This window comes from Brevundimonas fontaquae (genome assembly GCF_017086445.1).
Lineage (GTDB): Bacteria > Pseudomonadota > Alphaproteobacteria > Caulobacterales > Caulobacteraceae > Brevundimonas > Brevundimonas fontaquae.
Map to the genome: position 1 here is coordinate 788,691 of NZ_CP070968.1, position 54,816 is coordinate 843,506.

Genomic DNA, 54,816 nt, shown 5'->3' on the forward strand with positions numbered 1-54,816 from the left:
CGCGCCTGCGTCGCGAATCCGAACTGACGATCTGAGCCGTTTCGAAGTAGGATTTCCGCATGGCCATCCGCGTCCAGCTTGACCGCGTCCTCGTGGAACGCCGCATGTCGTTGACCGAACTCGCCGATCGGGTCGGGGTGACGGTAGCGAATCTGTCGATCCTGAAGACGGGCAAGGCCCGCGCGGTGCGGTTCTCGACCCTGGACGCCTTGTGCCGCGAACTGGACTGCCAGCCCGGTGACTTGCTGGCGCACGAGCCTGGTCCCGGCGACACGATCGAGGACGACGGCGAGGCATGAGGCGAAAGGGCTCGAGCCGTGATGAGAACGGATTGACGCCCGAAGACCGTCGCATCTGGACCCGTGTGGCCGGATCAGTCGTGACGCCGAGGACGCGCAAGGCCGCCCGCGTCACGCCCGGCGCCGAAACGCCGCCCGAGATCGTGGTGACGCCGACCGAGCGTCCGCGTCCCCTGGTCAAGGCGGCTCCCAAACGCACCGCTGTCGCGCCGCCGGCGGAAAAGCGACCTTCGCCGAACAAACCCAAGCCCGCGCCAGAGGATTTGGAGCCGCGCCGCAAGCAGCGGCTGTCGCGCGAACGCGACCCCATCGAGGCGCGCATCGACCTGCATGGCTTCGGCCGGTTCGAGGCCGAGGATCAGCTTCGAGGATTCCTGACATCCTGCCAGATGCGCGGAATGCGGGCGGTGCTGGTCATCACCGGTCAGGGGCGGATGGGCGGCGGGGTAATCCGTTCGGCCTTTGCGGAATGGATGCATTTGCCCGCACTGCGCGGCGTGGTGTCAGGCTTCACCATCGCCCACCAGAAGCACGGCGGAAACGGCGCCTTCTACGTCACCCTGAAACGCCGGACCTGACGCTAACGCAAAAGGCCGGGCCCGCGCTGGCGGACCCGGCCTTTCGAAAAGCGGCTTTGCTCTGGCCTATTTGGCGGCGATGGCGCCGGCCAGGATCACGTCGATCTGCTTGCCCATATGGTCCGACAGGGCCTGCGCGTCCCACTCGTCATAGGCGGCGCGGCGATAGTTCGACAGATAGGCGTCCCAGATCAGCTCGACCAGCAGACGGCTGTCGGCGTCCTTGGACAGTTCGCCCTTGGCCACCGCATCCTGAAGGATGTTGCTGATGGCGAGCAGCAGGTTCTTGGTCGCGGCGCGGGCGCGCATTTCGGCGGCCAGGGGCTGGAACCACGAGCGCGCCACGATGGCCTGGAACAGCGGCAGTTGGTCCAGCGACGAGTGATAGCCGGCGCTCAGCGCGCTGACGAGACGCTGGCGGACGGGTTCGCCTTCGGGCGCCGCGGCCTCGACCACCTCGGCCAGACGCGTCATGTCCTCGGTCAGGACCGCTTCGAACAGTTCGGCCTTGTCCTGGAAGTTGGCGAAGACGGCGCCGGTGGACATGCCCGCGCCCTTGGCGATGTCGCGGATCGTGGCAGGCTCATAGCCGCGCTCGGCGAAGAGCGAGCGGGCGGCGTCCAGAACCTTTTGTCGCGTGCGAATCTTGGCGGCCTGGCGGCGGTTCAAGCGGGGCTCGACAGCGAGGGAGGCGACGGTATCTGTCATATAATCAGGCTTTTACTCTACTTTCGGTCTCTGGTCGGGGCGGGCCCGGCAGCGACCTCGAATGAATGTCTGAGCCCTTGGATCGAACCGGAAGGGCGCTTCTGCTCCGCAGATGCAGTCATGAAGAGGCGCGCTTGCATCACGGAACCATGACGAAAATGGGTCCGGCGGCGGTCTGTAAGTGGCTTCCCTTACTCCGGCGCGGGGTCGACGCGGGCCGGGCGCAGCGTGCGGCGCAGCGCGCGGCTGGGGCGATTGCGACGCTCGATCGGGATGGCTGACTGGAACGCCTTGCGAAACTGATCGCGACGTTCGTGGACCGAGGCGAGCACAAGGCCCATGGGCACACCCAGATCGACGAGGGTGTTTTCCGCGAGTTGCAGACTGGCCTCGGTCGTCTCCGGCACGGCGTCGGTGACGCCCAGTCCATAAAGCCGAATGGCGTGCTGGTCGTCGCGAGCGCGGGCGATCAGGATCAGGTCGTCGCGCATCGACCGCGCCGTCGTGACGACTTCGTCCACCTTGGTCGGCGCGTCCATGGTGACGATCAGGGCGCGGGTGGACTGGACGCCGCAATGCTGGAGCATTTCGCGCCGCCCCGCATCGCCATAGAAGACATCGAATCCGTCACGTCGGCCCTTAGCGACGGCGCCCGCATCGGTGTCCAGGGCGATGAAGGGCTGATCGTGCGCCTTCAGCATTTCCCCGATCAACCGGCCGACGCGCCCGAAGCCGACGATGATGACCGCGCCGTCGGCCGCCTCCAGCTTTGGAAGCTCGACAGGCTGGCCTACGGCGGACGACTTGCGCGCCAGCTTCTGACCCAGCAGGGCGAGCAGGGGGATCGAAAAGATGCTGACGGTCGCCGACAGGGCCACGGTGTTGGTCAGCTGCGGCGGCGCGAGGCCTTCGACCAGGCCGGTGGCGAAGACCACGAAGGCGAACTCGCCCGCCGGCGCCAGAACGAGCGCCGTCTCCAGCGCCGGGCGGGCGCCCAGGTCCCAGAAACGCGCCAGGCTGAAAATGACGCCGGTCTTCAGGACCGTGAGGGCCAGGGCCAGGCCGAAGACGCCGACCGGATCGGCGGCGATGGCGTCCAGGTCCAGACCCAGGCCGACGCCGACGAAGAAGACGCCCAGCAGAAGCCCCTTGAACGGTTCGATGGAGACCTCGACCTCGCGCCGGAACTCGGTCTCGGCCAGCAGCACGCCGGCCAGGAGCGCGCCGATGCTCATCGACAGGCCGCTGGCCTGGGCGGCGAGACCTGCGCCGACCACCACCAGCAGCGAGGCGGCGACGAACAGTTCGCCGCCTTGGTCGGCCTTGCGCGCCTTGGCCACCGAGCGGAACATCGGCCGCAGCACGACCCGACCCAGCAGCACCATAAGACCCAGGCCGATGGCGGCCGGAACCAGGGTGAACAGGGCGCGCCCCAAAATGGCCGGATCCAGCGCGCCGCCCTGCTGGGCCAGGGCCGCCAGGACGGTGACGGTGATCAGGATCGGGGCCACCGACAAATCCTGGGCCAGCAGAATGGCGAAGGTGGAACGGCCGACCGTCCCCTTCAGCCGCCCCCGCTCGGCCAGCACGGGCATGACCACGGCCGTCGAGGACAGGGCAAGGCCCATGCCCAGCACCACGGCGCTGGCCAAGGGCTGGCCCATCAGCATGAAGCCGCCCGCCAGCACGGCGGTGCAGACGACGACCTGCATCAGTCCCAGGCCGAACACGAGCCGGCGCATGGCGCGCAGCCGCTCCCACGACAGCTCCAGACCGATCATGAACAACAGGAAGGCGACGCCCAGTTCCGAAAGCTGCGCCAGCTGGCCCGGATCGCCGATGGTCAGCCACGACAGCCAGGGCAGGCTTTGCGCGAACCGGCCCAGGCCGTCCGGCCCCAGCAAAACGCCCGCAGCGAGGAAGCCCAGGACGGGGCTGACCTTCAGCCGATTGACCAGGGGCACGATGACGCCGGCGGCCGCCAGAAAGACCACCAGATCCTTATAGTCGCCGCCCTGACCGTGCATCCGCCCTCCTTGCGCCCACGTATCTGACCCTGATCCCGGCGCTGTGGCGAGAGGCCGCATGGGAATCATGAACTTTTTTTAAGGCGACACCCCCCCTCGCGGGATTAGGGTCCGCGCCGAGCCATCCAAATGCCGGGTGGGAACAGGGACATAGTGATGAAACGTCTGCTTATCGGGGCCGCCGTCGGCGCCCTTCTTCTGCCCGCCAACACGGTTCTGGCTCAGGATATCGGTCACGACCACGCCTGCATCGACGACGCCTGCACCACCGTTTCGCTGTTCTCGGGCGAAGAGACGGCGGCGGGTTGGCAGGGGACCGAGGCGCCCCGCTACGGGACCTGGGGCTTCGACATGGCCGGCCGCGACACTGCGGTGAAGCCGGGCGACGACTTCTTCCAATACGCCAACGGAAAGGCGTTGGAAAAGCTGGTCATTCCGTCGGACCGCACCAGCTACGGCTCCTTCGCCCTGCTGCGCGAACTGTCGGACAACCGCATGAAGGAACTGGTGCTGGGCCTGGCCGACCGCACCGATCTGGCGCCTGGATCGGACGAGGCCAAGGTCGCCGACGCCTATCGCTCCTACATCGACGAGGCGCGCATCGAGCAGTTGGACGCCCAGCCGCTGCAACCCTATCTGGCCGCGATCCGCGCCGCCGACAGCCATGACAAGATGGCCGTCTATATGGGCCAGACGGTCGGCCGCTTCGGCTCGTCCTTCTTCGGCACCGGCATCACCATCGATGCGAAACAGCCCACTCGCTACGTCGTCTCGACGGGCCAGTCGGGCATCGGCCTTCCGAACCGCGACTACTATCTGGACGCCCGCTACGCGGACAAGAAGCACCTTTACACGACTTATGTCGGTCAAATCCTGGCTATGGCGGGGTGGGATAAGCCGTTCACCACGGCCGCCGAGATCGTCGAACTCGAAACCAAGATCGCTGAAGCCCACTGGACGCCGGTCGAGAACCGCAACCGCGACCGGACCTACAACGAGTTCACCATCGCTAAACTGGCTGAGGACGCGCCGGGCTTCGCCTGGCAGGCCTATTACGACGCCGCCAAGCTGGGCGGCGTGCCGCGCCTGATCGTGCGTCAGGACACGGCCATGCCCAAGATCGCGTCCATCTACGCCAAGACGCCGGTCGAGCTGTTGCAGGCCTGGCAGGCCTTCCACACGGCCGACGACATGGCACCCCTGCTGTCCAAGCGCTTCTCCGACGCCCAGTGGGCGTTCCGTTCACGCGACCTGTCGGGTCAGCCTGAGCAGAGGACTCGTGAAAAGCGCGCGATCTCCTTCGCCGAAGGATCGCTGGGCGAGGCCACGGGCCGGCTCTACGTCGCCCAGTATTTCCCGGCCGAATCTAAGGCCAAGATGGAAGAGTTGGTCGCCAATCTGCGCACCGCCCTGTCGCACCGGATCGACAACCTGACCTGGATGGGGACCGAGACCAAGGCGGCGGCGCAGGAGAAGCTGCGCAAGTTCACCGTCAAGATCGGCTATCCCGACAAGTGGCGCGACTACTCCGGTCTGGACATTCGCGCGAACGACCTGGTCGGCAACGCGGAACGCCGCGGCCTGTTCGAGTGGAACTATGATCTGGCCCGCCTCGATGAGCCGGTCGACAAGTCGGAGTGGGGCATGACCCCGCAGACGGTCAACGCCTACTACAACTCGGCTAACAACGAGATCGTCTTCCCGGCCGCGATCCTGCAGCCGCCCTTCTTCGATCCGAATGGCGATGCGGCGGTCAACTATGGCGGCATCGGCGGCGTGATCGGGCACGAGATCGGCCACGGCTTCGACGACCAGGGCTCCAAGTCCGATGGCGACGGCGTGCTGCGCAACTGGTGGACGCCGGAAGACAAGGCCAACTTCGAGGCCCTGACGGCGCGTCTGGGCGCGCAATATGCGACCTACGAGCCGATCGCGGGCTATCACATCAACCCTGGCCTGACGATGGGCGAGAACATCGGCGACGCGTCTGGCGTGGCCGTCGGTCTTGAGGCCTATCACCTGTCGCTGAACGGCCAGCCGGCGCCCGTGATCGACGGAACGACCGGCGACCAGCGCTTCTTCTATGGCTGGGCTCAGGTCTGGCAGTCGAAGTACCGCGACGAGGCGCTGAAGCAGCAGGTCGCCACCGACCCGCACTCGGCCGCCCAGTTCCGCGTCATCGGCCCGCTGCGCAACGTCGACGCCTGGTACGACGCCTTCGACGTTCAGCCGGGCACGAAATACTATCTGACGCCCGAGGAACGCGTTCGTCTCTGGTAAGGCGACTTTTTGTCCCAGAATGGAAAGGCCGGGGTTCGCCCCGGCCTTTTTCATATAGAGACCGGGCTGCTCGATCTCGACGCCGCATCGAGAATTTGTCGAGGTGTAATGAGCATTTGTCTGGGCGCCAGACGCGAAAAAGCCCGCTGCGGGGGATACATCGCAGCGGGCTTTCGCGCTCTTTAAAGAGCGGACGTTTCCTCCCCGAAACGCCTTCGAGTGCTGCGCGCTTGAGCAACGCTTGCCCTCGAGTGAGGTCATTTGACGCAAGGGCCGGTCGGTCGTCAACGGCCGGTTTGGCAAGAGTCGAACTTTCTTCGACTTATCGCTGATAACCCATTCGACAGGGAGACGATTGTCGAAGCTTATTCGATAATGGACTTGATGGCGGCGATCAGGCCTTCGCGGCGTATCTTCATCTGACCGGGGCGCTCGGCCTTCCAGGCGTCGTTGTCCGTGATGGCGGCGGCGGCGGCGCGTCCGGCGTCCAGATCCTTGATCGTGACCTCGCCTGCGGCGATTTCGTCGCCGCCCAGAATGACGACAGCCGGGGCGCCGCGTCGGTCGGCGTATTTCATCTGCGCCTTCATGCCGGCGCGACCCAGATAAAGCTCGGCGGCGATCCCGGCGGCGCGCAGTTCCGCCACGGCGGTCAGATAATGGGCCATGTCGTCCTCGGAGAAGACGATGACTACCACGGGGCCGCGCACGGCATCCTCGGCGCCCCGTCCCGCCGCGCGCAGGGCCGAGGCCAGGCGCGAGACGCCGAAGGAGAAGCCGGTGGCCGGCGTGCTCTGGCCGGTGAAGCGGGCGACCAGATCGTCATAGCGGCCGCCCCCGCCGATGGAGCCGAAGCGGACGGGGCGACCCTTGTCGTCAACCGTGTCGAGCAGAAGCTCAGCCTCGAAGACGGCGCCGGTGTAGTATTCCAGACCGCGCACGATGGTCGGATCGAACTTCACGGCGTCCTGGCCGACCGACATGGCGGCCAGCGCCCGGTCGATGGCGGCCAGCTCGTTCAGCGCCGCCTCGCCCGCCGCGCCGAGGTCGCCGGAGCGCGCGACCGCGTCCAGAGTCTCGGCCCGCGACAGGCCGGGCGTGTTGGCTGAGGCGAGGAAGGCCTCGATGGCGGCCGTGACCTTGGCGGGCAGTTGGGCGCCCTTGGTGTAGTCGCCCGAGTCGTCCAGACGCCCTTCGCCCAGCAGTTGGACCACGCCCTCCCAGCCCAGGCGGTCGAACTTGTCGATGGCGCGAAGCGCCGTCAGTCGCTGACCGGCCTCGGTCACGCCGCCGGCGTCGAACAGGCCGTCGAACAGCTTGCGGTTCGAAACGCGGATCTGGGCCTGGCCGGCGCCCAGCCCGGCGGCGCGCAGGCCTTCGCAGCCCATGGCGATGATCTCGGCGTCGGCCTCAGGCCGGTCCGAGCCGACGGTGTCGGCGTCGCACTGCCAGAACTCGCGGAAGCGACCGGGGCCGGGCTTTTCATTGCGCCAGACCGGACCATAGGCATAGCGGCGGAACGGCTTGGGCAGGGTCTCCCAGGTCTGGGCGGCGAACCGGGCCAGCGGCGCGGTGTGGTCGTAGCGCAAGGCCATCCATTCGCCCGGCTCGTCCGATCCGGCGTCGTCCTGTAGCGCGAAGACGCCCTCGTTCGGGCGGTCGGCGTCGGGCAGGAATTTGCCCAGCGCATCGGCATATTCGAAGGCCGGCGTCTCCAGCGGCTCGAAGCCCCAGCGCTCGTAAACCTCGGACACGCGCGAGACGATGCGCCGCTCGGCGGTCAGGTCGCGGCCGCGCTTGTCGGCGAAGCCGCGCGGGTTTCGGGCGAGGGGGCGGGGAGGCGCGGCGTCGGTCATGGCGCGCGCTTAAGCCAAGGCGCCAGTGATCGCAAATTCTCCACCACAGCTGACCTACGAGAAGCGTCCGTCGGTGTCGCGCAATGGTCTGTTCTTAAAGACGAAATCCTTATGCCGACGGAACCGCTGTGCGGATTTTTCGTTGATGGCGCATGACGCCCCACGCCCTTCTCGTTCCGCGCACCTGCAACACTTCCGATCGCCGCACGATCCGGTGGTGGGAGTGCGAACTGATCGACGAGGCCGGGTCGCGGCGCGTTCAGAACCAGGCCTTCTTCTCGATCCGCGAGGCGCGATCGTGGGCGTCCGCGCACGGCTATCCTATCAGCGACGACGCCGCCTCGGCGGCCGAGCGTTGATGTCTGAGACTGCGCCAAGCGGCATTCTGACCGCCGAAGCTTTCGATACGCCGCGTATCCTGCTCGCCGGCGCGGTCGATTACGCCATGTACGAGCGCTTTCGCCAGCAGATGGCGGAGGCGCCGGACACCGGGCTGACCGTTATCGAACTGTCGACCCTGGGTGGTGATCCGGAGGTGGCGCGCATGATGGGCGAGGACGTGCGCTTTCAAAGCGACATCAATCCGTCCCGCCGGCTGGTCTTTCTGGGCAAGGCGGCGATCTATTCCGCCGGCGCGACCTTCATGAGCTTCTTTGCCGTGGAGAACCGCTATCTGACACGCGGCGCCCGGGTGATGATCCACGAGCGCAAGATGGATACGCAACTTCACGTCACTGGGCCGCTGACGACCTGCATCGCCTCGGTTCGCGCCATGCTGAACGAACTGGAACACTCCATCGCCATCCAGAACGAGGGTTTCGAGAACCTGGTGCGCGGATCGTCGGTGACGATGGAGGAAGTGCTGAAACGCGCCCCTGCCAACTGGTACATCGAGGCCCAGGAGGCAAAGGCTCGGGGTCTGATCGCCGAAGTGATCTGACTCACCCGGCAAATCAGGCCTGGAGCGTTTCCACGGTCAGATTGCCGTTGGTGTAAACGCAGATTTCGGCCGCGATCTTCATGGCCTTACGGGCGACCTGTTCGGCGTCCAGCTCCGTTTCCTCGATCAAGGCGCGGGCGGCCGACAGGGCGTAGTTGCCGCCCGAACCCACGGCGGCGACGCCATATTCCGGCTCCAGCACATCGCCGACGCCCGTCACGGTGAAGATGGACGACTTGTCCGCCACCAATAGCATTGCCTCCAGCCGGCGCAGATAGCGGTCGGTGCGCCAGTCCTTGGCGAGGTCGACGCAGGCGCGCGCCAGTTGATCCGGATACTGCTCCAGCTTGGCCTCAAGCCGTTCGATCAGGGTGAAGGCGTCGGCCGTAGCGCCGGCAAAGCCGGCCAGCACCTTGCCGCCGGCCAGAGTGCGCACCTTGCGGGCCGCGCCCTTGACGATGGTCGGGCCCATCGAAACCTGGCCGTCGCCAGCGATCACGGTGCGTCCGTTCTTGCGCACCGCCAGAATGGTGGTGCCGTGCCAATCGGGGAAGTTCGATGCGGTCTGGGTCATGACGATCAGATGGCGCGGCCGAGCGTCGGCATCAAGTCTGTCGCTCCTTGGTGTAACGCTGTCTTATTTTGACCCCAATATTGGCTAGAAGGCGCAATCCGCTTTCGCGGTTCTTCCAAATCGAGGGACAGGTTTTGCTTTATCGTGTCGTTTTCGTGAGTGAAATGATCGGTGGTGCGAACCACACGACCCAATCGCTTGCCGAAATCATCGGCGCGTCGGAGCGAAACAATCGCCGCGACGAGATCGGCAGCGCCATGCTGTTCCACGAGGGCGAGGCGGCCCAGGTGATCGAAGGCGCTCGTGCGGACCTGGACCGCTTGATGTCGCGCCTCTGGAAAGACCCGCGTCATCATAACATCCGCGTCCTGGATGATCGGCCCGTCATGCAGCGGCGGATGCGCGAAGCGGCACGGCTGTGCGCCCTCAGCGCTCAGCAGGCCGCCGACATTCTGCGCGGACGGCGCCTGAGCGATCTGTCCAGCGCGGGTCTGGAAAAGCTGCTGTCGTGCGAACACGTCCGGATGGCCGCTTAAGGCGACAGGCCCCTCGCGCCGGAACCTCTGCGGCGCTAGATAGGGCGGTGATCTTTTCCGAAGACGAAGTCGAACGCTATGCGCGCCATCTGGTCCTGTCCGAAGTGGGCGGACCGGGGCAGCAGGCGCTGAAGCGCGCGCGGGTGCTGATCGTCGGCGCGGGCGGCGTGGGATCGCCGGCGGCGCTCTATCTGGCGGCGGCGGGTGTCGGGACGCTGGGCCTGATTGACGACGACGTGGTGGGCCTGTCCAACCTTCAGCGGCAGATCGCCTTCTCCACAGCGCAGGTCGGCCGGTCAAAGGTCGAGGCGGCGGCGGAACGGCTGGTCGGCCTCAATCCGCATGTCGCGATCGAAACCTTCGCCGAGCGGATCACCGCCGAGAATGCGGCGGCGCGGATCGCAGCCTTCGACATCGTGTTGGACGGGACAGACGATTTCCAGACCCGGCTGTGGGTTAATGCGGCCTGCGTTGCGGCGCGCAAACCGCTGGTGTCGGGGGCGCTGGGCCGCTGGAACGGACAGATCGGGGTGTTTGCGGGCCAGCCCTGCTATCAATGCCTGGTGCCCGAGATCCCGCCGGAGGCGGAGACTTGTGCGCGCGTCGGCGTCGTGGGCGCTCTGACCGGCGTGATCGGGTCGATGGCGGCGCTGGAGGTCATCAAGCTGATCACCGGCGCGGGCGAGGCCCTGACGGGACGGCTGATGCTGTATGACGGTCTGGCGGGCTCGGCGCGGACCGTGCGGGTCGCCGCTGATCCGGAATGCCCGGTCTGCGGCGGCTGACGCTCAGGCGGCTGTCGCGAAACGGATGTCGGCCAAATCGAGATCGGGCAGGGGCGGAGCGAAGCCCAGCGCGGGGTTGCTGAGCACCGTGACCAGACGTTCGCCGCAATAGAGATACAGGGTCTCGAACCCGACCCAGTTGCGGGCGATCGCCTCAAGCGCCTGATTGGCCGCCGTGTCGTTTACCGCGTCGAGAACGCAGATGTCCCGCACCGGAACGCCGGGCAGGTTGACGATGCAGTAGTAGGAGTCCAACGCACACTTCCTCGATCAGGACGCCGGAAACGAAGCGCGTTTACGACGGTTCCTCCCCTGCCAGCGGTTTTCGACAGCCGTGTGAGTTCGGTCCGACAGACTTGTGAAAAGGAGGCCCGATGGCCCGACGTCCCGCCTCGCCCAAACGGCTGAACGCCGCAAATCTCAGCGGCTTAGGGGCTGAGCGTCTGGGCGAACTGCTGATGCAGGCGGCGGATGCGGATGCGATCCTGAAGCGGCGGCTCAGGCTGGTGATGGCGGCCGAGGCGGGGCCGGATCTGCTGGCTCTGGAAATCGACAAGCGATTGACGACCATCGCCGCCAGCCGCGCGCGCGTGTCGTGGCGAAAGCGGCCGGACCTGCTGCGCGATCTGGAGATTCTGCGGGCTGCAATCGTCGAGGATCTGGCCGAGGCTGCGCCGGCGATGGGGTTGGAGCGATTGATCGGCTGGTTCGACCTGTTTCGCGGCCTGGCGACGCGGGTCAAGGATCAGAAGGGCGAATTGGCCGACGCGTTCGAAACGGCGGCTTCTGATTTGTGGCGCATCGCGGAGGACGCGGTTCGGACGGACGAAAGCACAGTGGGTGTGCTGGCGGATGCGGTGGCGCGGCAACCGCTCGAATACGCGCGGTGGATAGGGGCGGGCGGCGACGATCTGACGGCGGACCTGGCCAAGAGGCTGCTGGGTCGTCTCGATACCGCATCCAACGCGCGCGGCATGCGGACGGTCGTGCGACGGCTGGCGGACCGGGCGGGCGATCTGGACCTGTGGCTGTCGATGACGACGCCGGAAGAGCGGGGCTCGCCGGATTTCGCGGCGGTGATGGCCAAGCGGCTGCTGATCGCTGATCGCATTCCAGAAGCGCGTCAGGCGCTGGAGGCGGCGCTGAAACCGTCGGCGGGCAACCGGCGCTGGACCTTCGGGCGATCGCCTCAGGCCGGACCGCCGGTCCTGACGCCGGCGTGGGAGGCGACCTCGATCGACCTTTTGGAAGCCGAGGGCCGCAAGGACGAGGCGCAGGATCTGCGCTGGGCGATGTTCGAGCGCGACCTGTCCGCGCTGGTGCTGCGGGCCTATCTGGCGCGCCTGCCGGATTTCGACGATGTGGAGGCGCTGGACCGCGCCCTGGCTCACGCCGCGGCCTACGCCGATTTCGAGACGGCGCTGGGGTTTCTGATGGACTGGCCCGCGCACCGCGAGGCCGCCGCCCTGGTCGAGCGCCGCATTCGCGAGGTGCGCGCGCCGCTGCCGCTCAAAGCCGACTGGGCGGCGCGGCTGGGGCAGAAATATCCCGATGCGGCCGAGCGGTTGCTGGCTGCGCCCTAAAGCATTGCGGGGATGACCCGATCCGGCGGGCGGTGGCCGTTCTGATAGGTCATGACGTTGGCGATGACGCGGTCGCCCATGTCCTGGCGCGCTTCCAGGGTGGCGGAACCCAGGTGGGGCAGGAGCACGACATTGGACTGGCCCAACAGGCCATGATGGATGGCGGGCTCGTTCTCGAACACGTCCAGGCCGACGCCCGAGAGGGCGCGCATGGCCACCGCCTGGGCCAGGGCCGCCTCGTCAATCAGTTCGCCGCGCGCGGTGTTGATTAGGATGGCGTGGGGCTGGAGCCGGGCCAGGCGTTCGGCCGACAGCAGATGGTGGGTGTCCTTCGTCGCCGGACAGTTCAGCGAGACGATGTCCATCCGGGCCAGCATCTGGTCCAGGTCGTCCCAGTAGGTCGCGCCCAGCTCTTCCTCGATCAGGGCCGGGACGGGCTTGCGATTGTGATAGTGGACTTGAAGGCCGAAGGCCTTGGCGCGCCGGGCCAGGGCCTGGCCGATCCGGCCCATGCCGACGATGCCCAGCCGCTTGCCCCAAAGCTTGCGTCCGCACATCCAGGTCGGGGTCCAGCCCTCGAACCGGCCTTCGGCCACAACCTGGGCGCCTTCGACGATGCGGCGGCTGACGGCCAGGATCAGGCTCATGGCCAGGTCGGCGGTGTCCTCGGTCAGGACGCCGGGGGTGTTGGTCACGATGATGCCGCGCGCCACGGCCGCGTCGACATCGATATGGTCCACCCCGGCGCCGAAATTGGCGATCATCTTCAACTGCTCGCCTGCGCCATTGATCAGGTCGGCGTCGATGACGTCGGTGATGGTGGGCACCAGAACCTCGGCGCGCTGGACGGCGGCCTGCAACGCGGGGCGGTCCATCGGCTGATCCTTCAGGTTCAACTCGGCGTCGAACAGCTCGCGCATGCGCGTTTCGACCGCGTCGGGCAGGCGTCTGGTTAATACGACCTTAAGCTTGCGGGGGGACATTCTCGGCCTTGGTTAGCGGGCGGCGATTCAGACGGATCAAAGCCCGCGCGACGGGTCGTTCCAATCAGTGTCTAGCAAAGCCGCCGCCATCTTCCAAAGCCTGCGACGCCGCATCGCCCTCGTTGGAGCCATTCTCGGCCTCGGCGTGATGGCCAGCGCTGGCGCGACCATGCCCGACGGCCGCCCGACGCCCACCGGGCTTGAGGTGCCGCGCTGGATTTCGCTGAAGTCCTCGCACGTCCGCGCGCGCCAGGGGCCGGGCCTGGATTATCCGATCCTGTGGGAATACCGGGCCGCCGGCCTGCCGGTTCAGGTGATCGCCGAGACGACGGAATGGCGCAAAATCTGCGACCCGGACGGAGCCGTGGCCTGGATCCACCGCACGGTGTCGTCGGGCCGGCGCTATGTCTTCAACACCACCGCCGAGGAAGTGCCGATCCGGTCGGGCCGATCCGAGACGGCGTCGGTGCGCGCGCGTCTGTCGCCGCGCGCCCTGGTGATGCTGGACGAATGCGAAGAGGGCTGGTGCAAGGTCCGGGCGCGACGACTGGAGGGTTTTGTGGCCCAGCGGGCGGTGTTCGGCACCCAGGAGCGGGCGCTGTGCAACGCCAATCGCCCCGCGGGCACGGGTCGCAACTGACCGCACGCTGTTGAGCGAAGCGGCGCGGTCGTGTAACCCGCGCGCAACGTCTCAAGAAACGGAAGCGCCTTGACCCAGTCCCAATATCCTTCGTCCTTCGATCATGAGGCCCTGCTGGCCTCGGGCCGCGGCGAGCTGTTCGGTCCCGGCAACGCCCAGCTGCCCGCCCCGCCGATGCTGATGTTCGACCGCATCACCACGATCAATGCGGACGGCGGAGAGCACGGCAAGGGCTATGTCGAGGCCGAACTCGACATCCATCCCGACCTCTGGTTCTTCCAGTGCCACTTCATCGGCGACCCCGTCATGCCGGGCTGCCTGGGCCTGGACGCCATGTGGCAGCTGGTCGGCTTCTATCTGGGCTGGATCGGCGGTCCCGGCCGCGGCCGCGCCCTGGGCGTCGGCGAGGTCAAGTTCACCGGCCAGGTCACCCCGGACATCAAGAAGGTGGTCTATAAGATCAACCTGAAGCGCGTCATCAACCGCAAGCTGGTCATGGGCATCGCCGACGGCGTGCTGGAGGCCGACGGCCAGGTCATCTACACCTGCAACGACATGCGGGTCGGCCTGTTCGGCGCCAAGGATGAGGCGGCGGGCGGTTAACGCCCCTATATAACCGCGAACAAGGCGGACGGTCCTCGGACCAGGAAGCATCAAGAAGGAAACACCATGCGTCGTGTCGTCGTCACCGGCCTGGGCATCGTCTCTTCCATCGGCCACGGCGCCGAGGAGGTCACCCAGTCCCTGCGCGAAGCCCGTTCGGGCGTCGTTCATGCCCCCGACCACGCCAAATACGGCTTCCGCAGCCAGGTCTGGGCGCCGCCCAAGATCGGTCCGTGGGAAGAACTGGTCGACCGTCGCGCCGCGCGCTTCCTGGCCAACGGCACCGCCTGGGGCCACATCGCCTTCGAAGAGGCTCTGAAGTCGTCGGGCATGACGGCGGATGAGATCAAGGATGACCGGATCGGCCTGATCGTCGGCGAGGGCGGCCCTTCGACTCAGGTGATCCTGCAGGCGGCCGCTACCACGGTCGAAAAGGGCGCGCCCAAGCGCATCGGCCCGTTCGCGGTGCCCAAGGCGATGGCGTCGGGCCCGTCGGCGGTGCTCTCGACCTGGTTCCAGATGCGCGGCATCAACTATTCGATCAGCTCGGCCTGCGCGACGTCGGCCCACTGCATCGGCGCCGGTGTCGAACAGATCCAGTGGGGCAAGCAGGACGTGGTCTTCGCCGGCGGCTGCGAAGACATCGACTGGTCCATGTCCAACATGTTCGACGCCATGGGCGCCATGTCGTCGGACTTTAACGACAATCCGTCGGTCGCCAGCCGCGCCTATGACGCCAACCGCGACGGCTTCGTCATTGCCGGCGGCGCGGGCATCGTGGTGCTGGAAGAATACGAGCGGGCCAAGGCGCGCGGCGCGACCATCTATGCCGAAGTCACCGGCTATGGCGCCAACGCCGACGGCTACGACATGGTCGCCCCCTCGGGCGAGGGCGCGCAGCGCTGCATGAAGATCGCGCTGGAACAGGCCGGCAATCCGAAGATCGACTATCTGAACCCGCACGGCACCTCGACGCCCGTGGGTGACGCCAAGGAGATGGACGCCGTGCGCGCCGTCTTCGGCGACCAGATGCCGATGATCTCCTCGACCAAGTCGCTGACCGGCCACTCGCTCGGCGCGGCCGGCGCCCAGGAAGCCATCTACTGCCTGCTGATGATGCAGAACGGCTTCGCCGCCGAAAGCGCCCATATCGAAAATCTCGATCCGGCGTTCGAAGGCATGCCGATCCTGCGCCAGCGCCACGACGGCGAACTGACGCACGTGATGTCCAACAGCTTCGGCTTCGGCGGCACCAACGGCACGCTGATCCTGTCCAAGGTCTGAGACGAGACCGTTCGGCTCCGTCATCCTCGGGTCAAGCCTGAGGATGACGGGACGGAAGCAAAATTGACGGCTTTATTGCGCGTGCAAGTCAGCTCTCAGGCTTGCTGCGTCGATTTTTTCGTGATCGGCCGTTTACACGACCGTTTCTCACCCTTAGAGAGCGTCGCCGTGACGCAGCGCCTGACCAAAGCGATGACCCTGAAAACCACCGGCTTCGGCGGGGCGGTTTCGGGTGCGCGCACGGTCTAGCGTCAATCCCGATCCCAAGCCCCGCCGATGCGCGGGGCGGTCGATCCGGTTGAACCCCGCGCCTCCATCCTTCCAGGAGACGCCTTCATGTCCTTTTCCCCGTCCAAGCCGCCCCACGTGGCAATCGTCGGCGCAACCGGCCTCGTCGGCGAGATGATGCGCGGGCTGCTGGCCGAGCGGAACTTCCCGCTTGCTTCGCTGCGCATGTTCGCCTCGGCCCGGTCGGCGGGCAAGACGGTCCGCTTCGGCGAGACCGAGATCGTGGTCGAGGATGCGGCGAGCGCCGACTACGCCGGTCTGGACATCGTCTTCTTCTCGGCCGGCGGCGAGACCTCCAAGGCCCTGGCGCCCAAGGTGACCGCGGCCGGCGCCGTGGTGATCGACAATTCCTCGGCCTGGCGGTCTGACCCCGAGGTGCCGCTGGTGGTCGCCGAGGTGAACCCGCACGCTTTGGCCAACCTGCCCAAGGGGATCATCGCCAACCCCAACTGCACCACCATGGCTGCGATGCCGGTTTTGAAGCCCCTGCACGACGCGGCGGGGCTGAAGCGTCTGACGGTCTCCACCTATCAGGCCGTCTCGGGCGGCGGGATCGAGGGCATTCGCGTGCTGGAGGACCAGTCGCGCGCCACAGTGGGGCAGGGCGCGGCCCTTGCCCGCGACGGCGGGGCCGTGGACTTCGGCGAGCCCGAGAAGTGGGTCGTGCCGATCGCCGCGAACGTGGTGGCCCTGAACTATACGCTCGGCGAAGACGGCTATACCGACGAGGAGCTGAAGCTGCGCGACGAAAGCCGCAAGATCCTGGAAATCCCCGGCCTGCCGGTCTCGGGCACCTGCGTGCGGGTGCCGGTCTTCACCGGCCATTCGCTTTCGATCAATGTCGAGTTCGAGCGCCCGTTGTCGGCGGCTCAGGCGCTGGATCTGCTGGCACAGGCGCCCGGCGTGGTGGTGACGGCCGTGCCGAACCCGCTGGAGGCGTCGGGTCAGGACCCGGTCTTCGTCGGGCGCGTGCGGCCCGATCCGACGGTCGAGCATGGCCTGGCGCTGTTCGTCTCCAACGACAATCTGAGGAAGGGCGCGGCCCTGAACGCGGTCCAGATCGCCGAGGTGCTGGTCCAGCAGCGCGGCTGACCGGCGGGTTCAGTCGTAGCGCACGCCGCTGAGATAGAGCCCTGCCGAGGGGGCGACGGGGCCGCACCGCGCGCGGTCCTTCGCCTCCAGCGCGGCCTTGACGTCGTGGGCGCTCCAGCGACCCAGCCCCACCTCGACCAGGGTGCCGGCCATGGACCGGACCTGACGGTGCAGGAAGCTGCGCGCCTGAAACACCAGATGCACCTCCTCGCCGAACCGAGTGACGCGCGCCACGTCCAGCGATTTGACCGGCGATTTGGACTGGCAACCGACGTCGCGGAAGGTGGTGAAGTCGTGGTGGCCGACCAGGACTTGCGCCGCATGGTGCATGGCTTCGGCGTCCAGGGTCTTCTTGACGTGCCAGACGCGGTCGCGCTCCAGCACGGGCTGGGGGCGACGGTTCAGGATGCGGTACAGATAGCCTCGGCCAGTCGCCGAGAACCGGGCGTGCCAGTCGGGGTCGGGCGCATATTCAGCCGCCAGGACGCAGACGTCCTGACGCACCAGATGGGCGTTCATGGCGTTCAGCACCGTATCCACGGGCCAGTCGCGTTCCAGATCGGCATGAATGACCTGGGCCGTCGCATGGACCCCGGTGTCGGTGCGGCCGGCGGCGGCGATGCGGATCCGCTCGCCGGAAAAGGCGTGGATCGCCGCCTCCAGCGCGCCCTGAACCGTCGGTTGGCCGTCTTGGGCCTGGAAGCCGTTGTAGGCCGTACCATCGTATTCGATCGTCAGCTTGTAGCGCGGCATCAGCCGAGCACGGTCCCGGCCGGCAGGGGGAAGCCGCGCAGCATCTCCTCGGCCGGTTGCGCCGCCTTGCCCTCGCGCTGAACGCGGATCAGACGCACGGCGCCCTCGCCGCAGGCCACCGTCAGGGCGTCGTCCAGCACGGTTCCGGGCGCACCCGATCCGTCCGCCAAGGCCGACAGCAGCACCTTGATCCGCACGGGGCCAGCCTCTGATGGGGCCTCGAACCAGGCGCCGGGGAAGGGCGACAGGCCGCGGATGTGGGCGTCCACCTCGGTGGCGGGGCGGCTCCAGACGATCCGGGCCTCGGCCGGGGTGATCTTCTTGGCGTAGGTTGGCTCTCCGACCTGTTCTGACGGCGTGACGCCGCCCCGGTCGATGGCGGCCAGCGCGCGGGCCCACAGGCCCGCGCCGACATGGGCCATCCGTTCGGACAGGCTGGCGGCCGTGTCGTCGGGCAGAATGTCCATCAATTCGCTGAGCAGGATGGGGCCTTCGTCCAGACCCAGGCTCATCTGCATGATCTGGACGCCGGTCTGCTTGTCCCCGGCCATGATGGCCCGCTGGATCGGGGCGGCCCCGCGCCAGCGCGGCAGCAGCGAGCCATGCAGGTTCAGACAGCCCAGGCGTGGCGCCTCGAGCACCTCGGTCTTCAGAATCTGGCCGTAGGCGACGACGCAGGCCGCATCAAGATCCAGGCTTCTGAAGGTATCGATCGCCTCGGCGTCTTTCAGGCTTTCGGGCGTGAAGACGGGCAGGCCCATGGTCTCGGCGAAGGCGTGGACGGGCGACGGCGTCAGCTTCTGGCCCCGGCCCTTGGGGCGTGGCGGCTGCGAATAGACGGCGACGATCTCGTGACCCGAGGCGATCAGCTCGGCCAGGGACGGCACGGCGAAGTCGGGAGTTCCCATGAAGGCAAGGCGCATCGGCACGCCTTTAGAGAATTACTGCCAGCGGGTGAAGACGCCGCCGCCCTCGTCCCATTCGCCGCCCGCATCCAAGGCGTCGTCGAAATCGAGCAGACGGTCCAGCAGAAGGCCGGCGACAACACCCAGCAGGGCCACGCCGGCCAGGGTGGCGATGCCGGCGACGCCGACCTTCTGGCTGCGCGTCAGGCGACGACGGCCCGAGGAGTCGATGATCAGCGAGCGGCCGCGCGGGATGGACGGCGCGATACGACGTGCGGCGCGTTCTATACGTTCGGGGCGGACGATCTTGGTCATCAGGCGGCGATCCTGTCGCGGGCGGCCTTCTTGACCTTGGTCACGGCGCGGTCCCGCTTGAGACGCGACAGATGGTCGATGAAGAGCACGCCGTTAAGGTGGTCCATCTCGTGCTGGATGCAGACGGCGTAGAGGCCCTCGGCCTCTTCCTCCACCGACTGACCGTCACGGTTCAGATAGCGAATGCGGACGCGGGCCGGGCGTTCCACCTTGTCGAAATACTCGGGGATCGACAGGCAGCCTTCCTCGTAGGTGTAGAGCTCGTCCGAGGTCCACAGGATTTCCGGGTTGGCGAAGAAGCGCGGGTTCTTGCGCGCCTCGGCGTTCTCGGCCGCTTCTTCCTCGGTCTCGCAGACCACGCCGTCCTTGTCGCCCAGGTCCATGACGATCACGCGGTCAAGGGCGCCGATCTGCACGGCGGCCAGGCCGATGCCCGGCGCGTCGTACATCGTCTCCAGCATATCATCCATCAGGGCGCGGACGGCGTCGTCCACGGCCGCTACGGGCTTGGATACCTGCTTCAGGATCGCCAGGTCGGCGGCGTTGTCGATGGTGAGGATGCGTCGAATGGCCATGGCCGGGACGTAGGCCCGCCCCGGCGCAAGGTCAAGATTTGCGCCTCTTGCCGCGCTCTACGCCTTGCCGGGCAGAGCGCGGGGTTTGCGGTGCTCGTCGATGGCCACATAGGTGAAGACGCCCTGGGTCACGCGCACCGATGCGGCCTGGGGCTGGCCCCGCGCCCGCTTCCACGCCTCGACCTGGACGCGGATGGAGGTGCGGCCCGAGCCGATGACATGGGCGTAGATGCTGACCTCGTCGCCGACCGAGACGGGCTGGTGAAAGACCATGCCGTCCAGCGCCACGGTGGCGCAGCGCCCGCAGGCCAGTTCGAACGCCGGGGTCGCGCCCGCGAGGTCCATCTGCGCCAGCAGCCAGCCGCCGAAGATGTCGCCCTCGGGGTTGGTGTCGGCAGGCATGGCGATGATGCGACCGACGGGCTGGAATTCGGGCGGATGTTCGGGAGCGTCGGACATAGAAGGAGCCTGCAGTTCGGGGAGGCCGGCTCTCTAGCGCGGCTTCGGCGGCTTGTCGCCCTTGAGCGCTTTGGGACGTGCGGGCTCTGGGACGGACAGGTTCAGACGGGATGTGCGAAAAGCCTGCGCATCGCGCAGGGCTCGCCAGGCAGCGCCCAGTTCCATGGCGGTCAGCAGATGATCCTGGGTCAGCGCGACGCGCCGAGACGCCCGCAAGGTCGCGACATCGGCCATCAGACGCGCAGCGGCCTGCACATCCTCGCGGTCCGACCGCGCGCCCAAATCCTCGAGGCGGGCGAAACGCCATCCCTGTTCGGGCGGATAGCGCAGGGCCAGGGCGAAGCGTTCGGACGGCTCGATCTGGCGGGCGATAAAAACCCAGTCCGCCGTTTCGGGATCGCGACGATAGTGGCCCGGCTGGGTGGGAAGGCCCGCCTGGGCGTAGATCTCCAGCGCCCCGGCTTCGATTTCAGCCAAGGCCAGGCTCAAGGCGTCGGGTTCTTCGGGGTCCAGCTCGGTCGGCCGCTCGAACGGGTCGATCGTGTCCTCGGCGGGCGTAGCCGGGAACTTGCGTAAAAACAGTCCCGAAAACAGCGCCCGCCGTCTGGCCATGACGTCAGCGATTCAGCGTGCTTGTCACCGACACGTCATAGACGACGCGGGTCAGGCTCTGAACGACCTCGAAGAACTTGCGCATCTCGGCGGCGCCGGCCAGGGGCACATAGATCACGTCCTCGGGCATGACCTGCATGTTGGTGGCCGCGAAGACGTTGGCGGCGTCGCTGAAGTCCAGTTCGTAGACGACCGGCACGCCGCGCGGCGTGGCGGGCTGGTTGATGCCCAGCGCCTGGGCCACCTCGGGGCGTTCGAAGCGGAAGATCAGAACGCGACGCGCATTGGCCGTAGCGGTGTTCAGACCGCCGACCTTGGAGAGGGCGCCGGTCAAGGTCATCGGCCCGGCCGGCATATCGACCTGCGCGACGGCGTTCAGACCACCAAAGGTGGAGAAACGGCGAGGCTTGTACTGGACATTGACCACGTCGCCACGTTGCAGGCGGACGTTCTCGCCAAACTCGGTCGTCACGGCTGAGAGGGGGGCGGTGTAAGTCTGCCCGCCGCGCTGGATCGAGATGGTCAGGTCGTCGGTGGAGCGGGCCGAGCCGCCGGCCGCTGCAATCACGTCCAGGATGCGGTCGCTGTTGACGCCCAACGGGGCACGACCCGGCTGGCGCACGTCGCCCAGCACATTGACCGTGTTGGAGGCGTTTCCGGCGATGGACACCAGCACCTGCGGATTGGCGATCTTGCCAACCAGGGCGCGCCGGATCGCCGCCGCCGCCTGGGTCGAGGTCAGGCCCTGAACACGAACCTGCCCGCCGAACGGAATGGTCACTGAGCCTGACCGATCGACCGTCGCGCCGGGCAGAGCCTGATTGCCGCCGGACATGGTGGCGGCGTTGCGGCCCGACGCCGAGCCGGCGCCCAGAGTTCCACCGAATAGCGAACCGGACGGATCGAAGATCGAGATCGCCAGGGTGTCGCCTTCGCCGATCACGTCTGCAGGCTGATCGCTCGATCCTGCCGCGAGGCTGCCGAAGAACTGCGGCGGGATCTGCTTCATGCGTTCGGTGGCTTCGAATGTCAGCGGCACCAGCGCGTAGCTGCCCAGTGCCGAGGCGGTCGTAGCCCCGGCGTTGACCGAGGCGCCTGAGGGCCCGTCGCGAGGCAGAGTGGAGCAGCCGCCGAGAATGGCGACAATGGCAAGCGGCAGAATGGTGCGCGTCATGAAGCTGGATAGCCCTCGTTCGCGGATTGATTACAAGCCTTTGACCGCGCTCGCCAGTGGCGAAACGGGCTGAAGGCCGATGGCGTCGGCGACGATGCGGAAATGCTGGGGCCAGGACGGCGCTTCATACGGCGTCGGCGACGTCAGGATCGCCTGTGTCGCACGCTCGATCGCGGCCAGCCAACCCAGACCATCCAGCGGATCGATCAGTTCGGCGTCGGGTGTCAGTTCGCGGTGCGGGGGGATGTCGGAGGCGATCAGCGACAGGCCCATGGCGCAGGCCTCTACGGCGGGAAGGTCGAAGCCTTCGACCGACGAAGGAGCCAGGACAGCGCGCGCCCCACGCATCAGCCTGGTCAGCATAGCGTCTGAGAGGTTGGAGGCCTGGTGCACCACACCTTGCAGATTGGGTGAGCGTTGCAGGTGGTCGAGCACAGCCTCATTCTCCCAGCCATAACGACCGACCAGCACGAGGGACGGCGTCTGGTCGCCCATCCGTTCTTCCAGTCGCCGCCATAGCGTCAGCAGCAAAGCCAGATTCTTGCGCGCCTCGATCGTGCCGACATGGACGAAATAGGGACGCGGCGCCACGATCGCGTCGCCGGCGACGAAGGCCGGCTCCAGCCCGAGGTGCGCGACGTAGACCGGCGGCAGGGGCAGGCCCTCGCGCGCGGCGAAGGCGCGGAGTTCATCGCCAGTGTAGGCGGAGTTGACGATGATCCGGCTGGCCAGACGCAGGGTGTTTGAGACCCGCGCATGGTGTTTGTCGCCGTCGCCGGGTCGGCAGAACTCAGGATGAGTGACGGGGATCAGATCGTGTAGCAGGACGACGCGCTCGATCCCGGCGGCGTTCAAATCTTGCAGCGCCGTCGGCTCATGCAGGGTCGTGTGACCAACGGTCAGATAGAGGTCCGCCGCCGGCAGCGGGGCGGCGTGGCGCGAACGGAAGAACTGTTTGAAAACCCGCGTCTTATCGGCGGGCTTCTCCTTCGCGGGCGCGGGCGCCGGGCACAGCACTGAGGCGGCCGGCCGTCGTTCCGCCGTCAGGGCGGCGAGCAGCCGCTGCTCGTGCGCCAGATCGGCCGCCGTGCTGGCGGCGCCGTTCCACTTGGCGCGCAGGTCGGCCACGAACCGCCGGAACCAGCCGATCTCGACGGCCACGAGTCGGTTCTTGCGTCCCCGCACCGGGATGGTGGTGACATCGGGCGAGGCCAGCAGCCATTCGGCATAGGCCAGACACACCCGGTCCACGCCCGTCGGCGCCGACCGTTCGGCCCGGCTCATCAGCCGGCTGGCGTCATAGAGAATGCGCATACTAGGCGACGTAGCCGGCCTGCATCAGTTCGGCGATATGGACGATGGCCGTGGGCTTGCCGTCCTCGACCACGAACAGATTGGCGATCTTGTTGGCGGTCAACAGATCGACGACGTCGCTCATGCGCGCATCCGGATCGACGGTGATGGGATTGGCGCCCATGATATCGGCCGCCGTAAGATGGGTGGTGTCGCGTTGGAAGGCCCGGCGCAGGTCGCCGTCGGTGACGATGCCCGCAAGCGCGCCATCGGCGTCCAGGACGGCCACCGCCCCCTTTCGGCCTTCGGTGATCGCCGAGACCACGTCGCCGAAGCTGGCGTTCAACGGGACGCTGGCCGGGACGGCGGCATTGTCGCCCATCCATTCGCGCACGCTTTGCAGGCTCATGCCGAGGGCGCCGCCGGGGTGGTGCAGGCCGAAGTCCATGGCCGTGAATTCGCGGCGATCCATCAGCACCATGGCCAAGGCATCGCCAAGAGCCAGGGTCATCAGGGTCGAAGTGGTGGGCGCCAAGCCGTTGGGGCAGGCCTCGGCGACCTTCGGCATGGTCAGGCAGACCGCTGCGTTGCGGCCGAGGAAGCTGGCCGGGCGCTGGGTGATGGCGATCACGGGAATGCCGTTGCGTTGGCAATAGATCAGCGGATCGCGTAGTTCGCGGCTCTCGCCCGAGTTGGAGATGGCCAGCACCGTCACGTCGGGACGCAGCATCCCCAGGTCGCCGTGGCTCATTTCGGCGGGGTGAACGAAGAAGGCGTTGGTGCCGGTCGAGGCCAGGGTGGCGGCGATCTTTCCGCCGATATGGCCCGACTTGCCCATGCCGGTGACCACCACATAGCCCGGTCGGCTCATGATCACATCGACCGCGCGGGCCATCGACACATCGATCGAGCGTTCCAGCGCCTCCAGCGCTTCGATGTTCAGGCGCACGACCTCACGGGCGCGGTCGGTCATCACGGCGATGTCGTCGGGGGTCGAGTGAGCGATCTCGGTCATTGTTTCCTGGCCCGCAGCCGGGCTCTCCTTCTTTGACGAGCGCGATCCGCCGTGAGTGCGTTTCGCGCGCCGCCTCCCTTTCAGACGACTTTGTCGGTTTCTGGTCAACCTTTGCCGCTCTGGCGCGTTACGCCGACCGGGGAACTAAAACAAAGAGTTTGATCGTCAATGCCGTCTCATGCCGGAGCCGCCTCGCTATTGCTCCCGACACCGCCCGTCGTCGCCGACGGGATCGCCCTGTTCCTGGACATGGACGGCGTGCTGGCGCCGATGGCCCCGACGCCCGACGCCGTCGTGCCGACTGCGCGTCGTACGGCGGCGCTGAAAGCGGTAGAGGTGCGACTTGCGGGCCGCGTCGCCATCGTCAGCGGCCGCACTATCGCCGAGATCGACCGCATTTCCGATCACGCCCTTATCTCGGGCTCGGGCGTACATGGCCTGGAGCGGCGTCTGAAGGACGGCTCCATTGAACGCAAGACGCCCGACGCCGGCGTCGCCCAGGCGCTGGATGCATTCGAGGAATTCGCCGCCGATCGCCCCGGCGTGATCGTCGAGGACAAAGGCGTCTCCGTCGGTCTGCACTATCGTCAGGCGCCGGACGAAGCCGGCGCGGCCAAGGGACTGGCGGCCGAGCTTCAGGCCGAGACCGGGCTGACCCTACAGCCGGGCCATATGGTGCTGGAGCTGAAGACGCCCGGCGCCGACAAGGGCACGGCCGTCACGGCCTTCATGCAAGAGGCGCCGTTCAAGGGCGCGGTCCCAGTCATGTTGGGCGACGATCTGACCGACGAGTATGGGTTCGAGGCTGCGGCGGCGCTGGGCGGATACGGCGTGCTGGTCGGCCCCGAGCGCGAAACGGCGGCGCGTTACCGTCTGGACGATGTGGATGCTGTGCTCACCTGGCTTGAAGCCGTAGCGAAGGCCTGAACCGATGAAGCCCAATCTGGATCTGTTTCCCATCGGCAACTGCGGCGTCAGCGCCCTGATCGACCGTCAGGGGCGTTTCGTCTGGGCCTGCGCGCCGCGGGTGGACGGCGACCCGGTCTTCTCCGCCCTGATGGACGGCTTGGAGCCCGAGCATGGCTTCTGGGCCATCGAGATGGAGGACGTAAAGTCGATCGATCAGGCCTATGTCCGCAACACGCCGGTTCTACGCACGGTGATGACGGCCGATGACGGATCGTCAGCCGAGATCATCGATTTCGCCCCGCGTCATCCGAAGCACTCGCGCACCTATCGGCCGCTGGCCTTTGCGCGCATCGTGCGGCCGCTGTCGGGGACGCCGCGCATCCGTGTGCGGTTGCGGCCCTCGACAGACTGGGGCGCGCGCCCGGCGCCGCACACCTCCGGATCTAACCACATCCGCTATATGTGCGCCGACGTCACCTTCCGCCTGACGACCGATTGTCCTGTGTCGCATGTGCTGGAGGAGCGCGTGTTCCGGCTGGAGCGGTCGCACGCCTTCTTCCTGGGCCCGGACGAGGGCTATGACCAGGATGTCGGCCACGGCGTTCATGGCGCACTCGATCGCACGGTCGCCTATTGGCAGGACTGGGTGCGCAAACTCTATCTGCCGCTCGACTATCAGGAAGCTGTGATCCGCGCGGCGATCACGCTGAAGCTGTGCGCCTATGAAGAGACCGGCGCCATCGTCGCCGCCATGACGACGTCGGTGCCCGAGTTCAAGGAGAGCGGGCGCAACTGGGACTATCGCTACTGCTGGATCCGCGATGCCTATTACACGGTGCGGGCGCTGAACCGGTTGGGTGCGGTCGACATCCTCGAGAACTACCTCGTCTATCTGAGGAATCTGGTCGACGATTCCGCCGGCGGCCATGTTCAGCCGGTCTATGGCGTGGGTCTTGAGCCCGGAATCGGCGAGAGCATCATCGACAGCGTCGAGGGCTACCGCGGCATGAAGCCGGTGCGGATCGGCAATCAGGCGCACGAACATCTGCAACACGACGTCTACGGACAGATCGTGCTGCCTCTGGTTCAGGCCTTCTATGACGCACGGCTGCTGCGTCCCGGCACGCTGGAGGATTTCCACGCGCTGGAGGCGATCGGCGAGCGAGCCTTCGCCATGCACGATCAGACCGACGCGGGCCTGTGGGAGTTTCGCACCATTGCGCGGGTCCACACCTATTCATCCGTCATGTGCTGGGCCGCCTGCGATCGTCTGGCCAAGGCGGCGGAACATCTGAACCTGCCGGATCGGGCCGCCTTTTGGCGTGAGCGCGCGCAGATCATCCGTCAGCGGATTGAGGCGGAGGCCTATCTGCCCGACGAGGGTCGATTCGCCGCCAGCTTCGGCGGCCGCGAGCTGGACGCCTCCCTGCTGCAGATGACCGATCTGGGCTTCCTAGAGGCGCACGATCCGCGTCAGGTCGCCACCTTCGACGCCATCGAGCGCGATCTGAAGAAGGGCAGCCACCTGTTCCGCTATGTGGAGCCGGACGACTTCGGCGAGCCGGAGACCGCCTTCAACTTCTGCACCTTCTGGTTCATCGAGGCCCTGCACCAGAACGGCCGCATCGAGGAAGCCCGCACCATCTTCCAGGAGATGCTGAGCCGGCGGACGGCCGCAGGGCTGTTGAGCGAGGACATCTCGATCGACGATGGCGAGCTGTGGGGCAACTATCCGCAGACCTATTCCCTGGTCGGCATCATCAATTGCGCCGTGCTGTTGAGCCGTTCGTGGACCGATGTGCGTTAATGTCTGGACCCCGGGGCTGGGGTCGCTGTGTAAAGTGAAGTTATGAGCCGCCTGATCGTTGTTTCGAACCGGGTTTCGGCCCCGACCGACCCCGCCGCCGGGTCCGCCGGCGGTTTGGCGATGGCCCTGTCCGCCGCCCTCAGAAAATACGACGGCCTGTGGTTCGGTTGGTCGGGCGAACGGGTGGATCACTACACCGGCGAGGTGAAGATCGAGGACCGGGCTGGCGTCACCGTAGGGCTTGTCGATCTGGAGGGGCAGGACGTCGACGAATACTACAACGGCTACGCCAATAAGACGCTGTGGCCGCTGTTCCATCACCGCATCGACCTGGCCCAATATGAGCGCTCCTACGGCGAGGGCTATGAGCGGGTGAACCGGCGCTTCGCCGAGGCGCTGGCGCCGTTGATCCAGCCCGACGACATGATCTGGATCCACGACTATCACATGATCCCGATGGCGCGGGATCTCCGCCGCTTGGGCGTGCGCAACCGGATCGGCTTCTTCCTGCACACGCCCTGGCCGGCGCGGCAGTTGCTGGTGACCCTGCCGCATCACCGGCGGCTGGTGGAATCGATGTTCGACTTCGACCTGATCGGTTTCCATACCCAGGAATGGAGCGATCTGTTCACCGACTATGTGGTGTCCGAGGCCCAAGGCGAGTTGGACGGGACCGGCGGGCTGGAGTGTTTCGGTCGCAAGGTCCAGACCGGCGTCTTCCCCATCGGCATCGATGTCGACGGTTTCCTGGCGGCGCGAAATTCGGCGCTTGGGGCGCGCACCTATGATCGAATGGCGGCGTCGTCAGCCTTCCGCTCGATGATCGTGGGGGTGGACCGGCTGGACTATTCCAAAGGGCTGGAGGAGCGGCTGCTGGGTTACGAACAGTTTCTGCACGACAACGCCTCGATGCGGGGCGAGGTCTTCCTGTTGCAGGTCACACCGATCTCGCGCGACGACGTGGACAGCTATCAGGATATTCGTTCGCGGCTGGACGCCCTGGCCGGACGGATCAACGGCGCCTTCGCCGACATGGATTGGCAGCCGATCCGGTATCTGAACCGCACCTATCGCCGGGATCAGCTGGCGGGCATCTACCGCGCGGCGCGGGTGGGGCTGGTGACCCCGTTGCGCGACGGCATGAATCTGGTGGCCAAGGAATATGTCTGCGCCCAGAACCCGGATGATCCGGGTGTGCTGATCCTGTCGCGCTTCGCCGGCGCGGCCGAACAGATGGGCGAGGCGCTGCTGGTCAACCCCTACAGTCGCGAAGAGCTGTCCGACGCCATCCAGAAGGCGCTGACCATGCCGCTGGCCGAGCGTATCCGGAAATGGGAGGCCTTGATGGATGTGGTTCGCGCGACCGATGTCGGCATCTGGCGCGATGATTTCGTGCGCGCCCTGCAAGCCGATGAATCGACCTCGCAACCGACGCAGTGGGCCGGCGCGGCCTGACGCCTAGCGCAGGTCGAAAGCCAGCATCAGGGTGCGCTGGGCCGGATTGAAGTTGTCGTCGGACAGGATGTAGAGGCGGGTCCTGCCGTTTCGCATCTCTGCGGCGATACCCTCGAAATTGTCGGTCGTGCCGGGCAGTTTCAGCTCGATCAGCACCGGCCCCAGCGTTCCGTCGGGGGCCATGCGGCGCACGCGCGCGCGCATGTCGATGGGCGCCCGGTACAGGCGCTGGACCACGAACCATCCGGCGCAGGACGGATCACGATCCAGGCCGGTGATACGGTATTCGCTGTCGGGGATGGGGGTTGCAGGCGGTGCGCTCACGACCGTGCATCTCGCCGCCGCGCAATCCCAGACGCCGCCGGCCTCGCCAGAGACGCGCCAGCCGCCGGGCGACGTCGCCAGACCCTCCATCCCATCGTTCTCGGTGAAGGCGAAGTCGGGCGACCGCACTGGCGTTGGCCGCGTCCGCAGCGCCGACAATGGGCCGTAGTTCCAGATTCGGTGACGCCGCTCGAAACTGACCAGCAGATCGCCGGAGGGCGTGATGGCCAGGCCCTCGGCGTCGCCGTCCGACTTGTCGGAAATCGCCGCGCCGTCCTGAAGCGTCAGCCGGCGCGAACGGAAATGATCCAGGCCGACCAGCCGCCCCCGGGCGTCCAGGCGAATGTCGCCGCGCACCAGATCACCGGTGTCCGATACCGTGACGAAGCCGCCGTCGCCGGTCAGCTTCAGGTCCGACAGGCTATGCAGCGGCGAGGTCGGCGCGGCGCTGATCTGCAAGCCGCCGGCGAACGTCACGCCGTCGGCCAACTGCGCGCCGCCGGGCAGGCCCAGGCTAACGCTTCGCAGTTCCGCGACCTGGGGCGTCCAGCCGTCCGATGACAACGGATAGGGACGCGGCGCGCCCAGCGAGGCGGCGCAGGCCGACAGCGACAGGGCGATCCAGACACTGGCCAGCCGGCTGAAACGGCTCATGCCGCCAGCTTTCGCTTGGTGCGACGGGTGGGACCGGCCGCGCCCTCGTTCTCGAACAGTTCGGCCAGCTTCTCAGTCATGGCCCCCGCCAGCTGTTCCACATCGACGATGGTCAGGGCCTTGCGATACCAGCGGGTCACGTCATGGCCGATGCCGATCGCCAGCAGTTCGACCGGCGAGCGATCCTCGATCTCTGCGATCACCTGTCGCAGGTGCTTGTCCAGGTAGAGGGCCGCATTCGCCGACTGGGTGGAGTCGTCGACCGGCGAACCGTCGGAAATGACCATCAGGATGCGGCGCTGCTCGGTGCGGGCCAGCAGGCGGCCGTGCGCCCATTGCAGGGCCTCGCCGTCGATATTCTCCTTCAGCAGACCTTCGCGCATCATCAGGCCCAGATTCTTCTTGGCCCGGCGCCAAGGCGCGTCGGCGGCCTTGTAGATGATGTGACGCAAGTCGTTCAGGCGGCCGGGATTTTGCGGTTTTCCGGCGGTGATCCAGGCCTCGCGGCTTTGTCCGCCCTTCCAGGCGCGGGTAGTGAAGCCCAGGATCTCGACCTTCACGCCACAGCGTTCCAGCGTTCGCGCCAGGATGTCGGCGCAGACCGCCGCCACCATGATCGGCCGTCCGCGCATCGAGCCGGAGTTGTCGAGCAACAGGGTCACGACCGTATCGCGGAACGGGCTTTCGCTCTCGGCTTTGAAGGACAGGGGTGCGGTCGGGTCGGTGACGATCCGGGTCAGGCGCGCAGTATCCAGCATCCCCTCTTCCAGATCGAAGACCCAGGAGCGGTTCTGCTGGGCCAGCAGGCGCCGTTGCAGCTTGTTGGCCAGGCGCGACACGACGCTGGACAGGATCGCCAGCTGGCCATCCAGCAGGGAGCGCAGCCGGTCCAGTTCGACCGGGTCGCACAGGTCGGCGGCGTCCACCACCTCGTCGAAGGCGGTGGTGAAGACGCGGTAGAAATCGACCGCGCGGCCGTCGTCGGCCGTCTGCTGACGGTTCGGCTGCTGGCCTTCCTGAAGTTCCGGGCCATCGTCGGCGCCTTCTCCGTCGGGGTCGGCGGGCGCGCCTTCGGGGCGGCTTTCACGCTCTTGCTCGGAAGATTGATCGTCGGCGTCCCCCTCCATCGACTGGGAGCCTTCTCCGCCGTCCTGCTCTTCCTCCTCGTCCTGATCATCGTCAGCCGCGGGGTCTTGGGGATCGGGTTCCTCGTCGCCGGGATCTTCGGACGTATCCTCGCCGCGCCCGTCGCCGGGGTCGAGGTCCAGCGCGCGCAGCACCTCGCGCATCTTCAGCGCAAAACCTTCCTGATCGCCCGCCGTGCCGGCCAGGGCGTCCAGCTTGGCGCCGGCCTTGGCCTCGATGTTGGCGCGCACCAGATCCAGCATGGCCCGGGTGCCGTCGGGGGCGGGGCGCCCGGTCAGCCGCTCGCGGACAAGCAGGGCCACGGCCTCGGACACGGGCACGCGGTCGGCGTCGCTGATGCGCAGGGCGCCGGTCTTTTCCAGTCGCGTGATCAGGGCGGCGCCCAGGTTGTCGCGCACTCCGGCAAGATGTTCAGAACCGAAGGCCTCAACGCGCGCCTGTTCGACCGCATCGAACACCTCAGCCGCCTTGGCGTCCGCCGGCCGCATCCGGCTGTTCACCGCCGCATCGTGATTGGCCAGACGCAGCGCCAGCCGGTCGGCCTGGCCGCGCAAGGACGCGCTCTCGGGCCCGGACGGATCGCGCGGCGGATGGGGCAGGGTCAGGACGCCGTTCGACAGCTTGGGCCCGTCGGACCCGAACACCACCTCCAACTCGGGCTGCTCCGCCAGCGCCCGCGCGGCATGACCCAGCGCGCGCTTGAAGGTTTCGGCGGGAGTATCCGGGGCGGCCATGGCCCTCAGTTAATCGCTTCGCGCCTGCGATAAAAGCGTCGTCAGCCGCCTTTTGAAATCGGCATGCGACGGCCGTAGGTCAGACAGCGCCAAACCCACTCCAGCGGCCCCATGCTGAACCGCGACAACCACAGTGGCGACCAGATCAGTTGCAGCGCCCAGACCGCCACGACCAGGCCCCACATCTGCACATAGTCGGCCCGTCCGAACAGGCGCGGCCCCCACGGCATGTAGAAGACCGAGGTCATGATCAGGGTCTGGGTCAGATAGTTGGTGAAGGCCATCTGACCTACCGGCCGCAGCGCCGCCGTGATCCACGCCAGCCTCCGGGTCGTCGCCAGCACGATCAGGCTGACATAGGCCAGGGTGACGAAGACGGGGAAGGAGGCGACGACCTCCGCCAGGCCGCGCGTCGGGTGGGTTCCGGCCGGGGCGATGGCCTCGCGCCATTCCAGCACGCCCAGCAGGGCCAGCACGGCTCCGCCGACACCGATCAAGGCGACATAGACCCGGTTGGGCGCCCGGCCGCTGAACACGCCGGCCTTGAACAGACCCAGTCCCAGCATCATCAGGGCCACGGTCGAGAAGACGAACATCGTCAGGCTGGCGCCCTGCAGCAGCAGCCAGTTCTGAATGTTCTGGCCCATCGCCCCGGCCCAGCCGCTCCGATAGGCGGCGATCGACTCCGTCACCATGGCGGCGGTGTAATGCGGCCCGCCCTGGTTCATCGCATCGGTGATCGCCGGCGGCCCGGCGACCATCAGCCAGGTCGCGCCCGCCTGCATCGCGCCCAGCAACAGGGTCACCCCCAGGCCGATCCCGATCAATGTCCCGGCCCGCATGGACCGCATCAGCATCACGAACAGGCCCGACCAGGCGTAGAGCAGCAGCACGTCGCCATACCAGAAGGCCAGGCCGTGGATCAGGGCGATGACGGCCAGCCAGAAGAGGCGGCGTCGCAGCAGTTTGCCACGCGCCGCATCGTCCCGCTCGCCACCGACCAGATAGATCGAGGCCCCGAACAGCATCGAAAACAGGGTGATGAACTTCTGGTGGAAGAAGACATCCATTGTCCAGCGCGCCACGGCGTTGGCGCCGGTGACTGGAAACGGGCTCAGGCTCGCATCCTGATAGACCATGACCGGCAGGCCGAAGGAGACGACGTTGACCGCCAGGATGCCCAGCACCGCCAGCCCCCGCATGACGTCCAGGCTGGCGATGCGCGAGGTCGCCGCGACGGGCGACAGGATCTCCGCCGCATCCTTGTCCGTGTCGTCCATGGTCATTCTCGGATCCCCCAATCCTCGAACTCAGGCGTCAGGCGCGAATGCCAACCCTGCGTCTCAGCCCTTGGGCATCAAGCCCAGTCGATCCTTGACCGCCGGCCGCGCCTCGAAGGCGATGAAGGCGGCGCACAACCCGGCCCACAAGGCGTAGCTGACGCCCACGATCATGGCGATGGGCAGGCCGCCGACGCCGAAGATCAACAGGGTGGTCTCGGTCGCGCCCAGGGCCTGCATCACGTCGCCGGCCTCGAACCAGCCCATCACGCTCATGCCCAGGGCGACGACGATCTGGACCAGGGCCGCCGCCAGGCCGCCGTACATCATGAAGCGCCAGACGACGCCCAGCCGCGTGCCGGGCCGTCCGTCGCGCTTGCGCTCGTTCAGCACGCGATACAGCGCCAGCGGCACGGTGATCAGGCCAATCAGCATCACCACCAGCCGCCAATCCATGTCGCGACCGGGCAGATAGGCGTGCGGCCGCCAGAAGGGCAGGGTCAACCACAGGGGCGGCCAGGCCGCGCCGGCCAGGCACGCCAGAATCCGAGGCGTCCGCCCAGGCCGCGCGGCGATGGTCGCCTGACCCGGAAGATCGGAATAGCTCTCGAACCGGCTCATCGCGTCGGCGCCGGCGCAGCGCCGGAATAGTCGTAGAAGCCGCGGCCGCTCTTTCTGCCCAACCAGCCGGCCTCGACATATTTCACCAGCAGGGGGCAAGGGCGGTATTTGCTGTCGGCCAGCCCGTCATACAGCACGTTCATGATGGCCAGGACGACGTCCAGACCCATGAAGTCCGCCAGTTCCAGCGGGCCCATCGGATGGTTGGCGCCCAGACGCAGCGCCTTGTCGATCGAGGCGACATTGCCGACGCCTTCGTACAGGGCGAAGATGGCCTCGTTCATCATCGGCACCAGGATGCGGTTGACGATGAAGGCGGGAAAATCCTCGGCGTCCGTGGTCGTCTTGCCCAGGCTCTCGGCGAAGGCGACGGCGGCGGAATGGGTCTCGGCCGAGGTGGCGATGCCACGGATGATCTCCACCAGCCTCATCACCGGCGCCGGCTTCATGAAGTGCAGGCCGACGAACCGGTCCGGCCGGTCTGTCGAAGACGCAAGGCGGGTGATCGAGATGGACGAGGTGTTGGACGCCAACAGCGTCTGCGGCCCCAGGTGCGGCACCACCTGCGCATAGATGGCCTTCTTGACGGCCTCGTCTTCCAGCGCCGCCTCGATGACCAGATCGGCGCCGGCGACGGCCTCGGCCATCACGTCGCTCGTCGTGATGCGGGTCAGGGCCGCATCGGCGGCGGCCTGATCGACCAGACCGCGTCCGACATGCCGCGCCAGGCTGGCCGCGATCTCGCCCTGCGCCAGCGGCAGCCGGTCGGCGACGACGTCATAAAGCCGAACCGAATAGCCCCCGAGCGCGACCGCCTGCGCGATGCCTGCGCCCATCTGTCCGGCGCCCAGAATGGCGACTGTGATGATCGTGGTCATGAACCGTGGTCGAAAGTGGTCGGGCGGGCACCTTTAGAAAGGAAGGCGCGCGGCGCAAGAGCGGATCAACCCTCTCGCATCAGATTTCCGCCCGCCGTGTCGCCTCAGCCGAGCAACTGGATCAGGGCCGGCGCCGCCGTGCGGTTGAACAGCACGCTGATGAACTGCAGCAGCAGGATCACCACGATGGGCGAGATGTCGATGCCGCCCAGGTTCGGAATGATGCGGCGGAACGGCTCCAGCAGGGGCGCGGTGACCCGGTCCAGGAAGGTCCCGACCGAATAGACGAAGCGGTTGCGATAGTTGACGACGTCGAACGCCACCAACCAGCTCAGAATGGCCTGGGCGATGATGAACCAGATCATCAGACTGATGATGGTGTTGATCAACCAGACGAGCGCATAGCCCATGAACGGTAACTCCTGCTTGGATCGGCGCTTCTAGCCTGTTCGCCCCGGCTCCGACAACGGCCGTATCCGACCTGCGCGCTTTGCGCGCACAAGCCCGTTGACACCACGCCCGCCCGCCTTCTATGTCCGCCACGCCTGTGAAACCCGATCCCACGCTGGAAACGGGGCCGTAGCTCAGTTGGTAGAGCGCGTCGTTCGCAATGACGAGGTCAGGGGTTCGACTCCCCTCGGCTCCACCAGGCGTTTCAATCACGGCCTTCAGTCGAGACGTTTGCCGAATGCTCAGAAAGTGAGCAGGCAACCGGATAATGCAATTAGTTCGGGCCAAAGCGTAGGCCAAGGCGTGCAAAGGCTGCGTCCGGTGGCGCTACGAACGTGCGGGCCTCCTGTTCGGGCATAATGCGAGGCGGTGTCGCCCCTTTGCCGTGACATGCTTTGAACAGCTTGCCTGACTTGCAACCACACACGATTGTCGGTGGGGTTAACGTATAGTCCGGTCCCCGGTCCAATGGCTCAGGTCTACCCTGCTCACGAAAGTTTATGCCTCTAACCAAGGTGGCGTCTTTCGAAAAGGCAGTTTTCTTTCTGTATTCTGGTAGTAGACTTTTTAACAACTCATGACCAATTTGTCGTATGACATGATATTCGGCATCTTTGGTTGTCTGCTTATTTGTCGAGTTATCGGTCCAGTTAACCGAAGTCCGCATTTCGGCGTATGCCGCATCAATCATGGGATCGACGTGGCCGCCGCCATCCTGATTTCGCATGATGCCTACTAAATCGCGCCTGGACATGCTGTTCCCTTTGTCGAAACCGTCAGAGAGCACAGGAGATGTCCACCATTGCGCAAAATCGACAAACCACATTGGGCGTCCATCTAACTCAGCGAGCCAGCCGGGCCCGTCTGGGCTTGCGACTATGGAAATCAACGTCGAGTGTGCGTGCTTGTTGAATGGATCCCATTCAACGCTGCTGTCTAGAAACCCCTGCCCATCCTTGCCCAACTGGTTAAGCAGCCCAATACTTTGCCCGTGCGTATGGCAGAGCGTTTGGATTGCCGAAGACATGCGCTCAGCTTCCCAATGCTCACCATCATCAAAAGCCTTCGCCGAACTTCTCAGGGCTGAGATTTGACTCTCGAATTTCCGTTCAAGCTCTCCGGGGGCTCGGGGTTGGCGGGGACGCTTCATTTTCGCGGCGTTTCTTGATGTTTTGTCGAGAATGACTTTGTACCCGACTGAGCAGAAATTAACGACCCATCACCGCAGCGCGACGTAGCCCCGTTCGATGACCCGGCGCAGCGCCTCGTAGGCTTCGGCCAGTTCGTCGTAGGCGGTGCGGGCGGCGGTCAGGCGGGCGACCTGGTCAGGCGTGACAGCCGAGCCGGAGTGGGCCAGGCGCAGCGATTCCGCGACCCATTTGGCGCGGGCCGTGGCGGTCATGACCGCCAGCTTTTGCAGCGAGCCGGCGTCCACGCCGGTCAGGGCGTGACCGATCACCTCCTTGTTGGCGACGTAGGCGGCGTAGTCGATCTGCTCCAGCTGCCCGCGCAGGCGACGCTGTTCGTGCGGATCGGTGTCCTGCGGCTCGAAATGGTCGCTGTGGCGGCGGGTGCTGGACGTCATCTTGGTTGACATGGGCGAGCCCTCCCCGGCCTGTCCTGGTGGTCTCGGCGGCCGCTCGACAAAGAAGGTGCGCCGTCTCGGTTAACGCCGCGTTGCGTTGGGGACCCGCGCATCCGATATCGGGGCCACACAGGATCGGAGAAGACCATGGACCTGAAACTGAACGGCAAGCGCGCCCTGATCTGCGGCGGCTCATCCGGCCTTGGCCGCGCCGTGGCGACGGCCCTGGTCGCGGAGGGCGCGCACGTCGCCCTGCTGTCGCGCGATGAAGGCAAGCTTCAGGCCGTGGCGGCTGCGCTGAACGCATCCGGGCCCGGCAAGGCGGTCGTAGTGACGGCGGATCTGGCGGACCATGAGGCGCTGTTGAAGGCGGTGGATCGGGCCGAGGACCTTTTGGGCGGGCCTGTCGAAATCCTGCTGAACAACACCGGGGGGCCGCCGCCGTCGGGCGTGTCGGGGCTGGAGCCGGCGGTGTGGCGCGATCATTTCGAGTCGATGGTGTTGTCGATTTTCCGCCTGACGGACCGGGTGCTGCCGGCCATGCGGGCGGCCGGCTGGGGGCGGATCCTGAACGTCGCCTCGATCACAGTGGTTGAGCCCTCGGCGGCGCTGGGCGTGTCCAACACCCTGCGGGCCTCGGTCGCGGCCTGGGCCAAGACCCTCGCCAATGAGGTCGGACCGGACGGGGTGACGGTCAACACCCTGCTGCCGGGGCGGATCGATACGCCCCGGATCGAAAGGCTGGACCAGGCGACCGCCGAGCGCACCGGCACGACGCCGCAAGAGGCGCGGGCCGAATCCGTCAAATCCATCCCCGTCGGCCGCATCGGCACGACCGAGGAGTTCGGCGCCACCGCCGCCTTCCTGTGCAGTCCCCTGGCGGCCTATGTCACCGGCTCGCTGATCCGATTGGACGGCGGGGCGATCAAGGCGATCTGATCAGCCGGGCGTCCGACGGCGCAGCACGCCGCCGAAGGCCACGCGGCTGCGGCCGTAATCCAGGGTGATGCGGCTGAACCGGCTCAGGAGATCGGCGCCCAGCAGCAGGGCCGGCTTGTCGATCAGGTCCATGACCTGAAACACATGCAGGTCGGCGAACAGCAGCGGGGTCGGGCCCAGCGATCGTCCCGCGATGTGCAGGGCGGGCGTCGTGCCGGTGCGGGCCGTCACCGCGCCGCCGACGATGCCGACCATGCGCACGGGCTCGGACGGGACGGCGGCCTGACCAATGTCGATCGCCTGCATCAGGGCCAGATTGCCGATCGAATATTGGGCGCCGCTGTCGATGAAGGCCGCAACCTCCACGCCGGCGACCTCGATCCGGGTCAGGATCAACTGACCGAAGCGACCGCGACGACCGGCGACCAGGACGTCCTGTTGCTGGGGCCGGGTTGAGTCGGGGCTGGTCGTCAGCGCGATGCTGGTCGAGCACGACGGCGACAGGGCGACCTGGCGGGCGTTGACGTCCAGCGTCAGGCGAAAGCGGGACAGCAGGTCCAGACCGAGCAGGCCATCGGCGCCCAGGGCGTCGCGCGGGAAGACCGGCAGGGTCAGGTCGCTGAAGCGCCGCCGCCCGATCTCGATCTGCGCCAGTTCGACGGTCGGCGTGACCTCGGCCGCCGTGATCCCGTGCACCACGACCGGGCGGCCGGGCGGCAGGGCCAAGGCCTGGGCCAGTTCGACCGAAACCGCGCTGCGCTCGGCGCCGGTGTCGATGACGAAGATCTTCTGGACGCTTCCGTTCAGACGCACGCCGACGCCCATTCGTGTAAGCAAATTTTGCAAGAGCCGCACCTGATCGGGCGGGTCCGCCGGGGCGGCGGCTTGAGCTGACACAAACGGCGCAGCCGCCAGCAGGCCCAGCGTCTTGCGCCGCGACCTTTTCACGCTCGATCCTTCGCCAACCGCTGGCCGCACCCGCCTATCCTCCTCGGGCCTTCGCCAGGGCAGGGCACGCTACGCGCTTTTGGCGAAGAGCCTGAGACATATTCTTGTCCGTCGTGTCTCAGCGCGGCTGCGCAGGCCCCAGCCCTCGTCGCTGGGCGGCCGCGAAGACTCCTGTCGCATCAAGCGCGGGGATGGGCGGACGCATAGGAGTTCAAAAGTCTATCGGCATCGACGCCGGTGTATTTCTGGGTCGTCGACAGGCTGGCGTGGCCCAGCAGTTCCTGGATCGACCGCAGATCGGCGCCGGCGCCCAGCAGGTGGGTCGCGAAACTGTGGCGTAGGGCGTGAGGCGTAGTGCGCTCCGGCAGACCTAGCCGGCCGCGCAGCCGCTGGACCGAGGCCTGGACATGACGGGGGCTTAAGGGGCCGCCGCGGCGCGCGCGAAACAGAGAGTCGGCGGGCTGAAGCGGGAAGGGCAGAAGGACCAGGTAGGCGTCCACCGCCGAGCGTACGGCGGGCAGGATCGGCGCGATCCGCGTCTTTGCCCCCTTGCCGACGATACGCAGGGTTTCGCCCAGCGGCGCATCGGCGCGGGTCAGGGACATGGCCTCGGAGATCCGCAGGCCGCAGCCGTAGAGCAGGGTCAGCACGGCCCGGTCGCGCGCGGCCTCCCACGGTTCGGCGTCGGGATCGGCGTCCGGCTCGGCCAATAGCCCGCGCGCCTGGTCTTCTGTCACCGGACGGGGCAGGGACGGCTTGACCTTTGGGCCGCGCACCAAGGCCAACTGCGGGGCGGGCGTGTCCAACCGCCGGTCGAGGAAGGCGTGAAAACCGCGAATGGCCGACAGGCTCTGGCTCAGCGACCGGGCCGCCAGCGGATGATCGCCCGAGCGGCGCTCGGCCATATGGGCGCGGACCTCGGCGGCAGCGATCGTCCCCATGTCTTTCAGCGACAGCGTCTCACCGCGATGGCGTTCGAGGAAGGCGAGATAGAGCCGCCCGATATGGCCATAGGCCTCCAGCGTGCGCGGCGACAGCCGACGCTCGTGCGCCAGATGATCCAGCCAGGCGCGCAGGGCGTCGGAGGCGGTCAGTTGAGGACCGGCCATCGCTCGGCCATCCGCTCCGTCACCCGCGCCAGGAAGGCGGCCAGTTCGCAGCCCATGTTGGGGGTGAAGCCTTCGGGTTCGGGCGAGCCGAAGGCGCAGATGCAAGGGCGCGGCGGTCCGCCTGGCGTCAGGTGCGGGGCCATGCGGACCAGGGCGATGGACCGCACCTGTTCCTCGGCCGCGCCGAAGAAATTCAGTCCTTGTATCATCGGGCCCAGCCAGGTCAGGCCGTGCTCGCCCAGCAGATTGTCGACGTCGCCCTCTTCCAGGGCGCGCCAGCCGAAGGGCACGCCGCCGGGTTTTTCCAGGGCGATGGCGGCGCCGGCCAAGCCGAACCGTCCCTGCGCCGCCGCGTCCAGACGCCGGGCTAGGTCGGAATGGTTCTTGGCCTCCATCAGATCCAGGGTCGCGACGTGCGTCTGAGTCTGGGCGGCGAAGTTGGCGCGGGCGATCAGTTCGATCTCGCGCCGGGCGCCGGTCTCGCGCTCGACCACGGCCTCCAGTCGCGTCAGGGCGGCGGCGCCGAACTCGACCACGTTGCGCCCATGCGGACGCAGACCGATCTCTTCCAGAAGGGAGCGGTCGTCCAGCAGGGTCTGATGATGGGTCTGCAGCCAGCCCCGCACGTCGGGCCAATGCAAGCCGTCGCCGATGTGGGGCGTTGCGTCCGATTCCGACGTTTCGAAAAGGTCCAATGAGCCGCTCAAACAGACCTCCGGGAACCGCGATGCTACAGAATAGACTGACCCGTCTTGGCCCAGTCCGCCACGAAGGCATCAAGACCCTTGTCGGTTAACGGGTGGTTCACCAAGGCCTTGAATGTGTCGGCGCCGAAGGTGGCGGCGTCCGATCCGGCGACGGCGGCGGCGGCGACATGGCCGACATTGCGCAGGGACGCGGCCAGGATTTGGGTTTCGAAACCGTGCACGTCATACAGGACGCGGATTTCTTCCAGCAGGCCAATGCCGTCGGCGCCGTTGTCTTCCAGACGTCCGACGAACGGCGAGACGAAGGTGGCGCCGGCCTTGGCGGCCAGCAGCGCCTGGGCGGCCGAGAAGCACAGGGTGACGTTGGTCTTGATGCCCTTGTCGGTGAAGACGCGGCAGGCGCGCAGGCCATCCCAGGTCAGGGGCAGTTTCACCACCACGTTCGGCGCGATGGCGGCCAGCTTGTCGCCTTCCTTGACCATGGTCTCGAAATCGAGCGAGACGGCCTCGGCGGAAATCGGCCCCTCGACCAGGGCGCAGATTTCGGCGATGACCTCGGCGATGTTCCGACCCGACTTGGCGATCAGCGACGGATTGGTGGTGACGCCATCCACCATTCCGGTGGGGACCATGTCCTTGATGACGGCGACGTCGGCGGTATCGAGAAAGAGTTTCATGGGCGGCTTCATAGCCGAGGGCGCAGTTCGGTGAAAGTCGCCTCGGTCCTCATTCCCCTGCCGGTGCCGGAGGCCTTCGACTACGAGGTTCCCGAGGCGCTGAGCCTGGCCCACGGAGATTTGGCGCGGGGCGATCAGGTCGCCGTGCCGCTGGGGCCGCGCCTGATCCGGGGCGTGGTGTCCGAGGTGTTCGAGACCACAGGCTCAAACCGGCGGCTGAAGGCGATCGACAGCGTGTGGGACGATCCGCCCTTGCCGGCGGGCGTCATGGATTTTGTGGAATGGGCCGGACGCTGGACCCTGTCGGCGCCGGGCGAGATGGCGGCGACGGCGTTGAAGGGCTTGCGCGCGCCTCGACCCCGGCCGGAACGCCGGGTGCGACGCCTGGGCGAGCGGTCACCGTCGCGCGCCACCCCGGCCCGGACGGGCGTGCTGGAGACCCTGGGCGATCGCGCCATGCCGCCGGCCGACCTGGCGCGGGCGGCGGGCGTGTCATCGGGCGTGGTCAAGGGCCTGATCGATGAGGGCGTGCTGGAGATCATCGAGATCGCGGCCGAGGCGGCGTTCGACCGGCCCGACCCCGACCATGCGCCCGCCGCGTTGAACGGCGACCAGGCGGCGTCGGCGACGGCGATGGCGGATGGCGTGGCGGGTGGCGGCTTCCGCCCCTTCCTCCTGGATGGGGTGACGGGATCGGGCAAGACCGAGGCCTATCTGGAAGCGATCGCGCGGGTGCTGCGGGCCGATCCGGCCGCGCAAATCCTCATACTGCTGCCCGAGATCGCTCTGACCCAGGCCCTGATCGAGCGGATCACGGCGCGGTTCGGCGCCGCCCCGGCCGAATGGCATTCCGGCGTCGCCCCGCCGCGCCGTCGCCAGGTGTGGGAGGCGGTGGTCGCCGGGCGCTGCAACATCGTGGTCGGGGCGCGCTCGGCCCTGTTCCTGCCGTTCGTGAACCTCCGCCTAATCGTCGTGGACGAGGAGCATGACGGCTCGTTCAAACAGGAGGAAGGCCTGGTCTATCACGGCCGCGACCTGGCCGTGGCGCGGGCGCGGATCGAGGGGGCGGCCGTGGTCCTGGCCTCGGCGACGCCGTCGCTGGAGACGCTGTGGAACGCGCAGAGCGGGCGCTACGACTGGCTGAAGCTGGGCGCGCGGCACGGGACGGCGGTCCTGCCGGACATCGCCCTGCTGGACCTCCGTCAGAACACGCCCGATCCGCAGACCTGGCTGTCGCAGCCGCTGAGGCTGGCCATCGGCGAAACCCTGCTGCGGGGTGAGCAGACCCTGCTGTTCCTGAACCGGCGCGGCTATGCCCCGGTGGTCCTGTGTCGCGCCTGCGGCCATCGGCTGACGGCGCCGGACACCGACAGCTGGCTGGTCGAGCATCGCTATACCGGGCGGCTGGTTTGTCACCTGACCGGCTTCTCAATGGCAAGACCCAAACTGTGTCCCTCCTGCGGGGCTGAGGATTCGCTGGTCTCTGTCGGGCCCGGGGTTGAGCGGGTCGAGGAAGAGGTGCGCCAGCTGTTCCCCGAGGCGCGCACGGCGGTCTTTAGTTCTGACACCGCGCCGGACGCGCGGTCGGCCCGCGCCTTGATCCAGAAGATGACGGACGGGGAGATCGACATTCTGGTCGCGACGCAGGCCGCGGCCAAGGGCCACAACTTCCCGCGCCTGACGCTGGTGGGCGTGGTGGATGCGGATCTCGGGCTACGCGGCGGCGACCTGCGCGCGGCCGAGCGGACCTATCAGCTTTTGGCCCAAGCGACCGGGCGAGCAGGGCGTGCGGATCGGCCGGGGCGGGCGCTGCTTCAGACCTGGACGCCTGAGCATCCGGTGCTGATGGCGCTGGCGGCCGGCGATCGCGACGCCTTCGTGGAAGCCGAGATGGCCGAGCGCGAGGCGGCGTCCCTGCCGCCCTATGGCCGGCTGGCGGCGATCATCCTGTCCAGCGAGAATGCGGCCGCCGTCGAGAAGACGGCGAACGACCTGGCCCAGGCCATTCCCAACGCCGAGCGGCTGGAGGTCTATGGCCCAGCCGATGCGCCGCTCGCCTTGGTGCGGGGACGCCGGCGCAAACGGCTGCTGGTGCGAGCCGATCGGGACGTGAACCTCCAGGCCTTCCTGCGGGCCTGGCTGCAGCGGGTGAAGGTGCCTGGTTCCGTCCGCCTGACGGTGGACGTGGACCCCTACTCGTTCCTCTAGAGGCGGAAGTCAGACCGCCATGACGGTGCCGAGCAGCAGGCGGGCGCCGGGGCGGCCCAGGGTGGCGTTGGTCGCCGCCTGAAGCGCGGCCGACAGATGGTCGATGTCGGGCACGACGCCGGGACGCAGGCCGTTGGCGAAGCGCTGGGCGGCGGTGTTGTAGGCGGCGCGGAGGCGCGGCGCGGACTGCTGGGCGCGGGTGCGAAGGGTCGCATCGGGCACATCGACGCCGGTTTCGATGGTCAGCACGCCCCGCCGGCCGCCGGCCTGGATGATCGAGGCGGTGATGACCGGCAGACGGACATAGGTGTCGGCCGACGGCGCCGCGCCGCCGCTCGAAGCGCGGGCGGGTGTCGAAGCGGCGGCCGTCGCGACGACGGCGAGACCGAGAAGAGCGCGGCGTTCCATGCCGACAGCCCTAGCGCCAATCCATTAACTCGCAGTTGCTTGATCGGGAGCGCCCACCGGCATGGGTTGCAGGTCCAGCAGCGCGAACAGTCGCGCGTCCTCGTCCTGTTCGGGATTGGGGGTGGTCAGCAGCTTGCCGCCGACGAAGATGGAGTTGGCGCCGGCCAGGAAGCACAGGGCCTGCAGCTCCGGGCTCATGGTCTCGCGACCGGCCGACAGGCGCACCATCGCCTTGGGGCAGACCAGTCGGGCGACGGCGACGGTGCGGACGAACTCGATAGGGTCGATCTCGCCGGTTTTCAGGACGCGTTCGCCCAGCGGCGTTCCCGTGACGGGGACCAGGGCGTTGACCGGCAGGCTGTCGGGATGGACCGGCAGGGTCGCCAGGGCGTGCAGCAGGCCGGCGCGATCCCGCCGCGCCTCGCCCATGCCGACGATGCCGCCGCAGCAGGTGCTCATCCCCGCGTCGCGAACGTGCTCCAGCGTGTCCAGTCGGTCCTGATAGCTGCGGGTGGTGACGACCTCGGCATAGTAGTCGGGGCCGGTGTCGAGGTTGTGGTTGTAGTAGTCGAGCCCCGCGTCCTTGAGCTGTTTGGCCTGATCGGCGGTCAGCATCCCCAGGGTGGCGCAGGTTTCCAGCCCCAGGGCCTTCACGCCCGAGATCATCGCCGCCAGCTTGGGCGTGTCGCGATCCTTCAGGTCTCGCCAGGCTGCGCCCATGCAGAAGCGACTGGCGCCCCCGGCCTTGGCGGCCATGGCCTCGGCGATGACCGCGCTCGGCTCCATCAGCTTCTCGGCCTTCAGTCCGGTCTTGAAGCTGGCCGATTGCGAGCAGTATCCGCAGTTCTCGGCGCAGCCGCCGGTCTTGATCGACAGCAGTTGCGACTTCTGAACCTGGTTGGGGTCGAACCAGCGGCGGTGGACGGTGGAGGCGTCGAACACCAGTTCCATGAAGGGGCGAGCGAACAGCGCCTCCACCTCCTCCAACGTCCAGTCGTGGCGGGGTTGCGCCGCGTCGAGGCGGGCTTGAACGGGGCGGGACAGATCATCGGCCATATCCCACGACTAGCATTCGCCGACCGTTCGAGGAAAGCTGTCGCTAGGCCGCGTGACGCGCCTGAGGCCGGTAAGGCGCGTCCGTCTCGTTGAAGCGGAAGCTGGCGATCTGGCGGGCGAGGGTCTCCGCCTCGTTGGCCAGCTGGCGGCTGGCGGCGGTGGCCTGTTCGGTCATGGCGGCGTTCTGCTGGGTGATTTCGTCCAGTTGGCCGAGGGCCTGGCGCACCTCCGACAAGCGGTCGGCCTGATGCCGTGACGCCGCCGCCATGCCGCCGGCCAGATCGTCGACCGCCGCGACCCGCTGGCCGATGCTGTGCAAGGACTGGCCCGCGCGTTCGACCAGTTCGACGCCGCGCGCCACCTGGGCGGCCGAGGTGGCGATCAGGGTGCGGATTTCGCCGGACGCCTCAGCCGAGCGCTGAGCCAGGGCGCGGACCTCCGTCGCCACGACGGCGAAGCCGCGACCGGCCTCGCCCGCACGGGCCGCCTCCACGCCGGCGTTCAGGGCCAGCAGATTGGTCTGGAAGGCGATCTCGTCGATCAGGGAGGTGAAGCGCGCGATCTCGACGGATGAGTCGCGAATGGCGGTCATGGCCTGGGTCGTCTCGTCGACGACGGCCTCGCCATGTTCGACGTCGCGGCGGACGGCGACAACGGCCTGGGCGGTGTTCTGAGCCCCCATCGCCGCCTGTTCGACGCCCTCGGCGATCTCCTCGGTCGTGGCGGCGGTGCGCTCTAGCCCGGCCGCCTGGCGTTCGGTGCGGTTGGCCAGGTCGTTGGAGGCCGTCGCCAGTTCGTCCGAACCTGTGCGAACCGCCTGGGCGCTTTCCGCCACGGCGCCAAAGGCCCGGCGCAGGCTGGCTGTGGCGGCGTTGAAGTCGGTCTTGAGCGTTTCGTATTCAGGCGGGAAATCGGCCTGAACCTCCACAGCCAGATCGCCGCCGGCCAGGGTCTTCAACGCCTGGCCCAAGGCGGCGACCACTTGCGCCTGCTCGGCGTCCGCCTTGGCCTTGGCGGCGGCGACCTGATCCCGCTCGGCCTGCAGGGCGTCCAGATAGGTGGAGATCGCCAGGTCCATGTCCAACAGGGCGCGCTGGCTCAGTTCGGCGACGGCCTCGCCGGTCGTGCGGTCGTGGGCGGCGCCGGCGAGGGGCTTGCGCGGGCGGGTCGCCACCGCCTTGATCAGTTCGGCCAGCAGCACGCCGTAGCCGCCGATGTACCAGCGCGGCTCCAGCCCGATCCGGGCGTGGGCGCGGCCGATGGCGGTGACGGCGCGGCCGTAGTCATCATCGACCCGACCCTCGATGATGGCGTCCCAATGACCCACCTGAGCGGATTTGGCCCGGTCGATATGGGCTTCGTCGCGGAAGAAACGCCGCGTCTCGGGGGTGGCGCGGATGCGGTCGTAGAATGCGTCGAGGGCCCCCGGCGCTGCGGCCCGGAGAATGTCCTGCATGCCACGATAGGCCGGCGTGGGCTGCGACAGGCCGGCGAAGGTCGTGCGTTGCTGAATCTGGACTTCGGACATCGGCTTGTACTCTCACGAACTGGCCGGACGCCTCCGTCACGGCGATACCCCTGTAGGCAGTAAGGCTTTTGCAGCCGTTAACGCAGAGCTTGGGCTCCTGGCCGATCGTATAAGGATATCTTTATGCGATCATTGCCCCGAAGCGCCGCTCAGGCTATGAGGCGCCAAATCCATCCTTCGGCCAGGAGCCCAAGCCATGACCGACTACATCGTTCGCGACATCACCCTGGCCGATTGGGGCAACAAGGAAATCGAGATCGCCGAAACCGAAATGCCGGGCCTGATGTCCCTGCGTGACGAGTTCGGCGCCAGCCAGCCGCTGAAGGGCGCCCGCATCGCCGGCAGCCTGCACATGACCATCCAGACGGCGGTCCTGATCCAGACGCTGGAAGCCCTGGGCGCCGAAGTGCGCTGGGCCTCGTGCAACATCTTCTCGACCCAGGACCACGCCGCCGCCGCCATCGCCGCCAACGGCACGCCGGTCTTCGCCACCAAGGGCGAGACGCTGGAAGAGTACTGGGACTACGCCCACAAGATCTTTGAATGGGCCGACGGCGGCTATCCGAACCTCATCCTGGACGACGGCGGCGACGCGACCCTGCTGTGCGTGCTGGGTCCGAAGGCCGAGAAGGACATCTCGGTTCTGGCCAATCCCCAGAACGAAGAAGAAGAGGCTCTCTTCAAGGTCATGAAGCGCTATCTGGCTGAGAAGCCGGGCTTCTATTCGGCCATCCGCGACGCCATCGGCGGCGTGTCGGAAGAGACGACCACGGGCGTTCACCGCCTGTACCAGATGGCCGAAAAGGGCGAGCTGCCCTTCCCCGCCATCAACGTCAACGACAGCGTCACCAAGTCCAAGTTCGACAACCTGTACGGCTGCCGGGAATCGTTGGTCGACGCGATCCGTCGCGGCACCGACGTCATGCTGTCGGGCAAGGTCGCGGTGGTCTGCGGCTACGGCGACGTGGGCAAGGGCTCGGCCGCCTCGCTGCGCCAGGGCGGCGCCCGCGTGATCGTGACCGAGATCGACCCGATCTGCGCCCTGCAGGCCGCGATGGAAGGCTATGAGGTCCAGACGCTGGACGACACCGCCGGCCGCGCCGACATCTATGTGACGACGACCGGCAACAAGGACGTCATCACCGTCGACCACATGCGGCAGATGAAGAACAACGCCATCGTCTGCAACATCGGCCACTTCGACTCGGAGATTCAGGTCGCCGGCCTGAAGAACTTCAAGTGGGACGAGATCAAGCCGCAGGTCCACCACGTCGAGTTCCCGGACGGCAAGAAGATCATCCTGCTGTCGGAAGGCCGCCTGGTGAACCTGGGCAACGCCACGGGCCACCCGTCCTTCGTGATGTCGGCGTCCTTCACCAACCAGACGCTGGCCCAGATCGAACTGTGGACCAACGCCGACAAGTACGAGAACAAGGTCTACACCCTGCCCAAGCACCTGGACGAGAAGGTCGCCATGCTGCACCTGGCCAAGCTGGGCGCCAAGCTGACCGTGCTGACCAAGGATCAGGCCGACTACATCAACGTGCCGGTCGAAGGCCCGTTCAAGGCGGATCACTACCGTTACTAAGCTCTCCCCGAGGCTGGAACCGCGAGGTTCCAAGTGACGAGGGCGTCTTCGGACGCCCTCGTCGACGTCTTGGTGGTCGGGGCCGGCGCGGCCGGGATGATGGCCGCCATCGAGGCCGGGCGACGCGGGCGGCGGGTCAGGGTCGTGGACCATGCCGACCGGCCCGGCGAGAAGATCCGCATTTCGGGGGGCGGACGCTGCAACTTCACCAATCTGGGCTGCGGACCGGCGAACTTCCTTGGCGAGAACCCCCGGTTCGCGACCTCGGCCCTGCGCCGCTACACCCAGCACGACTTCGTCAAGCGCATCGATAGGGCCGGGATCGCCTGGCACGAGAAGACGCTGGGTCAGCTGTTCTGCGACGACAGCGCCAAGCAAATCGTCCGTATGCTGACCGACGACATGGCAGCGGCGGGCATGACCCTGAGCCTGAAGACCGGCGTGACGCGGATCGAACGATCCGGCGAGGGCTTCAAGGCGATCCTGTCGGACGGATCACAGGTCACGGCGGCGTCGCTGGTCGTGGCGACCGGCGGCAAGTCGATCCCCAAGATGGGGGCGACCGGCTGGGCCTATGAGGTGGCGCGCCAGTTCGACATTCGCGTCACCGAGACCCGACCGGCGCTGGTTCCCCTGACGTTCGAGGCCGGGCTGCTGGAGACGCTGACGCCGCTGGCGGGCGTGGCGGTGGACGCCTCGGTCGCCTCGGCGCCCGAAGGGGCCAAGGCGCGCAAGGCCAGCTTCAACGAGGCGATGCTGTTCACGCATCGCGGTCTGTCGGGGCCGGCCATTCTGCAGATCAGTTCCTACTGGCGCGAGGGCGAGGCGGTGGTGGCCTCGATGGCGCCCGGCCGCGACGTGTTCGAGGAGTTGAAGGCGGCCAAGGCGTCGAACGGCAAACAGGCGGTGCACACCGCGCTGGGCCATATCGTGCCGCGCCGTCTGGCCGAGAGCCTGTGCCAGCGCGAAGGGGCGTCGGGCAATCTGGCGGACCTGTCGGACAAGGTGCTGCGGCGGCTGGATCAGGCGGTCAACGCCTGGGCGGTCAAGCCCGTGGGGTCCGAAGGTTACAGGACCGCCGAGGTGACGCTGGGCGGGGTCGATACGGCCGCGCTGGACCAGCAGACGATGCAGACCAAGGCGGTCCCGGGGCTGTATTTCATCGGCGAGGCGGTGGACGTGACCGGCTGGCTGGGCGGCTATAATTTCCAGTGGGCCTGGTCGTCGGGCTGGGCCGCCGGGCAGGTCTGCTAGAGTTTTTGAGGTGCAATTTGTGCACTTTAGCCGGCGGGTCCGCCGACAAAAACACCGTCTAATTCGTCTAATCTGTCTATTTAGGCGCGCGTTCTGGCGGGACGCGAAGATGTCAAAGACCGGGTCGCCATTCTAACCCGGTCCAGGGCCATGACAGGCGAAGGGTCGCTGGTCGGTCGTAAGCCGTGGTAAAATCTCGCAATCGTCGTGGCCGATAGGATGGCAGGGGCGGTCGAAGCCCCTGCGGCCCCGCGACGCATGGCGGCGGGCGGCGACGGCGCCTAGCTTGAAGAGGCGGAACGGGCCCCTCTGGCGTTCTCGCGGTCCGGCGTCCCCCTTCCTTGCGCCGGGTCGTGCGACGCGATGTCGGACCGCACGGGCGTGTCGATGCGGCGAAGCTTTCCCCTCCTGGCCTGTCGCATCGACCGCCCATTCTTTTCGATCGGAGCCCGACATGCCTCTTCTGATGTGCCCCAACGACAACGCCGCCATGCAGACGCTGGAGCGCAATGGCGTCCAGTTCGACATGTGCCCCGACTGCCGGGGCGTCTGGCTGGATCGTGGCGAGCTGGAAAAGCTGATGGCCGCCGCCGTCGAGGAGGGTCGCGCAACAGCCCCGGTCGCGCCCGCGCCGCAGGCCTATCCGCCGCCGCCGCAGCCCTATGCCCAACCCCAGTCCCAACCGTGGGGCGGCGGGGCGTCACAGCCGTATCGCGGCGACGATCGAGGCTACCGGAGCGACAAATATCGCGACGACCGGCATCGCGACGACGACTACCGCTACAAGAAAAAGAAGCGCGACAGCATCTTCGACATCTTCGACTGAGCCGTCAAAACCATCGGCCTGCGCACCGCTCGCGTCACCCTTGTCGCGAGCGTGGATTCGGTCATCATATCGGACATGGCAGGAGACTGATTATGCACGTGCCCGAAGGTTTCGCCGTCGTGACGCCTTACATCTTCGCGGATGGCGCAGAGGCCTATGTCGGCTTTCTCGAAGCGGCCTTCGGGGCGCGAGAGATCGGGCGATCGACCATGCCGGACGGGCGCATCGCCAACTGCCAGCTACGATTTTCCACGGCGACAATCATGGTCAGCGAGGCGTCGGACCAGTTTCCAGCAAATCGGGCCGCCTTCTATCTGTATGTCGATGACGCCGACGCCGCGATGACGAAGGCCAAGCAGGCTGGCGCCGAATCCATCATGGACGTTTCGGATATGCCCTACGGCGATCGACAGGGCGGCGTTCGCGATCCGTCAGGCAATATCTGGTGGATTTCTCAGCGGTTAACCCCCGAGCCCTATTTCTGAGGCCGCGGCGCCAAATGGCTAGGCCGCCAGGCCGGCCTGTTGCATCAGTCCCTTGATCGCCGTGACGCCTTCCGGCGCGGCGGTCAGGGCGGTGCGGACATTAGGCGAGCGCAGCAGTTTGATGGCTTCGGCGCGGGCGCGGTCGGCGACAGGCCCCAAGGGTCCGGCTTCGCCGGTGGCCAGTTTGAGAAGGGCCGTCAGCTTCTGGGGCGCCGTCACCTGGGCGCGGATGATCTGGGCGACCAGTTTGGCGTCGGCTTCCAGATTGCCGCCGACGGCGCCGATGGCCTCGATGATCTGATGTTCATCGTGCTCGCCCAGTTTGGCGGATTGGACCGAGCGCTGCAGGCGCGCCAGCGTCCCCAACTTGTGCGAGGCGCTGGGGCCGCCGGGGACGGACTGGCGGATCTCGGTTTCGAAACGCAGCGAGCCGATACAGGCGCTGAGCCACCGCGCGGCGGCGCGTTTGTTCGCCCCGCCGGTCACGTTCTCGCACAGGCGGGTCAGCTGCTCGGCCTCGGCCAAGACCGTCGGGCAGGGGTTAACGTAGGCGCCGACGAAATCGGCCGTGACCAGGCTCTTGGAGCGTTCGACGAAGGCGGTCTGAACCTCTTCCAGCGTCAGCAGACGGCCGGCCGAGGCCGTCAGGGCCATGGCCAGCAGACGCAGGATGTCGATCTCTCCGACCGGATCATGGGGGCGGAGGCGGCGCTGGCTGGTCAGTTCGCGGGTGACAAGGCGAGCCAAGGACGCGGCCAGAAGCGGAAACTCACCCGAGGCCAGATGCAGGCCCAGGCGCGCGGCCGGTCCCTCGACCTGGGGCATCATCAGGGCGAGGCGTGGGTCCATCCGTAACAGGGCATCCATCTCGTCCGGCGCGACCATGCGCACGATGGCCGCCAGATTGGCGCCCTGATCCAAGGACGGGCCCAAAATCTCGGTCAGGTTGGTGCGCACGGCCAGCATTTCGGCGACGATCTGCTCGACCACCACCACGACCAGGGCGCGCGGCGGGCCGTCGGCGGGCGCGGCGTCCATCAGGTCCATCAAGACGCCCAACCGCGTGCGGGCGCCGCGCAAATTCTTCAGCGCGCCGGCGACGACGCCGCCCATGACGAAGGCGCGGTCGGGTGCGCCGGCCAGGCGATGCGCCAGATCGGCGATGGAGCGGTCCTCCAGCGAAGGAAAGGCACCCTCGCGCCCGGCCTTGCGCAGCCGCGCCATCGCCTGTTCGGTCAGCTTTTGATAGTGGCGCACGACCCCGTGCACCTCCTGGCCCGTCGCCTGGCTTTCCGGGACCGCGACCTTCTGGATGGCGTGCTGAAGCTCGACCCCCGCCGCCTCCAGCCGTTCGGCCACGTCGGGCCGATGCAGCAGTTCGAAGGCGGTGACGCCCTCGCGTTTAAGCCAATCCTCCAGCACCCGGCCGATCAGGGCGCGGGCATGGGGCGAATAGAGTTCGGCCGGACTGCTGCAGGCCGGCGGGACCGCCTTGTCGGCGACCTTCTTCTTTCGCTCCTCCGGCGCGCCCAGCGTCAGGATGGTCAGGGAGCTGAACTCCATCGTCTCGGGGTCCAGCGTCTCCTTGGTCACGCGCGAGGCGATGGCGAGACGATCCCGAAGCTGCTCCTCGGCGGTCTCGATGGCGTGTTTGCGATCTTCGGTCGCGATCAGCAGTGTCCACGACGACGGGGCGCTCTTGCGGACATAGACTTCGTAATGGATCGGACCCGCCATGGGGCCGATCCTGCATCCCAAGCCTTTAAGGCGAGGTTTTCACGCCGGAATGTTCTTGGGCGCGCCGGAGCGACGGCGCGTGCGCGTTGAAACGAGGCGGCGCCGTGACCATCTGACTGTCACCGAACCGCTTTCGGGTTGCAGGCGATTTTCATTCGGCCCGAAACGCTCTAGCCCTAATGTGACCGAGATCGAACGGTTACGCTTGCTGTGCGTTCTCGCTCGCGGGAACGTAAAGTTCAGGAGAAGACACCCTTGGCCAACATCACTCTGGTCGATGACGACGAGAACATCGTGGCGTCCGTTTCGCTGGCGCTGGAAAGCCATGGCCACAAGATCACCGCCTATCACGACGGGGCCTCGGGTCTGGCCGCGCTGGAATCCTCGCCGCCCGATCTGGCGATCCTGGACGTGAAGATGCCGCGCATGGACGGGATGGAGGTGCTGCGTCGCCTGCGCCAGACCTCGCAGATCCCGGTCATCATGCTGACGTCCAAGGACGAGGAGATCGACGAAATCCTGGGCTTCAACCTGGGCGCCGACGACTATATCCACAAACCCTTCAGCCAGCGTCTGCTGATCGAGCGGGTCAAGGCGCTGCTGCGCCGCACGGGCGCCGACGGCGGCGAGCCGGAAGCCGCCGCCGAGGTGTCGGGCCGTGCGATCAAGCGCGGCAAGCTGTCGATGGACCCGGCGCGACACGAGTCGACCTGGGACGGCAAGCCCGTCAAGCTGACGGTGACCGAGTTCCTGCTGCTGCAGGCCCTGGCGCAGCGTCCCGGCTTCGTGAAGAGCCGCGACAACCTGATGGACGCCGCCTACGACGACCAGGTCTATGTCGACGACCGCACCATCGACAGCCACGTGAAGCGGATGCGCAAGAAGTTCCGCGCCGTGGACAATGAGTTCGACGCGATCGAGACCCTGTATGGCGTCGGCTACCGCTACCGCGAGAGCTGAACCGGGCGGGCGCGAGCCCGACGAGGAGCCCCAGCGCCGGCCGTTGTTCCGCTTCGGCGGATCCCGGCTGGGCGGCTTCATCCTGGTGCTCAATCTGCTCAGCCTGCTGATCCTGTTCGGCGGGGCGCTGGCGATCAATGAATGGCGTCCCGGCCTGATCGAGGCGCGTCAGGAATCGCTGACGGTCCAGGCCGAGCTGCTGGCCAATGTGTTGCGCGAAGAAGGTGTGACGCGGGGCGAACCGACGCCCGAACTGGACCCCATCCGTGCATCGATCTGGCTGACCGATCGCTTCATTCCGGCGGGCCAGCGGGTGCGGCTGTATGATGTGAACGGCCTGTTGCTGGTCGACAGCTATCAGGTGACGGAAGCCATCGGCGGGCGGCCCCTGCCCGACGCGCAGACGGCGGGGACGGCGACCGAGGACGCGGCCAAGGCTAATCTGCTGTCCGAGCGCCGGGTCGCGCGCGCCGACAGCGAACTGGCGGCGGAGGTGGCGGCGGCGCTGGACGGCTCGCCCCAATCGACCCTGCGTCGCAACGAGTCCGGCGACCGCGTCGTCTCTGTTTCCATTCCCGTGCGCCACGTGCGTCAGGTGCTGGGCGTGCTGACCGTCGAATCCGGGGACGTGGACGAAATCCTGGGCGCTCAGCGGCAGGCGCTGTTCCCGTTCGCCCTGGTGGCGCTGGGGGTCAATCTGCTGGGATCGCTGCTGCTGCATCTGTTCGTGGCGCGGCCGATCATGCGGCTGTCGGCGGCGGCGGATCAGGTGAAGCTGCAACGCGCGCGGGCCATCTCCCTGCCGGATCTGGAGGATCGCAAGGACGAGATCGGCGATCTGGCGCGGTCGCTGGAATCCATGACCGACACCCTGTCGACGCGCATGGACGCCATCGAGCGGTTCGCGGCCGATGTGTCGCACGAGATCAAAAACCCCCTGACCTCGATCCGTTCGGCGCTGGAGACCCTGCCGCTGGTCAAGACCGATGCGCACCGCGAGAAGCTGACGGCCCTGTTGCAGCAGGACGTGCGTCGGCTGGACCGGCTGATCACCGACATCTCCAACGCCTCGCGGCTGGATGCGGAGCTGTCGCGCGATCGCCCGCGGCCCGTCGATCTGAACCGGCTGCTGGTCGATATCGTCGGCGTCTATGAGACGACGGCCAAGCCCGGCGACATTCCGGTCGTGCTCACGGCGCCCGAACAGGCCCTGCGGGTCATGGGGCGCGACGGGCCGCTGGGGCAGGTGTTCCGCAACCTGATCGACAACGCCCGATCGTTCAGCCCCGCAGGCGGCGTGGTGCGGGTGACGCTGGAGGACATCGGGGACGATCTGCCGATCCGGGTCCGGGTCGAGGACCAGGGGCCGGGCATTCCGGCCGAGAACCTGGAGACGGTGTTCGAGCGGTTCTATACCTCGCGGCCCAAGGGGGCGGTGTTCGGCTCCAACTCGGGCTTGGGCCTGTCCATCGTGCGTCAGATCGTCGAGGCGCATGGCGGTCGCGTCCACGCCGAAAACAAGTCCGAAGGCGGCGCGCGGTTCGAGATCGTCTTCCCGTCGGTCGGCCGCTGGTCGTGAGCCCGGGCCAGCCGGTCCACGCCACCACCGTCGCCGTGCGCCGGCGCGGGGCCTGGCAGGGGGTGATGATCCTGGGGCGGTCGGGCGCGGGCAAGAGCGATCTGGCGCTGCGGCTGATCGCGCGGGGTTGGCGGCTGGTCAGCGACGACTACACCCAGGTCTGGGCCTCGGACGGAGCCGTTCATGCATCGGCGCCGGCCTCCATCGCGGGTCGGATCGAGGTGCGCGGCCTCGGAATCGTGGCCGCCAGAACACGGCCGGTCTGTCGCGTGGCGCTGGCCGTGGCCTGTATCGCGGAAGGTGTCGAACGGCTTCCGGAGCCGCAGACACGGGCTTTCGCGGGGATCGATCTGCCCCTGCTGGCGCTGGATCCCCGACCGGCTTCGGCCGTCGATGTGGTCGCAGCGGCGTTGGAGACGCTTTGAAACCCCGAAAGACGGGTCTATGACACGCCCCTTGCGGTCCATAGAGGGCGGCGTCCGGCCTCCCTTGCCGGGCGGGGGAATGCCTGGGACGGTTCGGGGCGGGATGCGAGTGAAGTCCTCATGATCGGTCTGGTGATCGTCACCCATGGCGGGTTGGCGTCCGAGTTTCTCTCCGCCATGGAGCATGTGGTCGGCCCGCAGCGCGGCGTCGCGGCCATCTGCATCGGGCCCGACGACGACATGGAGCGTCGGCGTCGCGACATTGTCGATGCGGCCGCGGCCGTGGACGACGGCGAAGGGGTCATCCTGCTCACCGACATGTTCGGCGGTACGCCGTCGAACCTGGCCATCTCGGTGATGGAACAGACGCGCGCCGAGGTCA

General features: G+C 67.1%; 58 protein-coding genes and 1 tRNA gene (2 of these 59 running past the window's edge). 28 read left to right on the forward strand and 31 right to left on the reverse strand.

Annotated features, from left to right (window positions below; translation table 11 throughout):
* The 3 genes in view from JX001_RS03755 to JX001_RS03765 are tightly spaced (at most 32 nt apart) and all read left to right on the forward strand, a layout consistent with a single transcriptional unit that may run on beyond the window.
* A protein-coding gene (locus JX001_RS03755; RefSeq protein ID WP_055807460.1) for a DUF2975 domain-containing protein crosses the window boundary here: on the forward strand, window positions 1-35 show its 3' end. 571 nt of this gene lie to the left of the window's left edge; only the last 35 of its 606 coding nucleotides appear in the window; its start codon lies off the left edge, out of view; the stop codon is at window positions 33-35.
* Window positions 36-59: 24 nt separating this feature from the next.
* The gene (locus JX001_RS03760; protein WP_017504942.1) at window positions 60-299 is read left to right on the forward strand and encodes a helix-turn-helix domain-containing protein; all 240 of its coding nucleotides are present in this window, start codon (window positions 60-62) and stop codon (window positions 297-299) included.
* A 32-nt stretch (window positions 300-331) separates the two neighbouring features.
* The gene (locus JX001_RS03765) at window positions 332-877 is read left to right on the forward strand and encodes a Smr/MutS family protein (protein WP_241004743.1); all 546 of its coding nucleotides are present in this window, start codon (window positions 332-334) and stop codon (window positions 875-877) included.
* A 66-nt stretch (window positions 878-943) separates the two neighbouring features.
* Here JX001_RS03765 and JX001_RS03770 read toward each other — a convergent pair whose 3' ends face one another.
* Both JX001_RS03770 and JX001_RS03775 read right to left on the reverse strand, forming a co-directional pair.
* Complete coding sequence (locus JX001_RS03770) at window positions 944-1,585, reverse strand: TetR/AcrR family transcriptional regulator (RefSeq protein WP_039243898.1); 642 nt, start codon at window positions 1,583-1,585, stop codon at window positions 944-946.
* A 191-nt stretch (window positions 1,586-1,776) separates the two neighbouring features.
* Window positions 1,777-3,612, reverse strand: a complete 1,836-nt coding sequence (locus JX001_RS03775; protein WP_205682361.1) for a cation:proton antiporter domain-containing protein — start codon at window positions 3,610-3,612, stop codon at window positions 1,777-1,779.
* 156 nt (window positions 3,613-3,768) lie between these two features.
* Here JX001_RS03775 and JX001_RS03780 point away from each other — a divergent pair, with 156 nt between their 5' ends.
* Entirely contained in the window at window positions 3,769-5,892 is a 2,124-nt protein-coding gene (locus tag JX001_RS03780; protein WP_205682362.1) for a M13 family metallopeptidase, read from the forward strand.
* 365 nt (window positions 5,893-6,257) lie between these two features.
* On the opposite strand, the gene hisS is transcribed toward JX001_RS03780, so the two are convergent.
* Window positions 6,258-7,748: a histidine--tRNA ligase gene (gene hisS, locus JX001_RS03785; RefSeq protein WP_205682363.1), complete on the reverse strand. Its 1,491-nt coding sequence runs from the start codon at window positions 7,746-7,748 to the stop codon at window positions 6,258-6,260.
* A gap of 152 nt (window positions 7,749-7,900) precedes the next feature.
* Here hisS and JX001_RS03790 point away from each other — a divergent pair, with 152 nt between their 5' ends.
* Both JX001_RS03790 and JX001_RS03795 read left to right on the forward strand, forming a co-directional pair.
* Entirely contained in the window at window positions 7,901-8,107 is a 207-nt protein-coding gene (locus tag JX001_RS03790) for a hypothetical protein (protein WP_112863318.1), read from the forward strand.
* Window positions 8,107-8,688 carry a ClpP family protease gene (locus JX001_RS03795; RefSeq protein WP_205682364.1) on the forward strand — a complete coding sequence of 194 codons (582 nt, stop codon included), beginning with the start codon at window positions 8,107-8,109 and terminating at the stop codon, window positions 8,686-8,688. The genes JX001_RS03790 and JX001_RS03795 overlap by 1 nt, the downstream gene beginning before the upstream one ends.
* A 13-nt stretch (window positions 8,689-8,701) precedes the next feature.
* Here JX001_RS03795 and hslV read toward each other — a convergent pair whose 3' ends face one another.
* Window positions 8,702-9,262, reverse strand: a complete 561-nt coding sequence (gene hslV, locus JX001_RS03800) for an ATP-dependent protease subunit HslV (protein ID WP_112863320.1) — start codon at window positions 9,260-9,262, stop codon at window positions 8,702-8,704.
* A 164-nt stretch (window positions 9,263-9,426) separates the two neighbouring features.
* On the opposite strand from hslV, the gene JX001_RS03805 reads away from it, so the two are divergent.
* Window positions 9,427-9,798: a BLUF domain-containing protein gene (locus tag JX001_RS03805; RefSeq protein ID WP_241004817.1), complete on the forward strand. Its 372-nt coding sequence runs from the start codon at window positions 9,427-9,429 to the stop codon at window positions 9,796-9,798.
* Window positions 9,799-9,845: 47 nt separating this feature from the next.
* Entirely contained in the window at window positions 9,846-10,583 is a 738-nt protein-coding gene (locus JX001_RS03810) for a HesA/MoeB/ThiF family protein (protein WP_205682365.1), read from the forward strand.
* A gap of 3 nt (window positions 10,584-10,586) precedes the next feature.
* On the opposite strand, the gene JX001_RS03815 is transcribed toward JX001_RS03810, so the two are convergent.
* On the reverse strand, window positions 10,587-10,838 hold the full coding sequence (locus tag JX001_RS03815; protein ID WP_205682366.1) for a hypothetical protein: 252 nt from the start codon (window positions 10,836-10,838) through the stop codon (window positions 10,587-10,589).
* Window positions 10,839-10,957: 119 nt separating this feature from the next.
* Between JX001_RS03815 and JX001_RS03820 the strand changes: the two genes are divergently transcribed.
* The gene (locus JX001_RS03820) at window positions 10,958-12,166 is read left to right on the forward strand and encodes a DUF6880 family protein (protein WP_241004744.1); all 1,209 of its coding nucleotides are present in this window, start codon (window positions 10,958-10,960) and stop codon (window positions 12,164-12,166) included.
* Here the strand turns inward: JX001_RS03820 and JX001_RS03825 are convergent.
* Entirely contained in the window at window positions 12,163-13,149 is a 987-nt protein-coding gene (locus JX001_RS03825; RefSeq protein WP_205682367.1) for a 2-hydroxyacid dehydrogenase, read from the reverse strand. The two genes, JX001_RS03820 and JX001_RS03825, sit on opposite strands and share 4 nt — an antisense overlap.
* A 67-nt stretch (window positions 13,150-13,216) precedes the next feature.
* On the opposite strand from JX001_RS03825, the gene JX001_RS03830 reads away from it, so the two are divergent.
* The 5 genes from JX001_RS03830 (at window position 13,217) to JX001_RS03850 (ending at window position 17,056) form a co-directional block, all read left to right on the forward strand.
* Window positions 13,217-13,789 (forward strand): SH3 domain-containing protein, encoded by a 573-nt coding sequence (locus tag JX001_RS03830; RefSeq protein WP_231868706.1) that lies wholly within the window; start codon window positions 13,217-13,219, stop codon window positions 13,787-13,789.
* 69 nt (window positions 13,790-13,858) lie between these two features.
* Window positions 13,859-14,392: a 3-hydroxyacyl-[acyl-carrier-protein] dehydratase FabA gene (fabA, locus tag JX001_RS03835; protein ID WP_055754351.1), complete on the forward strand. Its 534-nt coding sequence runs from the start codon at window positions 13,859-13,861 to the stop codon at window positions 14,390-14,392.
* A gap of 66 nt (window positions 14,393-14,458) precedes the next feature.
* The gene (gene fabB, locus JX001_RS03840; protein ID WP_205682368.1) at window positions 14,459-15,676 is read left to right on the forward strand and encodes a beta-ketoacyl-ACP synthase I; all 1,218 of its coding nucleotides are present in this window, start codon (window positions 14,459-14,461) and stop codon (window positions 15,674-15,676) included.
* Between the two features lie 63 nt (window positions 15,677-15,739).
* Window positions 15,740-15,925 carry a hypothetical protein gene (locus JX001_RS03845; RefSeq protein WP_205682369.1) on the forward strand — a complete coding sequence of 62 codons (186 nt, stop codon included), beginning with the start codon at window positions 15,740-15,742 and terminating at the stop codon, window positions 15,923-15,925.
* 87 nt (window positions 15,926-16,012) lie between these two features.
* Complete coding sequence (locus JX001_RS03850; protein WP_205682370.1) at window positions 16,013-17,056, forward strand: aspartate-semialdehyde dehydrogenase; 1,044 nt, start codon at window positions 16,013-16,015, stop codon at window positions 17,054-17,056.
* 9 nt (window positions 17,057-17,065) lie between these two features.
* Here JX001_RS03850 and truA read toward each other — a convergent pair whose 3' ends face one another.
* The 9 genes from truA to JX001_RS03895 are packed head-to-tail and all read right to left on the reverse strand — an operon-like array spanning window position 17,066 to window position 24,157.
* Window positions 17,066-17,809, reverse strand: a complete 744-nt coding sequence (truA, locus tag JX001_RS03855) for a tRNA pseudouridine(38-40) synthase TruA (RefSeq protein WP_205682371.1) — start codon at window positions 17,807-17,809, stop codon at window positions 17,066-17,068.
* Entirely contained in the window at window positions 17,809-18,732 is a 924-nt protein-coding gene (fmt, locus tag JX001_RS03860; RefSeq protein ID WP_205682372.1) for a methionyl-tRNA formyltransferase, read from the reverse strand. Before fmt ends, truA begins: the two co-directional genes overlap by 1 nt.
* Window positions 18,733-18,750: 18 nt before the next feature.
* On the reverse strand, window positions 18,751-19,029 hold the full coding sequence (locus tag JX001_RS03865) for a hypothetical protein (RefSeq protein WP_241004745.1): 279 nt from the start codon (window positions 19,027-19,029) through the stop codon (window positions 18,751-18,753).
* Window positions 19,029-19,604 (reverse strand): peptide deformylase, encoded by a 576-nt coding sequence (gene def, locus JX001_RS03870; protein ID WP_039243916.1) that lies wholly within the window; start codon window positions 19,602-19,604, stop codon window positions 19,029-19,031. The genes JX001_RS03865 and def overlap by 1 nt, the downstream gene beginning before the upstream one ends.
* 57 nt (window positions 19,605-19,661) lie before the next feature.
* Window positions 19,662-20,063, reverse strand: a complete 402-nt coding sequence (locus tag JX001_RS03875) for an acyl-CoA thioesterase (RefSeq protein WP_205682373.1) — start codon at window positions 20,061-20,063, stop codon at window positions 19,662-19,664.
* A gap of 33 nt (window positions 20,064-20,096) precedes the next feature.
* Complete coding sequence (locus JX001_RS03880; RefSeq protein ID WP_205682374.1) at window positions 20,097-20,675, reverse strand: hypothetical protein; 579 nt, start codon at window positions 20,673-20,675, stop codon at window positions 20,097-20,099.
* Between the two features lie 4 nt (window positions 20,676-20,679).
* A complete protein-coding gene (locus JX001_RS03885) occupies window positions 20,680-21,849 on the reverse strand; it encodes a polysaccharide biosynthesis/export family protein (protein WP_205682375.1) in 1,170 nt (389 codons plus the stop codon).
* 30 nt (window positions 21,850-21,879) lie between these two features.
* The gene (locus JX001_RS03890; protein WP_205682376.1) at window positions 21,880-23,163 is read right to left on the reverse strand and encodes a glycosyltransferase family 4 protein; all 1,284 of its coding nucleotides are present in this window, start codon (window positions 23,161-23,163) and stop codon (window positions 21,880-21,882) included.
* Between the two features lies 1 nt (window position 23,164).
* Complete coding sequence (locus JX001_RS03895) at window positions 23,165-24,157, reverse strand: KpsF/GutQ family sugar-phosphate isomerase (protein WP_039243922.1); 993 nt, start codon at window positions 24,155-24,157, stop codon at window positions 23,165-23,167.
* 168 nt (window positions 24,158-24,325) lie between these two features.
* On the opposite strand from JX001_RS03895, the gene otsB reads away from it, so the two are divergent.
* Genes otsB through JX001_RS03910 form a run of 3 tightly spaced genes read left to right on the forward strand, consistent with a single transcriptional unit; the run spans window position 24,326 to window position 28,328 of the window.
* Window positions 24,326-25,084: a trehalose-phosphatase gene (gene otsB / locus JX001_RS03900; protein ID WP_241004746.1), complete on the forward strand. Its 759-nt coding sequence runs from the start codon at window positions 24,326-24,328 to the stop codon at window positions 25,082-25,084.
* 4 nt (window positions 25,085-25,088) lie between these two features.
* The gene (locus tag JX001_RS03905) at window positions 25,089-26,873 is read left to right on the forward strand and encodes a glycoside hydrolase family 15 protein (protein WP_205682377.1); all 1,785 of its coding nucleotides are present in this window, start codon (window positions 25,089-25,091) and stop codon (window positions 26,871-26,873) included.
* Window positions 26,874-26,915: 42 nt separating this feature from the next.
* Window positions 26,916-28,328 (forward strand): alpha,alpha-trehalose-phosphate synthase (UDP-forming), encoded by a 1,413-nt coding sequence (locus tag JX001_RS03910; RefSeq protein WP_066628004.1) that lies wholly within the window; start codon window positions 26,916-26,918, stop codon window positions 28,326-28,328.
* Between the two features lie 3 nt (window positions 28,329-28,331).
* On the opposite strand, the gene JX001_RS03915 is transcribed toward JX001_RS03910, so the two are convergent.
* From JX001_RS03915 to JX001_RS03940, 6 genes are all read right to left on the reverse strand, one after another.
* Window positions 28,332-29,306, reverse strand: a complete 975-nt coding sequence (locus tag JX001_RS03915; protein ID WP_205682378.1) for an esterase-like activity of phytase family protein — start codon at window positions 29,304-29,306, stop codon at window positions 28,332-28,334.
* Window positions 29,303-31,186 carry a cobaltochelatase subunit CobT gene (gene cobT, locus JX001_RS03920; RefSeq protein WP_205682379.1) on the reverse strand — a complete coding sequence of 628 codons (1,884 nt, stop codon included), beginning with the start codon at window positions 31,184-31,186 and terminating at the stop codon, window positions 29,303-29,305. Before cobT ends, JX001_RS03915 begins: the two co-directional genes overlap by 4 nt.
* Before the next feature lie 41 nt (window positions 31,187-31,227).
* Window positions 31,228-32,472 (reverse strand): DUF418 domain-containing protein, encoded by a 1,245-nt coding sequence (locus JX001_RS03925; RefSeq protein WP_205682380.1) that lies wholly within the window; start codon window positions 32,470-32,472, stop codon window positions 31,228-31,230.
* Between the two features lie 57 nt (window positions 32,473-32,529).
* Window positions 32,530-33,087, reverse strand: a complete 558-nt coding sequence (locus JX001_RS03930) for a phthalate transporter (RefSeq protein ID WP_137720670.1) — start codon at window positions 33,085-33,087, stop codon at window positions 32,530-32,532.
* A complete protein-coding gene (locus tag JX001_RS03935) occupies window positions 33,084-33,965 on the reverse strand; it encodes a 3-hydroxybutyryl-CoA dehydrogenase (RefSeq protein WP_205682381.1) in 882 nt (293 codons plus the stop codon). Before JX001_RS03935 ends, JX001_RS03930 begins: the two co-directional genes overlap by 4 nt.
* A gap of 104 nt (window positions 33,966-34,069) precedes the next feature.
* The gene (locus JX001_RS03940) at window positions 34,070-34,375 is read right to left on the reverse strand and encodes a YggT family protein (RefSeq protein ID WP_017504977.1); all 306 of its coding nucleotides are present in this window, start codon (window positions 34,373-34,375) and stop codon (window positions 34,070-34,072) included.
* Window positions 34,376-34,538: 163 nt separating this feature from the next.
* On the opposite strand from JX001_RS03940, the gene JX001_RS03945 reads away from it, so the two are divergent.
* Window positions 34,539-34,614 (forward strand) — tRNA-Ala (locus JX001_RS03945).
* A 75-nt stretch (window positions 34,615-34,689) separates the two neighbouring features.
* Here JX001_RS03945 and JX001_RS03950 read toward each other — a convergent pair.
* Both JX001_RS03950 and JX001_RS03955 read right to left on the reverse strand, forming a co-directional pair.
* Window positions 34,690-35,565 (reverse strand): hypothetical protein, encoded by an 876-nt coding sequence (locus tag JX001_RS03950; protein WP_205682382.1) that lies wholly within the window; start codon window positions 35,563-35,565, stop codon window positions 34,690-34,692.
* Between the two features lie 69 nt (window positions 35,566-35,634).
* Window positions 35,635-36,012, reverse strand: a complete 378-nt coding sequence (locus JX001_RS03955) for a hypothetical protein (RefSeq protein ID WP_055754368.1) — start codon at window positions 36,010-36,012, stop codon at window positions 35,635-35,637.
* A 135-nt stretch (window positions 36,013-36,147) separates the two neighbouring features.
* Here JX001_RS03955 and JX001_RS03960 point away from each other — a divergent pair, with 135 nt between their 5' ends.
* Window positions 36,148-36,939: an SDR family oxidoreductase gene (locus JX001_RS03960; RefSeq protein WP_205682383.1), complete on the forward strand. Its 792-nt coding sequence runs from the start codon at window positions 36,148-36,150 to the stop codon at window positions 36,937-36,939.
* Here the strand turns inward: JX001_RS03960 and JX001_RS03965 are convergent, their stop codons facing one another.
* The 4 genes from JX001_RS03965 to fsa form a co-directional block, all read right to left on the reverse strand.
* Complete coding sequence (locus tag JX001_RS03965; protein WP_205682384.1) at window positions 36,940-37,887, reverse strand: aspartyl protease family protein; 948 nt, start codon at window positions 37,885-37,887, stop codon at window positions 36,940-36,942. It abuts the gene before it with no gap.
* Window positions 37,888-38,066: 179 nt separating this feature from the next.
* Window positions 38,067-38,996 (reverse strand): tyrosine recombinase XerC, encoded by a 930-nt coding sequence (locus JX001_RS03970; RefSeq protein ID WP_205682385.1) that lies wholly within the window; start codon window positions 38,994-38,996, stop codon window positions 38,067-38,069.
* Window positions 38,978-39,691: a DUF484 family protein gene (locus tag JX001_RS03975; RefSeq protein WP_205682386.1), complete on the reverse strand. Its 714-nt coding sequence runs from the start codon at window positions 39,689-39,691 to the stop codon at window positions 38,978-38,980. The genes JX001_RS03970 and JX001_RS03975 overlap by 19 nt, the downstream gene beginning before the upstream one ends.
* A gap of 35 nt (window positions 39,692-39,726) precedes the next feature.
* Window positions 39,727-40,380 (reverse strand): fructose-6-phosphate aldolase, encoded by a 654-nt coding sequence (fsa, locus tag JX001_RS03980; RefSeq protein WP_026108568.1) that lies wholly within the window; start codon window positions 40,378-40,380, stop codon window positions 39,727-39,729.
* Window positions 40,381-40,410: 30 nt separating this feature from the next.
* Here fsa and JX001_RS03985 point away from each other — a divergent pair, with 30 nt between their 5' ends.
* Window positions 40,411-42,588: a primosomal protein N' gene (locus JX001_RS03985; RefSeq protein WP_205682387.1), complete on the forward strand. Its 2,178-nt coding sequence runs from the start codon at window positions 40,411-40,413 to the stop codon at window positions 42,586-42,588.
* A 9-nt stretch (window positions 42,589-42,597) separates the two neighbouring features.
* On the opposite strand, the gene JX001_RS03990 is transcribed toward JX001_RS03985, so the two are convergent.
* Genes JX001_RS03990 through JX001_RS04000 form a run of 3 tightly spaced genes read right to left on the reverse strand, consistent with a single transcriptional unit; the run spans window position 42,598 to window position 45,580 of the window.
* Window positions 42,598-42,996 (reverse strand): Tat pathway signal protein, encoded by a 399-nt coding sequence (locus tag JX001_RS03990; RefSeq protein ID WP_205682388.1) that lies wholly within the window; start codon window positions 42,994-42,996, stop codon window positions 42,598-42,600.
* A gap of 24 nt (window positions 42,997-43,020) precedes the next feature.
* Complete coding sequence (bioB, locus tag JX001_RS03995) at window positions 43,021-44,052, reverse strand: biotin synthase BioB (RefSeq protein WP_205682389.1); 1,032 nt, start codon at window positions 44,050-44,052, stop codon at window positions 43,021-43,023.
* A gap of 43 nt (window positions 44,053-44,095) precedes the next feature.
* The gene (locus tag JX001_RS04000) at window positions 44,096-45,580 is read right to left on the reverse strand and encodes a methyl-accepting chemotaxis protein (protein ID WP_205682390.1); all 1,485 of its coding nucleotides are present in this window, start codon (window positions 45,578-45,580) and stop codon (window positions 44,096-44,098) included.
* A 196-nt stretch (window positions 45,581-45,776) separates the two neighbouring features.
* Here JX001_RS04000 and ahcY point away from each other — a divergent pair, with 196 nt between their 5' ends.
* The 4 genes from ahcY to JX001_RS04020 all read left to right on the forward strand — a co-directional run bounded on the left by ahcY (window position 45,777) and on the right by JX001_RS04020 (window position 49,733).
* Window positions 45,777-47,168, forward strand: a complete 1,392-nt coding sequence (ahcY, locus tag JX001_RS04005; RefSeq protein WP_017506126.1) for an adenosylhomocysteinase — start codon at window positions 45,777-45,779, stop codon at window positions 47,166-47,168.
* A gap of 96 nt (window positions 47,169-47,264) precedes the next feature.
* Entirely contained in the window at window positions 47,265-48,422 is a 1,158-nt protein-coding gene (locus JX001_RS04010) for a BaiN/RdsA family NAD(P)/FAD-dependent oxidoreductase (RefSeq protein ID WP_241004818.1), read from the forward strand.
* A gap of 454 nt (window positions 48,423-48,876) precedes the next feature.
* On the forward strand, window positions 48,877-49,248 hold the full coding sequence (locus JX001_RS04015) for a TFIIB-type zinc ribbon-containing protein (RefSeq protein ID WP_205682392.1): 372 nt from the start codon (window positions 48,877-48,879) through the stop codon (window positions 49,246-49,248).
* Between the two features lie 92 nt (window positions 49,249-49,340).
* Complete coding sequence (locus JX001_RS04020) at window positions 49,341-49,733, forward strand: VOC family protein (RefSeq protein ID WP_205682393.1); 393 nt, start codon at window positions 49,341-49,343, stop codon at window positions 49,731-49,733.
* Between the two features lie 18 nt (window positions 49,734-49,751).
* On the opposite strand, the gene JX001_RS04025 is transcribed toward JX001_RS04020, so the two are convergent.
* Window positions 49,752-51,470, reverse strand: a complete 1,719-nt coding sequence (locus JX001_RS04025; protein WP_205682394.1) for a hypothetical protein — start codon at window positions 51,468-51,470, stop codon at window positions 49,752-49,754.
* A 255-nt stretch (window positions 51,471-51,725) separates the two neighbouring features.
* Between JX001_RS04025 and chvI the strand changes: the two genes are divergently transcribed.
* The 4 genes from chvI to JX001_RS04045 form a co-directional block, all read left to right on the forward strand.
* Window positions 51,726-52,430, forward strand: coding sequence for a two-component response regulator ChvI (chvI, locus tag JX001_RS04030; RefSeq protein WP_017506130.1), 705 nt, complete (start codon window positions 51,726-51,728; stop codon window positions 52,428-52,430).
* A complete protein-coding gene (chvG, locus tag JX001_RS04035; RefSeq protein ID WP_205682395.1) occupies window positions 52,399-54,009 on the forward strand; it encodes a two-component sensor histidine kinase ChvG in 1,611 nt (536 codons plus the stop codon). The genes chvI and chvG overlap by 32 nt, the downstream gene beginning before the upstream one ends.
* Window positions 54,006-54,434, forward strand: coding sequence for an HPr kinase/phosphorylase (locus JX001_RS04040; RefSeq protein ID WP_241004747.1), 429 nt, complete (start codon window positions 54,006-54,008; stop codon window positions 54,432-54,434). The genes chvG and JX001_RS04040 overlap by 4 nt, the downstream gene beginning before the upstream one ends.
* Before the next feature lie 120 nt (window positions 54,435-54,554).
* Window positions 54,555-54,816, forward strand: the 5' portion of a protein-coding gene (locus JX001_RS04045; protein ID WP_017506133.1) for a PTS sugar transporter subunit IIA. It continues 143 nt past the right edge of the window; 262 of the gene's 405 nt are visible here — the first part of the coding sequence; it begins with the start codon at window positions 54,555-54,557; its stop codon lies off the right edge, out of view.

Bases quoted from the DNA above. Each gene is read 5' to 3' on its own strand.
- JX001_RS03850 (WP_205682370.1), top strand. From the start codon at position 16,013: ATGTCCTTTTCCCCGTCCAAGCCGCCCCACGTGGCAATCGTCGGCGCA.
- JX001_RS03890 (WP_205682376.1), bottom strand. From the start codon at position 23,163: ATGCGCATTCTCTATGACGCCAGCCGGCTGATGAGCCGGGCCGAACGG.
- chvG (WP_205682395.1), top strand. From the start codon at position 52,399: ATGGCGTCGGCTACCGCTACCGCGAGAGCTGAACCGGGCGGGCGCGAG.
- JX001_RS03825 (WP_205682367.1), bottom strand. From the start codon at position 13,149: ATGTCCCCCCGCAAGCTTAAGGTCGTATTAACCAGACGCCTGCCCGAC.
- JX001_RS03790 (WP_112863318.1), top strand. From the start codon at position 7,901: ATGACGCCCCACGCCCTTCTCGTTCCGCGCACCTGCAACACTTCCGAT.
- JX001_RS03780 (WP_205682362.1), top strand. From the start codon at position 3,769: ATGAAACGTCTGCTTATCGGGGCCGCCGTCGGCGCCCTTCTTCTGCCC.
- fabB (WP_205682368.1), top strand. From the start codon at position 14,459: ATGCGTCGTGTCGTCGTCACCGGCCTGGGCATCGTCTCTTCCATCGGC.
- JX001_RS03770 (WP_039243898.1), bottom strand. From the start codon at position 1,585: ATGACAGATACCGTCGCCTCCCTCGCTGTCGAGCCCCGCTTGAACCGC.
- def (WP_039243916.1), bottom strand. From the start codon at position 19,604: ATGGCCATTCGACGCATCCTCACCATCGACAACGCCGCCGACCTGGCG.
- JX001_RS03915 (WP_205682378.1), bottom strand. From the start codon at position 29,306: ATGAGCCGTTTCAGCCGGCTGGCCAGTGTCTGGATCGCCCTGTCGCTG.
- bioB (WP_205682389.1), bottom strand. From the start codon at position 44,052: ATGGCCGATGATCTGTCCCGCCCCGTTCAAGCCCGCCTCGACGCGGCG.
- JX001_RS04020 (WP_205682393.1), top strand. From the start codon at position 49,341: ATGCACGTGCCCGAAGGTTTCGCCGTCGTGACGCCTTACATCTTCGCG.
- JX001_RS04000 (WP_205682390.1), bottom strand. From the start codon at position 45,580: ATGTCCGAAGTCCAGATTCAGCAACGCACGACCTTCGCCGGCCTGTCG.
- JX001_RS03820 (WP_241004744.1), top strand. From the start codon at position 10,958: ATGGCCCGACGTCCCGCCTCGCCCAAACGGCTGAACGCCGCAAATCTC.
- JX001_RS03880 (WP_205682374.1), bottom strand. From the start codon at position 20,675: ATGGCCAGACGGCGGGCGCTGTTTTCGGGACTGTTTTTACGCAAGTTC.
- JX001_RS03930 (WP_137720670.1), bottom strand. From the start codon at position 33,087: ATGAGCCGGTTCGAGAGCTATTCCGATCTTCCGGGTCAGGCGACCATC.
- JX001_RS03955 (WP_055754368.1), bottom strand. From the start codon at position 36,012: ATGTCAACCAAGATGACGTCCAGCACCCGCCGCCACAGCGACCATTTC.
- JX001_RS03925 (WP_205682380.1), bottom strand. From the start codon at position 32,472: ATGACCATGGACGACACGGACAAGGATGCGGCGGAGATCCTGTCGCCC.
- cobT (WP_205682379.1), bottom strand. From the start codon at position 31,186: ATGGCCGCCCCGGATACTCCCGCCGAAACCTTCAAGCGCGCGCTGGGT.
- hisS (WP_205682363.1), bottom strand. From the start codon at position 7,748: ATGACCGACGCCGCGCCTCCCCGCCCCCTCGCCCGAAACCCGCGCGGC.
- hslV (WP_112863320.1), bottom strand. From the start codon at position 9,262: ATGACCCAGACCGCATCGAACTTCCCCGATTGGCACGGCACCACCATT.
- JX001_RS03805 (WP_241004817.1), top strand. From the start codon at position 9,427: ATGATCGGTGGTGCGAACCACACGACCCAATCGCTTGCCGAAATCATC.
- JX001_RS03775 (WP_205682361.1), bottom strand. From the start codon at position 3,612: ATGCACGGTCAGGGCGGCGACTATAAGGATCTGGTGGTCTTTCTGGCG.
- JX001_RS03875 (WP_205682373.1), bottom strand. From the start codon at position 20,063: ATGTCCGACGCTCCCGAACATCCGCCCGAATTCCAGCCCGTCGGTCGC.
- JX001_RS03940 (WP_017504977.1), bottom strand. From the start codon at position 34,375: ATGGGCTATGCGCTCGTCTGGTTGATCAACACCATCATCAGTCTGATG.
- JX001_RS03970 (WP_205682385.1), bottom strand. From the start codon at position 38,996: ATGGCCGGTCCTCAACTGACCGCCTCCGACGCCCTGCGCGCCTGGCTG.
- JX001_RS03905 (WP_205682377.1), top strand. From the start codon at position 25,089: ATGAAGCCCAATCTGGATCTGTTTCCCATCGGCAACTGCGGCGTCAGC.
- JX001_RS03760 (WP_017504942.1), top strand. From the start codon at position 60: ATGGCCATCCGCGTCCAGCTTGACCGCGTCCTCGTGGAACGCCGCATG.
- JX001_RS03865 (WP_241004745.1), bottom strand. From the start codon at position 19,029: ATGACCAAGATCGTCCGCCCCGAACGTATAGAACGCGCCGCACGTCGT.
- JX001_RS03910 (WP_066628004.1), top strand. From the start codon at position 26,916: ATGAGCCGCCTGATCGTTGTTTCGAACCGGGTTTCGGCCCCGACCGAC.
- JX001_RS03935 (WP_205682381.1), bottom strand. From the start codon at position 33,965: ATGACCACGATCATCACAGTCGCCATTCTGGGCGCCGGACAGATGGGC.
- JX001_RS03895 (WP_039243922.1), bottom strand. From the start codon at position 24,157: ATGACCGAGATCGCTCACTCGACCCCCGACGACATCGCCGTGATGACC.
- otsB (WP_241004746.1), top strand. From the start codon at position 24,326: ATGCCGTCTCATGCCGGAGCCGCCTCGCTATTGCTCCCGACACCGCCC.
- JX001_RS04010 (WP_241004818.1), top strand. From the start codon at position 47,265: ATGATGGCCGCCATCGAGGCCGGGCGACGCGGGCGGCGGGTCAGGGTC.
- JX001_RS03950 (WP_205682382.1), bottom strand. From the start codon at position 35,565: ATGAAGCGTCCCCGCCAACCCCGAGCCCCCGGAGAGCTTGAACGGAAA.
- JX001_RS03990 (WP_205682388.1), bottom strand. From the start codon at position 42,996: ATGGAACGCCGCGCTCTTCTCGGTCTCGCCGTCGTCGCGACGGCCGCC.
- JX001_RS04025 (WP_205682394.1), bottom strand. From the start codon at position 51,470: ATGGCGGGTCCGATCCATTACGAAGTCTATGTCCGCAAGAGCGCCCCG.
- JX001_RS03795 (WP_205682364.1), top strand. From the start codon at position 8,107: ATGTCTGAGACTGCGCCAAGCGGCATTCTGACCGCCGAAGCTTTCGAT.
- ahcY (WP_017506126.1), top strand. From the start codon at position 45,777: ATGACCGACTACATCGTTCGCGACATCACCCTGGCCGATTGGGGCAAC.
- JX001_RS03885 (WP_205682375.1), bottom strand. From the start codon at position 21,849: ATGACGCGCACCATTCTGCCGCTTGCCATTGTCGCCATTCTCGGCGGC.
- JX001_RS03960 (WP_205682383.1), top strand. From the start codon at position 36,148: ATGGACCTGAAACTGAACGGCAAGCGCGCCCTGATCTGCGGCGGCTCA.
- truA (WP_205682371.1), bottom strand. From the start codon at position 17,809: ATGCCGCGCTACAAGCTGACGATCGAATACGATGGTACGGCCTACAAC.
- fsa (WP_026108568.1), bottom strand. From the start codon at position 40,380: ATGAAACTCTTTCTCGATACCGCCGACGTCGCCGTCATCAAGGACATG.
- fmt (WP_205682372.1), bottom strand. From the start codon at position 18,732: ATGCGCCTTGCCTTCATGGGAACTCCCGACTTCGCCGTGCCGTCCCTG.
- JX001_RS04015 (WP_205682392.1), top strand. From the start codon at position 48,877: ATGCCTCTTCTGATGTGCCCCAACGACAACGCCGCCATGCAGACGCTG.